At 38.4% G+C, this 57,671-nt stretch carries 56 protein-coding genes and 2 pseudogenes (2 of these 58 only partly in view); 43 read left to right on the plus strand and 15 right to left on the minus strand.

The annotated features are described in order from the left end of the window. The 34 genes from QQK05_RS01520 to QQK05_RS01680 all read left to right on the plus strand — a co-directional run. A protein-coding gene (locus QQK05_RS01520; protein WP_284296411.1) for an efflux RND transporter permease subunit crosses the window boundary here: on the plus strand, positions 1-215 show its 3' portion. The gene continues 2,959 nt to the left of window position 1, outside the view; 215 of the gene's 3,174 nt are visible here — the last part of the coding sequence; its start codon lies off the left edge, out of view; the stop codon is at positions 213-215. A 79-nt stretch (positions 216-294) separates the two neighbouring features. Next, positions 295-918 carry a PepSY domain-containing protein gene (locus QQK05_RS01525; protein ID WP_284295604.1) on the plus strand — a complete coding sequence of 208 codons (624 nt, stop codon included), beginning with the start codon at positions 295-297 and terminating at the stop codon, positions 916-918. Continuing rightward, complete coding sequence (locus tag QQK05_RS01530; RefSeq protein WP_284295605.1) at positions 905-2,737, plus strand: PepSY domain-containing protein; 1,833 nt, start codon at positions 905-907, stop codon at positions 2,735-2,737. Before QQK05_RS01525 ends, QQK05_RS01530 begins: the two co-directional genes overlap by 14 nt. 24 nt (positions 2,738-2,761) lie before the next feature. Next, on the plus strand, positions 2,762-3,109 hold the full coding sequence (locus QQK05_RS01535; protein WP_284295606.1) for a copper resistance CopC family protein: 348 nt from the start codon (positions 2,762-2,764) through the stop codon (positions 3,107-3,109). An 18-nt stretch (positions 3,110-3,127) separates the two neighbouring features. After that, complete coding sequence (locus QQK05_RS01540) at positions 3,128-4,024, plus strand: copper resistance D family protein (protein WP_284295607.1); 897 nt, start codon at positions 3,128-3,130, stop codon at positions 4,022-4,024. A gap of 21 nt (positions 4,025-4,045) precedes the next feature. After that, positions 4,046-4,516 carry a YybH family protein gene (locus QQK05_RS01545; protein WP_284295608.1) on the plus strand — a complete coding sequence of 157 codons (471 nt, stop codon included), beginning with the start codon at positions 4,046-4,048 and terminating at the stop codon, positions 4,514-4,516. 29 nt (positions 4,517-4,545) lie between these two features. Next, positions 4,546-5,019 (plus strand): YybH family protein, encoded by a 474-nt coding sequence (locus tag QQK05_RS01550; RefSeq protein WP_138478140.1) that lies wholly within the window; start codon positions 4,546-4,548, stop codon positions 5,017-5,019. Then, complete coding sequence (locus tag QQK05_RS01555) at positions 5,006-5,692, plus strand: heparan-alpha-glucosaminide N-acetyltransferase (RefSeq protein WP_240721916.1); 687 nt, start codon at positions 5,006-5,008, stop codon at positions 5,690-5,692. The genes QQK05_RS01550 and QQK05_RS01555 overlap by 14 nt, the downstream gene beginning before the upstream one ends. A 40-nt stretch (positions 5,693-5,732) precedes the next feature. Continuing rightward, complete coding sequence (locus QQK05_RS01560; RefSeq protein ID WP_284295609.1) at positions 5,733-6,170, plus strand: hypothetical protein; 438 nt, start codon at positions 5,733-5,735, stop codon at positions 6,168-6,170. A 120-nt stretch (positions 6,171-6,290) separates the two neighbouring features. Then, positions 6,291-6,680: a hypothetical protein gene (locus QQK05_RS01565; protein ID WP_284295610.1), complete on the plus strand. Its 390-nt coding sequence runs from the start codon at positions 6,291-6,293 to the stop codon at positions 6,678-6,680. A 112-nt stretch (positions 6,681-6,792) separates the two neighbouring features. Then, the gene (locus tag QQK05_RS01570; protein ID WP_284295611.1) at positions 6,793-7,947 is read left to right on the plus strand and encodes a porin; all 1,155 of its coding nucleotides are present in this window, start codon (positions 6,793-6,795) and stop codon (positions 7,945-7,947) included. Between the two features lie 12 nt (positions 7,948-7,959). Then, positions 7,960-8,499 (plus strand): cytochrome c, encoded by a 540-nt coding sequence (locus QQK05_RS01575; protein WP_284295612.1) that lies wholly within the window; start codon positions 7,960-7,962, stop codon positions 8,497-8,499. A gap of 70 nt (positions 8,500-8,569) precedes the next feature. After that, positions 8,570-8,983 (plus strand): MerR family transcriptional regulator, encoded by a 414-nt coding sequence (locus tag QQK05_RS01580; protein WP_138478134.1) that lies wholly within the window; start codon positions 8,570-8,572, stop codon positions 8,981-8,983. 101 nt (positions 8,984-9,084) lie between these two features. Continuing rightward, positions 9,085-11,328 (plus strand): heavy metal translocating P-type ATPase, encoded by a 2,244-nt coding sequence (locus QQK05_RS01585; RefSeq protein WP_284296413.1) that lies wholly within the window; start codon positions 9,085-9,087, stop codon positions 11,326-11,328. An 11-nt stretch (positions 11,329-11,339) separates the two neighbouring features. Next, positions 11,340-11,693, plus strand: a complete 354-nt coding sequence (locus tag QQK05_RS01590; RefSeq protein ID WP_004589267.1) for a cupredoxin domain-containing protein — start codon at positions 11,340-11,342, stop codon at positions 11,691-11,693. Positions 11,694-11,702: 9 nt separating this feature from the next. After that, positions 11,703-12,038: a DUF2933 domain-containing protein gene (locus tag QQK05_RS01595; protein WP_008467859.1), complete on the plus strand. Its 336-nt coding sequence runs from the start codon at positions 11,703-11,705 to the stop codon at positions 12,036-12,038. Next, positions 12,031-12,696 (plus strand): methyltransferase family protein, encoded by a 666-nt coding sequence (locus tag QQK05_RS01600; protein WP_010558024.1) that lies wholly within the window; start codon positions 12,031-12,033, stop codon positions 12,694-12,696. Before QQK05_RS01595 ends, QQK05_RS01600 begins: the two co-directional genes overlap by 8 nt. Next, the gene (locus tag QQK05_RS01605; RefSeq protein ID WP_284295622.1) at positions 12,680-13,102 is read left to right on the plus strand and encodes an EMC3/TMCO1 family protein; all 423 of its coding nucleotides are present in this window, start codon (positions 12,680-12,682) and stop codon (positions 13,100-13,102) included. The genes QQK05_RS01600 and QQK05_RS01605 overlap by 17 nt, the downstream gene beginning before the upstream one ends. A 10-nt stretch (positions 13,103-13,112) precedes the next feature. After that, on the plus strand, positions 13,113-13,484 hold the full coding sequence (locus tag QQK05_RS01610; RefSeq protein WP_138478122.1) for a cation transporter: 372 nt from the start codon (positions 13,113-13,115) through the stop codon (positions 13,482-13,484). Between the two features lie 44 nt (positions 13,485-13,528). Beyond that, complete coding sequence (locus QQK05_RS01615; RefSeq protein WP_284295623.1) at positions 13,529-13,882, plus strand: hypothetical protein; 354 nt, start codon at positions 13,529-13,531, stop codon at positions 13,880-13,882. A gap of 92 nt (positions 13,883-13,974) precedes the next feature. Next, entirely contained in the window at positions 13,975-14,067 is a 93-nt protein-coding gene (locus tag QQK05_RS18670) for a DUF5676 family membrane protein (protein WP_407704842.1), read from the plus strand. A gap of 3 nt (positions 14,068-14,070) precedes the next feature. Further along, on the plus strand, positions 14,071-14,415 hold the full coding sequence (locus QQK05_RS01620) for a hypothetical protein (protein ID WP_284295624.1): 345 nt from the start codon (positions 14,071-14,073) through the stop codon (positions 14,413-14,415). Positions 14,416-14,506: 91 nt separating this feature from the next. After that, on the plus strand, positions 14,507-15,193 hold the full coding sequence (locus tag QQK05_RS01625) for a thermostable hemolysin (protein WP_284295625.1): 687 nt from the start codon (positions 14,507-14,509) through the stop codon (positions 15,191-15,193). Between the two features lie 2 nt (positions 15,194-15,195). Continuing rightward, positions 15,196-16,656 (plus strand): AMP-binding protein, encoded by a 1,461-nt coding sequence (locus QQK05_RS01630; RefSeq protein ID WP_284295626.1) that lies wholly within the window; start codon positions 15,196-15,198, stop codon positions 16,654-16,656. Next, entirely contained in the window at positions 16,643-17,326 is a 684-nt protein-coding gene (locus tag QQK05_RS01635) for a TenA family transcriptional regulator (protein WP_284295627.1), read from the plus strand. The genes QQK05_RS01630 and QQK05_RS01635 overlap by 14 nt, the downstream gene beginning before the upstream one ends. Next, the gene (locus QQK05_RS01640) at positions 17,316-18,104 is read left to right on the plus strand and encodes an SDR family oxidoreductase (RefSeq protein WP_284295628.1); all 789 of its coding nucleotides are present in this window, start codon (positions 17,316-17,318) and stop codon (positions 18,102-18,104) included. Before QQK05_RS01635 ends, QQK05_RS01640 begins: the two co-directional genes overlap by 11 nt. Beyond that, the gene (locus tag QQK05_RS01645; RefSeq protein ID WP_284295629.1) at positions 18,104-18,760 is read left to right on the plus strand and encodes a tetratricopeptide repeat protein; all 657 of its coding nucleotides are present in this window, start codon (positions 18,104-18,106) and stop codon (positions 18,758-18,760) included. Before QQK05_RS01640 ends, QQK05_RS01645 begins: the two co-directional genes overlap by 1 nt. Before the next feature lie 43 nt (positions 18,761-18,803). Beyond that, complete coding sequence (locus QQK05_RS01650) at positions 18,804-19,463, plus strand: response regulator (RefSeq protein WP_284295630.1); 660 nt, start codon at positions 18,804-18,806, stop codon at positions 19,461-19,463. Continuing rightward, positions 19,464-20,777, plus strand: a complete 1,314-nt coding sequence (locus tag QQK05_RS01655; RefSeq protein ID WP_284295631.1) for a sensor histidine kinase — start codon at positions 19,464-19,466, stop codon at positions 20,775-20,777. Beyond that, positions 20,767-21,117: a cupredoxin domain-containing protein gene (locus QQK05_RS01660; RefSeq protein ID WP_284295632.1), complete on the plus strand. Its 351-nt coding sequence runs from the start codon at positions 20,767-20,769 to the stop codon at positions 21,115-21,117. The genes QQK05_RS01655 and QQK05_RS01660 overlap by 11 nt, the downstream gene beginning before the upstream one ends. After that, positions 21,107-21,901: an FTR1 family protein gene (locus tag QQK05_RS01665; RefSeq protein ID WP_284295633.1), complete on the plus strand. Its 795-nt coding sequence runs from the start codon at positions 21,107-21,109 to the stop codon at positions 21,899-21,901. Before QQK05_RS01660 ends, QQK05_RS01665 begins: the two co-directional genes overlap by 11 nt. Then, positions 21,898-22,587 carry a hypothetical protein gene (locus tag QQK05_RS01670; RefSeq protein ID WP_284295634.1) on the plus strand — a complete coding sequence of 230 codons (690 nt, stop codon included), beginning with the start codon at positions 21,898-21,900 and terminating at the stop codon, positions 22,585-22,587. Before QQK05_RS01665 ends, QQK05_RS01670 begins: the two co-directional genes overlap by 4 nt. Positions 22,588-22,806: 219 nt before the next feature. After that, positions 22,807-23,316: a GGDEF domain-containing protein gene (locus QQK05_RS01675; RefSeq protein ID WP_284295635.1), complete on the plus strand. Its 510-nt coding sequence runs from the start codon at positions 22,807-22,809 to the stop codon at positions 23,314-23,316. A 54-nt stretch (positions 23,317-23,370) separates the two neighbouring features. Then, positions 23,371-23,646, plus strand: a complete 276-nt coding sequence (locus QQK05_RS01680; protein ID WP_284295636.1) for a hypothetical protein — start codon at positions 23,371-23,373, stop codon at positions 23,644-23,646. On the opposite strand, the gene QQK05_RS01685 is transcribed toward QQK05_RS01680, so the two are convergent. From QQK05_RS01685 to QQK05_RS18675, 4 genes and pseudogenes are all read right to left on the minus strand, one after another. After that, the gene (locus QQK05_RS01685) at positions 23,643-25,418 is read right to left on the minus strand and encodes an ATP-binding protein (RefSeq protein WP_284295637.1); all 1,776 of its coding nucleotides are present in this window, start codon (positions 25,416-25,418) and stop codon (positions 23,643-23,645) included. The genes QQK05_RS01680 and QQK05_RS01685 overlap by 4 nt on opposite strands. Before the next feature lie 69 nt (positions 25,419-25,487). Next, the gene (locus QQK05_RS01690) at positions 25,488-26,147 is read right to left on the minus strand and encodes a YoaK family protein (protein ID WP_284295638.1); all 660 of its coding nucleotides are present in this window, start codon (positions 26,145-26,147) and stop codon (positions 25,488-25,490) included. Between the two features lie 39 nt (positions 26,148-26,186). Next, the gene (locus QQK05_RS01695; protein WP_284295639.1) at positions 26,187-27,668 is read right to left on the minus strand and encodes an FMN-binding glutamate synthase family protein; all 1,482 of its coding nucleotides are present in this window, start codon (positions 27,666-27,668) and stop codon (positions 26,187-26,189) included. A gap of 142 nt (positions 27,669-27,810) precedes the next feature. Beyond that, positions 27,811-27,990, minus strand: a pseudogene (locus tag QQK05_RS18675) (STAS/SEC14 domain-containing protein); the annotation flags it as partial. 546 nt (positions 27,991-28,536) lie between these two features. On the opposite strand from QQK05_RS18675, the gene QQK05_RS01700 reads away from it, so the two are divergent. Next, positions 28,537-31,290, plus strand: a complete 2,754-nt coding sequence (locus tag QQK05_RS01700; RefSeq protein WP_284295640.1) for a DUF5666 domain-containing protein — start codon at positions 28,537-28,539, stop codon at positions 31,288-31,290. 125 nt (positions 31,291-31,415) lie between these two features. Here QQK05_RS01700 and QQK05_RS01705 read toward each other — a convergent pair whose 3' ends face one another. Genes QQK05_RS01705 through QQK05_RS01720 form a run of 4 tightly spaced genes read right to left on the minus strand, consistent with a single transcriptional unit; the run spans position 31,416 to position 36,556 of the window. After that, positions 31,416-32,123 carry a cytochrome b/b6 domain-containing protein gene (locus QQK05_RS01705; RefSeq protein WP_284295641.1) on the minus strand — a complete coding sequence of 236 codons (708 nt, stop codon included), beginning with the start codon at positions 32,121-32,123 and terminating at the stop codon, positions 31,416-31,418. 31 nt (positions 32,124-32,154) lie between these two features. After that, complete coding sequence (locus QQK05_RS01710; protein ID WP_284295642.1) at positions 32,155-32,460, minus strand: DUF3240 family protein; 306 nt, start codon at positions 32,458-32,460, stop codon at positions 32,155-32,157. Then, a complete protein-coding gene (locus QQK05_RS01715; RefSeq protein ID WP_284295643.1) occupies positions 32,453-35,521 on the minus strand; it encodes an efflux RND transporter permease subunit in 3,069 nt (1,022 codons plus the stop codon). Before QQK05_RS01715 ends, QQK05_RS01710 begins: the two co-directional genes overlap by 8 nt. Positions 35,522-35,524: 3 nt before the next feature. Further along, positions 35,525-36,556, minus strand: coding sequence for a hypothetical protein (locus tag QQK05_RS01720; RefSeq protein ID WP_284295644.1), 1,032 nt, complete (start codon positions 36,554-36,556; stop codon positions 35,525-35,527). Between the two features lie 154 nt (positions 36,557-36,710). Here QQK05_RS01720 and QQK05_RS01725 point away from each other — a divergent pair, with 154 nt between their 5' ends. After that, a complete protein-coding gene (locus tag QQK05_RS01725; RefSeq protein WP_284295645.1) occupies positions 36,711-37,223 on the plus strand; it encodes a helix-turn-helix transcriptional regulator in 513 nt (170 codons plus the stop codon). 70 nt (positions 37,224-37,293) lie between these two features. Here QQK05_RS01725 and QQK05_RS01730 read toward each other — a convergent pair whose 3' ends face one another. Beyond that, positions 37,294-37,554, minus strand: a complete 261-nt coding sequence (locus QQK05_RS01730) for a hypothetical protein (RefSeq protein WP_284295646.1) — start codon at positions 37,552-37,554, stop codon at positions 37,294-37,296. Between the two features lie 140 nt (positions 37,555-37,694). Between QQK05_RS01730 and QQK05_RS01735 the strand changes: the two genes are divergently transcribed. After that, the gene (locus QQK05_RS01735) at positions 37,695-38,264 is read left to right on the plus strand and encodes a hypothetical protein (protein WP_284295647.1); all 570 of its coding nucleotides are present in this window, start codon (positions 37,695-37,697) and stop codon (positions 38,262-38,264) included. Between the two features lie 52 nt (positions 38,265-38,316). Here the strand turns inward: QQK05_RS01735 and QQK05_RS01740 are convergent, their stop codons facing one another. The 4 genes from QQK05_RS01740 to QQK05_RS01755 are packed head-to-tail and all read right to left on the minus strand — an operon-like array spanning position 38,317 to position 45,068. Next, a complete protein-coding gene (locus tag QQK05_RS01740; RefSeq protein ID WP_284295648.1) occupies positions 38,317-38,793 on the minus strand; it encodes a hypothetical protein in 477 nt (158 codons plus the stop codon). Then, positions 38,790-40,859 carry a site-specific integrase gene (locus tag QQK05_RS01745; protein ID WP_284295649.1) on the minus strand — a complete coding sequence of 690 codons (2,070 nt, stop codon included), beginning with the start codon at positions 40,857-40,859 and terminating at the stop codon, positions 38,790-38,792. Before QQK05_RS01745 ends, QQK05_RS01740 begins: the two co-directional genes overlap by 4 nt. Positions 40,860-40,869: 10 nt before the next feature. Beyond that, the gene (locus QQK05_RS01750) at positions 40,870-43,632 is read right to left on the minus strand and encodes a hypothetical protein (protein WP_284295650.1); all 2,763 of its coding nucleotides are present in this window, start codon (positions 43,630-43,632) and stop codon (positions 40,870-40,872) included. After that, positions 43,632-45,068, minus strand: a complete 1,437-nt coding sequence (locus tag QQK05_RS01755; protein ID WP_284295651.1) for a site-specific integrase — start codon at positions 45,066-45,068, stop codon at positions 43,632-43,634. Before QQK05_RS01755 ends, QQK05_RS01750 begins: the two co-directional genes overlap by 1 nt. Before the next feature lie 415 nt (positions 45,069-45,483). Here QQK05_RS01755 and QQK05_RS01760 point away from each other — a divergent pair. Then, positions 45,484-45,645, plus strand: a pseudogene (locus tag QQK05_RS01760) (PhoH family protein); the annotation flags it as partial. Positions 45,646-45,859: 214 nt separating this feature from the next. Next, on the plus strand, positions 45,860-46,975 hold the full coding sequence (locus QQK05_RS01765) for a hypothetical protein (protein WP_284295652.1): 1,116 nt from the start codon (positions 45,860-45,862) through the stop codon (positions 46,973-46,975). 459 nt (positions 46,976-47,434) lie between these two features. On the opposite strand, the gene QQK05_RS01770 is transcribed toward QQK05_RS01765, so the two are convergent. Then, positions 47,435-48,223: a tetratricopeptide repeat protein gene (locus QQK05_RS01770; RefSeq protein WP_284295654.1), complete on the minus strand. Its 789-nt coding sequence runs from the start codon at positions 48,221-48,223 to the stop codon at positions 47,435-47,437. A gap of 168 nt (positions 48,224-48,391) precedes the next feature. Between QQK05_RS01770 and QQK05_RS01775 the strand changes: the two genes are divergently transcribed. Then, positions 48,392-51,655 carry a response regulator gene (locus QQK05_RS01775; protein WP_284295655.1) on the plus strand — a complete coding sequence of 1,088 codons (3,264 nt, stop codon included), beginning with the start codon at positions 48,392-48,394 and terminating at the stop codon, positions 51,653-51,655. Here QQK05_RS01775 and QQK05_RS01780 read toward each other — a convergent pair. After that, positions 51,630-52,670, minus strand: a complete 1,041-nt coding sequence (locus QQK05_RS01780) for a hypothetical protein (protein WP_284295656.1) — start codon at positions 52,668-52,670, stop codon at positions 51,630-51,632. The two genes, QQK05_RS01775 and QQK05_RS01780, sit on opposite strands and share 26 nt — an antisense overlap. A gap of 188 nt (positions 52,671-52,858) precedes the next feature. Between QQK05_RS01780 and QQK05_RS01785 the strand changes: the two genes are divergently transcribed. The 3 genes from QQK05_RS01785 to fadB form a co-directional block, all read left to right on the plus strand. Continuing rightward, positions 52,859-54,637: an acyl-CoA dehydrogenase C-terminal domain-containing protein gene (locus QQK05_RS01785; RefSeq protein WP_284295657.1), complete on the plus strand. Its 1,779-nt coding sequence runs from the start codon at positions 52,859-52,861 to the stop codon at positions 54,635-54,637. Positions 54,638-54,840: 203 nt separating this feature from the next. Continuing rightward, entirely contained in the window at positions 54,841-55,686 is an 846-nt protein-coding gene (locus QQK05_RS01790; RefSeq protein ID WP_284295658.1) for a DUF2059 domain-containing protein, read from the plus strand. Positions 55,687-55,933: 247 nt separating this feature from the next. Further along, positions 55,934-57,671, plus strand: the 5' portion of a protein-coding gene (fadB, locus tag QQK05_RS01795) for a fatty acid oxidation complex subunit alpha FadB (protein WP_284295659.1). The gene runs 425 nt beyond the window's last position; the window shows 1,738 of its 2,163 coding nt (coding positions 1-1,738); the start codon lies at positions 55,934-55,936; its stop codon lies off the right edge, out of view.

Below are 57,671 nucleotides of genomic sequence, written 5' to 3' on the forward strand. Positions count from 1 at the left end.
TTATCGGTCTAATGCCTATTTTATATGGTACAGGTACAGGTTCTGAGGTTATGAGTCGTATTGCTGCACCTATGGTAGGCGGAATGACAAGTGCTGTGCTGCTAACGCTTATTGTACTTCCTGTAATTTATTCAATCGTTAAAAAGCCTGAAGTAAATGCCTTTAACAAAGAGCTTTCTAATGTGGAGTCAGAGAATAATGCTTTGCACGGCTAGAAAATATCACAAATGGCTAATGGCTTTTGTCGGAATACAATTCCTTTTCTGGTCTATCACTGGCATGTATATGGTGATTATGGATATTCACTATATACATGGCGAGTCCTTAGCTAAGAGTAAGAAAGCTGGAATAGATTTAGAAAGTGTGGATTATTCCATTGCAGAACTTGTTGTTGATTACCCTGAAGCTAGGCAAGTCAGGCTTATTCAAAGCAGAGGAAAGCCTTTGTATTCTTTTATTAATGGAGAACATGGGAAAGTAGTAATTGATGCTGAGACTGGGGCTGTTCAAGCCCTAGTTGATGAAATCAAAGCAAAAGAAATCGCACAATACCATTATGCGATGAATCATAAAATCGACAGTATAAGGTTGATTAAGTCAGCGACAAACATGCCTGCTGAGTTGTCCCCTAGGCATTTACCTGCTTGGAGAGTGACGTTTGAGCAATTCGCTACACCGACATTTTATATAAGTCAACAAACAGGAGCGCTTGTTGCCAAGCGTCATGATTACTGGCGATTGTTTGATTGGATGTGGCGCTTTCATATCATGGATTACGATGACGGCGAAAATGTATCTAACTGGTTTTTGTTCTTGGTTGCAACTTTAGGTCTAATGGCCACGATTACGGGAGTTATTTTGACGTATTTTCGAGTGTTCACCTCCACTAAAAAGGGGGCATTTGATGCGACTATTTAAATTAAATACATCGATACACAAATGGCTTTCTTTAGTGGTTGGTTTACAACTACTTGTTTGGTTAGGTACGGGCCTTTACTTCAATTTAATGGATCACAGTAAAGCCAGTGGCAACGAGCATAGAGTTTATTCTCATCACGAAGGTAACATTGCTGATTTTAACCTAATCCCTATTGAAGATATTACTAGTGAGTCTCCGCAGGAAGTAAAGCTTATATGGGTTTTACATCAGCCCTACTATCACTTGGTATTCGATATGGGCCTACATAGCTACCAAGTGCGTCACTCAATGCTATTTGATGCTGTAACAGGTAAGCGATTTAATCTGTCTGAAGAACAAATTATAACTTTAGCAAAAAATTCCTACTCAGGTGAGGGGAAATTAACTGCGCCAGAGTTATCTCAACCACCATTTTCTGATCACATAAGGCAGCTAAATCCAATGTGGAAAGTTGCTGTTGAGGATGAAAATAATACAACTATTTATTTAGACAGTGTTACTGGTCAAGTACTTCGCCATGCCAATGATGATTTCAGATTAAAAGATTTGATGATGAAGCTCCACTTTATGGACTATGGCAATTCTGGAGGGTTTAACCATTGGTTGATCATTGCATTTGCTTTTGCAACGCTATTTTTATCTATTACTGGCGTAACTTTGCTGATACAGCAATATAAAAATGGTTTGCTAAAGCTAAGTTTGGGCCGCAACAGACAAAAAGTGGCTGTGACTTTTTCCAATGAAAATACAATTACTGACATTTCAGCAGTTGGCAGCTCTACTGTATTAGAAGGGCTTGCTAGTTCACGTGTATACCTACCTTCAAGTTGTGGTGGCGGTGGTACATGTGGCAAATGCGTGTTCTTAAGTTCAACTAAATTACCTATCACGCTATCTGAACAGGAGCATTTATCTCAGGAGCAACTTAAGGAAGGCTTTCGGCTTGGATGTCAGCATAAATTCTCTGAAATTAGTTCGATTGAAGTTAATACTGACCTCAATATTGAAAATCATGAGCTAGTTGTGGTTGCGACTAATTTCATTACTCCTTTTATCAAGGAAGTGAAATTTAAGCTGAAATCAGGCAAACAATTGGCATTTAAAGCTGGTGCATATATGCAATTTGACGTGCCAGCAGGGGTGAATAGCCTACGGCCAGATGATATGCCAGAGAACTTTGAAAAATACTGGGAAAGTTATTCTCATGGAAAGTTTTCACATGACGGCGTAACTCGCCATTACTCCTTGGTTAACTTTGATCAAGAAACAGATGAGCTAACCTTCAACATCCGCTGGCAAACGGCTAAGGATGGTTATTATGCAGGTATAGGTTCAAGCTATTTAGGGTCACTCGAAGTTGGTGAAACGATAATCGCAAAAGGTCCTTTTTCTGACTTTTACGCGACTTCAGATAAAAAGGTTCCTCGCATCTTTATTGGCGCTGGTTCAGGACTTGCTCCACTCAGAGCGATCATTTTTGAACAGTTGAAAAAACGTCAAGACGAAAGTGATTTGACTCTCATCTATGGTGCGCGAACTGAAGATGATTTGCTCTACTGCGATGAGTTGAACTCATTGAGTGAGCAGCATAAAAACTTTTCTTATATTCCCACACTTTCTAACCCTTCAGAACAATGGCAAGGGCATTCTGGCTATGTACAGCAAGTACTTCTGCCGTATTTGAGCCAAAACGTAAAATTCCTGTATACAGAATTTTACTTGTGCGGCCCAGAAGCAATGATGAATGAAGTGGAACAAATAATTACTGATGTTGGTATACCCAGTAATCAAATTTTCAAAGACAAATTTAGTCGTTAATTCATAAATTAAACAGAGGTAAATATGAAAACATTAATTAAATTTTTAACTGTAATCAGCGTTGTTTTTAGTAGTGCGGTTTTCGCGCATGTGCATCTTGAAAAAAGCGTGCCTGCTGATAATGCAATGCTAATGAAGACTCCAGAAAAGTTAACATTGGCATTTAGCAAAGAAGTTCGTGTAGTCAAAATTACATTGAAAAACAAAAAAGGTGAAAAGGTTAAGTTCGGCTTCAAACCTACTAAAGAGGCCAATACCGAATTTACGTGGAAACTACCGAAACTTGCACCTGCTAACTATGTTGTTGATGTTACTTTCTTAGGTAAAGATGGGCACAAAATGAAAGATAGCTTTGGCTTTATGGTTCATTAATCTAATGGAGTGATTGCTATGGAAATGTATATCTGGAATACAGTCACTGTGCTGTCAAAAATTGTATTTTACGTTGGCTTTGCCTGTATTGCTGGTTATACATTTTTCAGGCCGATTTTTGAGCGCAATGAATGTCATAACAAATCATTGACAGCAAACCTTAAATGGATGAGGGCTTCGATCATCGTCGCTTTGATTGCTAATGGTGTTTGGTTCTTTGCCAGTACTGGTGCAATGGCAGAAGAAGGCATTCACGGTGCATTCGACCCTGATATGTTAGGTATTATGTGGGACTCTTCTATTGGTGATGGAACTTTGCTTCGAACCATAGGGGTAATGATAGCAATATTGGTATTAATATCACCGTTCAAACTCAAATCAGTATTACTGAATAATTACCTAAAACAAGGCAGTTTGGTATCTAGTTTATTTTTACTTGCATACACCTTTACCTTAGTAGGCCATGTATCTGAGCTAGGCGTGTTCGAAAAAGTATTGCTGATGCTCCATGTGCTTGTTATGGCTTGGTGGTTCGGAGCGTTGTTTCCGCTTAAACAAGCTTGCCATGAACAGAGCTATGAGCAGCTTTACACATTGATGGACACGTTTGGAAGGCAAGCAAGTATCGCCGTGAGTCTATTGTTAATTGCAGGCCTTTGGTTAGCTTATCAATTAGTCGGAAATGTTGAAGAACTGTTTAGTTCAAGCTATGGGCAAACTCTGCTACTCAAATTAGCTCTCGTGACTTCGATATTGGGCATCGCAGCTAAGCATAAATTAAAACTTGTCCCACATCTTAAAAATAACGATGGCAGAGAAGCACTATCTAAATCTATTTCTAAAGAAATGGTAGTCGCTTTTGCCATTTTATCTGTAACGGCTGGGCTTACTAGCGTTGTTGGCCCTGCAAATTGAAACCTAAAAGAGAGAATGAAAATGAAAATGAAAACAATAAATATATTACTCGTTTTATTAATGACGTTTAGTTTCGCAGCAAACGCTCATGGTGATAAGAACAAAGTCAAAGGTTTGTTTAAAGGTATAGATACCCCTGCTGCAAAAGTTGTTTTGGCATTTCATCAAGCACTAGAAACGGGCAACAAGGAACAAGCAAGAGCACAGTTGGCTGATGATGTGACCATCTACGAGGGTGGCCGCGTTGAAAGAAGTGCTGATGAATATGCTCATCACCATATGCTGTCGGATATGAAATATCTTGCTTCTATGAAGAGTGAACCACTTGAACATCAAGTAACTATCCTTGGAAATACCGCTATATCTGCTTTGCGCAGTCATACTAAAGGTAATTACAAAGGTAAAGAGCGCGATTATCAAGGCATGGAAACGATGGTTCTGGAAAAACAAAACGGTGAATGGAAGATCAAGCACATTCATTGGTCACGTTAATTTATTGGTCAAACAACGGAGACTAACAAGTGACTAAGTATATATTAATTAGCATTCTGAGTATGCTGGCATTTTTTTCAAATGCGCATGATAAAAGCCACATAGATGATGAAAAGCAAATTACTTATATCATTCATCAAATTAAATATGGCTGGGAAAACGGCGATGGTAAGCCTTTTCGCACGCATTTTCATGACTTTAAAGGGGCAAGGTATTTTGAATCAGGCGGTCAAAATGTCGGACTTAACGATTTAGTTGAGCATCATGTTGAACCTGAAAAAGATGCGTTGGTTTTCTTGAATTTGGATTTTTCCAATATCCAAATTCATATTGAAAATGAGTTTGCTTGGGCACTTGCAGATACAGCAGTAAAAGGCGAGGTGAGGAAGTCAGGAAAAACCTTCGATAAAACAGGCTTCCAAACGTTTCTATTTAAAAAAGTAGACGGTGAATGGAAGGTGCTTCACACCCATTCATCTAGTAAAAATCGTGCGAAGAAATAATTATATCGACTCGATGAGAGCTACTGCAATTATATTGATGGTAGCTTTTCATTTTGTCTGGGATTTAAACCATTTTGGCTATGTCACAACAGACATACCGAATGGCATTTTCTGGAAAGAGTTTAGAGCATTAATTGTAAGCCTGTTTTTGTTTTCAGTTGGTGCCAGTCTGGTTTATTCCTATCAAGGAGGTATATCAGCGAAGAAGTTAAGTTGGCGAATGGCGAAGGTATCTAGTGCAGCGTTACTAGTGACATTATCCTCATTGTTTACCTTGCCTGAACATTGGATTTACTTTGGAATTTTACATTTTATCGCGGTCGCAACGGTTTTATTAGTATGGCTGGTGAACAAGCCCAAACTTGCACTGTTCTTGTCATTATTTGTAATGACTTCATATCTTGCAATAGAAACACCTTGGAATTGGCCTTTTAACTATATTCAAGGTTACATTTCAAAATACCCTAGTGACTTAGTTACCCCGATTCCTTGGCTAGCTTTGCCTTTGCTTGGTATTTGGGCTGCGCATTTCAAAACTTTTGGTATGCCTTTGGTAAATCAATATCAAATGCCTACTTTTGTAACATTGCTAAGTCGGCATTCTTTGTTAATTTACTTGCTTCACCAACCTTTACTTTTTGCTGGTTTTAGGTTCATAGAGTGGGTTACATAAATCTAAATGGGTTGTTAAATCAATGTTCAAGGGAGCGTGTATGTTTAGTGTCCATGGCAAATGGAAAATCACTGTTAGTAATAATATAGTCGTGCAGTGGTTTGGAGGTGCATGGAATGAAGAAGCCATTATTCAGTATGTTAAAGAATTTAGGCAAAAAACGTCTCCGCTGATAGGCGAACAGTGGGCCATTTTATCATTTTTTGTTGAATGGGAGTTGGGTGTGCCCGGAATAGAGCCGATAGTTGCGGAGCACTGTGCTTGGTTCATTAAAAATGGCTGTATTAAAGATTGTCATGTGTACAAGCCTAGTGCACTTAAAGCTGAACAGTTGGAAAAAATGATCCCATATTCAGAACCGGGTTATGAGCGCAGAGTCTTTGTTTCTTATGATGATGCTTATGCTTGGCTTCAATCCCATCAGTTTAAATTAGACAACCCAGAGATTTTAAATCTATTTGGTGAGCTAAAAATGTAAATATAAGTTTTGGTTTAAAATTTGATCAGGATCATAGAGTTATTTTCACAAGTTGTTAAAGTTTATGATGGTAAAGAAGGAATCAGCATGTTAAGGCTTTTCAGGTGGTTTAAAATAGTAATGCTAACTATGTTGCTTACGCAGCATGGCTTAGTTATTGCTGAACCTATGAATTGTGAAGAACATCATAATGATTCTTCTGCCACGCATATTATGCAATCCGCTAAAAATATGCATCATCAATTAATGAATGACAATAATCACCATCACGATGAAAATTCAGTAGAAGCTACCCACAATCATGCTGATGAAGACTGTGAAAAATGTAAAGCTGGTGACTGTGCTTGTTGTGAAGGTGGATTTTGTGCAAGCTTTCATTTAAATGCCTATCTTGTGCAGGATGAAGAAGGTAGTAGCCGCAATATTCACCTTGAATTAATTATCCAACAAATACTCCCGCCAGTCTCTGGCATTCACCTCTTACCTTATCGTCCCCCAATTATTGGCTAATCACGGGATCAGTGCGCCTTTTTTTCGCCAGTCCCATCAAAAATAGAACGACTTATTCATTGGTTTAAACAATCAACTGTTTTGAACTATTAGCACAATATTTTTGGGAGGCATGATGAACATGCTCAAATTATTGCCATTTGCAATAGCTACCGCTGTTGTGAGTGGGCAACTCTTAGCGAATGAACAACAAAATAATAGTCGCTTCGCGTTAGCGGGGTATGGAGACGTAAAATACGAAGAAAGTAAATTGATGGATACTAGTGCATTCAGCGCACGATTTGTACCTATATTCTTGTTTAGTCTCAGTGACAAAATGCATATAGAAGCTGAAACTGAAATCTCAGTTGATGAAAATGGGGAAACTGAAATTGAGCTTGAATACGCTGATCTTCATTATTTTCTTTCTGATACAACGACTTTTACCGCAGGTAAATTTCTACTCCCATTCGGCCAGTATGGACCGAATCAACACCCTAGTTGGATAAATCGCTCAGCATTTTCTCCCGGTATTTATGGCGGGTTAGGTGGTCATGGTGGTTATCAACCTATGCAAGGTTTGTTACCGGTGATGAGTGATATTGGCGTTGGCATTCAACACATTATTCCGTTGGGTAAAAACCAAAAAATATTTTTTGACGCATATGTGACCAATGGACTAGCTGCCGAGGCTACACATGGCGATGAAGAAGGTGATCATGCTGAAGGGGAAGGCGAGCATGAAGAAGTTGATGATCATGCTATGGAACTTCCTGAACTAGCGTTTGAAGCAACGAGTGCGGATAACAACTCTGACAAAGCATTTGGGGGTCGTATTGCGTATGCCTTTCTTCCGGGTATTGAGGTTGGCGCTTCTTATTACACGGCAAAATATGATGATGATGAAAAGCTAGGATTTACAGCAACTGGTTTTGATATTAACTGGATTGGTAATCATTACATCGTCAGAGGGGAATACATCAAAACTGCAACCGATGCCCTTGAAGAAGATGAACATGAAGAAAACAAAGTGATCACATTTGACCGCAATGGCTGGTATCTCCAAGCAACTTTTATGGCAGGAAAAATGTTCAATGTATTACAAGGAACCGATTTCGTCGTTGAATATGCTGAGGCCAATAAAATTAACGAAGCAGAGCGTTGGGCTTATGGCATTAATTACTGGTTAGACAGTCGAGCAGTCATTAAGGCGACATACGAAGATACAACTGTTCACGATGGGGAAGACGACAAGCGCTTCGCTATCCAATACAGCTATGGCTTTTAAGGGGATACCTAGATGAAATCAATTATTCAAATATTATTGGTTGCCAGCTTATATCTTTTGTCTGCTTTTAGTTCTTATGCACAAGAGAAAATTTCCGGTGCAGAAGTGATCAATAACAACTGTGCAAGATGCCATAACGCTCGCGCTGTTCATGAATTCTCAATTCCAGAATGGAAAGTCATTATGCCGCATATGCGAGAAAAGGCGCATTTAACAGGTAAAGAAACGCAAGCTGTTCTTGAGTTTTTGGAGCTAACTAGCCAAAGCGTACCTTTGGCAAAAAAAATAGCGCCAGTAACCCCGATAGCGCCTGATGGAAAGCAATTATTTACTCAATTTGGTTGCCAAGGTTGCCATTCATTTAAAGGTGATGGTGGCACAGTTGGCCCAGCGTTAGATGAAACGATTAAAAACAAAGGGATCGGCTTCTTTATCAATAAGCTTCAAAACCCTCAGTTTAATAACTCATCTTCACCTATGCCTAAAATGCCGCTAAACGAGCAACAGATAAAAGCAATAGCGGAGTACATTAAATCATCAGGAAACGCTTGACCTGTGTCTTAGACACAGGTCTAAGCTGTAGGTGAAAGTGCAAACTTAGGCGAAAAACTAAGGAGTAAATATGAAAGTAACAGAGCTGGCAAAAAGTCTTGGAACGACTGCTGATACGGTGCGCTATTACACGCGATTGGGACTGTTAAAACCTGCTAAGTCAGTGAACGGCTATAAGTCTTACTCGAATAAAGAGGTATCGAGACTTAAGTTCATTTTAAGTGCCAGAAACCTTGGTTTTTCCGTTGCTGATATCAAGCAAATTCTTAATGAATCTGAAGATGGTAAAAGTGCGTGCCCATTAGTCAGAAGTCTGATCAAAGAGCGGCTTGAAGAAACAGAAAAGCAGTTTCAAGCAATGTTGGCACTTCGAGGAAAAATGTCTTTGGCTCTTTCTCAATGGGAAGAAATGGAAGACAAAGCACCGACTGCAAACATGGTTTGTCATCTCATCGAAAACTTTGAGCAAATTAAAACGGCATAGGAGGAAAAATGGTGGCTACTAAAACAAATATAAAAACTGAATCAGGCTGTTGCTGTCAGGCAAAAGCTCAATCTTCTTCATGTAAAAGTAAGGAGAATACGTTGGAGAAAGTATCACATAACCAACAGCTCATCATAGAAGGAGCTGGGTGTGCTAGCTGTGTAGGCAAAATTGAAGGGGCGTTAAAGGCAACGCTTGGAGTCGTCAGTGCGGAAATGAATTTTGCTGATAGGACTGTAACAGTTTCTGGGACAGCTAAAACAGAAGAATTGATCAAAGCTGTTGAGTCAGTGGGGTATAACGCGAAGCCAATTGATGATAGCTCAGCAACAGATGCGCTTGACGAGAAAGAGGCGGCGGACTGGGCATATTACAAAAAGCTAATGCGCGATACGTTTATTGCTCTTTCACTCGGCGTTCCTTTGATGATCTACAGCATTGTGGTTGGAGAAATGACGGTTGAAACAAACCTTGAACGCATGTCTTGGCTGGTTGTAGGCATTTTAACTTTTGGTGTTATGTATTTTTCAGGTAAGCATTTTTATATTGGCGCTTGGAAAAGCTTTAAAAACCACTCCGCTAATATGGACACTCTAATAGCTTTAGGAACAGGTACAGCTTGGGTGTATTCGATGGTTGTCGTGTTTGCACCTGACGCCGTTCCATTGATGGCACGACATGTCTATTTTGAAGCTACCGCCATGATCATTGGCTTAATTGATTTAGGTCTAGCATTAGAAATAAAAGCCAGAGGTAAAACCTCTGAGGCCATTAAACGTCTTATCGGCTTGCAGGCCAAAACGGCAACTGTAGTTCGTGATAATAAAGAGGTTCAGATAGGTATCGAACAGGTTTTGCTTCATGATGTTGTGAAAGTAAAGCCGGGTGAAAAAATTCCCGTAGATGGCGTTGTATTGGAAGGACACACCTCTATTGATGAGTCCATGCTGACAGGCGAACCTATGCCTGTTGAAAAAGCCGAAGAAGATGAGGTTGTCGCTGGTACTTTGAACAAATCAGGCATGATTTTATTTAGAGCGACACGCGTTGGTAAAGACACGGCGCTTGCACAGATCATCAATATGGTGAAACGAGCGCAAAATTCAAAACCGCCGATTGGCCGCTTGGCCGATGTTATTTCCGCCTATTTCGTTCCTGTAGTCATGATCATCTCGGTGTTAAGTGCGTTAGCATGGCTTAACTTTGGCCCTGAGCCAGCAATTGCTTTTGCTATCGTATCAGCAACTACTGTGCTTATTATTGCCTGCCCGTGTGCTTTAGGCTTGGCAACACCCATGTCTGTCATGGTCGGAGTAGGAAAAGCAGCAGAAGCCGGAGTGCTTATACGAAATGGAGAAGCGTTACAAACCGCCTCTAAAATCACAGCCATGATTTTAGATAAAACGGGCACTATTACTGAAGGGGCACCTAAGGTAACCGATATTGTTTTAGCAAAAGCTACTGACGAAAAAGACGTACTACAGCTTGCAGCAAGTTTAGAAAGCGGCTCAGAGCACCCTTTAGCGCAAGCGATTGTTGAAAGTGCGTTAGATAAGGATATTGAGTTACTAAAAATTGAATCGTTTAATGCCATTACGGGTTTTGGTGTAGAAGCAAACTGTAACAATAAAGTCCTGCTTTTTGGTAACGATAAACTAATGAAGTTAAAAGGCATAGACCTCACAGGCTTTGTTGGAAAAGCCCAGTCTTTAGCCAAAGAAGCCAAAACACCTATGTACTTTGCTGTAGATGGTGAACTTGCCGCAATCATTGCTGTCGCAGATCCCATTAAGTCAGACTCAATCTCTGCTATCAAACGGCTTCAGGCTAATGGTATACGCGTCATCATGTTAACAGGTGATAACAAGGAAACCGCAGCCGCTGTTGCCAAAAAAGCAGGTATTAGTGAGTTTCTTGCTGAAGTGCTGCCAGAAGACAAAGCCAACAAGGTCAAAGAGCTACAAGACAGTGACGAGATCGTTGGTATGACAGGTGATGGCATCAACGATGCTCCAGCACTAGCGTTAGCCGATGTCGGTTTCGCCATAGGCACAGGGACTGATGTAGCAATCGAAAGTGCTGATATTACCCTGATGCGTGGCTCACTTCATGGCCTTGCTGATGCCATAGCTGTAAGCAAAGCCACTTTACGAAATATCAAACAAAACTTGTTTGGCGCGTTTGTCTATAACATAGCCGGGATTCCTTTTGCTGCGGGGATTCTATATCCCTTCTTTGGCATTCTGCTTAGCCCTGTAATTGCAGGTGCTGCAATGGCGTTTTCATCATTGACTGTAGTGTCAAATGCAAATCGACTTCGCTTTTTTAAAGCAAAAGAGCATTAAGGAGAATCACAATGATGGTTATTAACTTATTAGGCTTAATGTTAATCGCGCTGATTGTTTGGTGGTTTTGGCTATATAAACCCAATAAAACAATCGTTCAAGGTAATGAAGTACTCATTGAAGTGAGGGATGGTGTGTATTCCCCATCCTCAATTCAGGTGTCTGCTAGCCAACCTGTCACTCTGAAGTTTATGCGCAAAGATCAATCCCCCTGCGCTGAAACAATGCTTATTCCTTCATTGGATATAAGCGAACAGCTTAAATTAAATGAAATTACTCAAATTACCCTATTGAACTTATCACCGGGAGAGCATGAGTTTCACTGTCAGATGCAAATGTATCGCGGTGTCTTAAAAGTCGTTTAGGAGGGCAATATGAAAAATCAACACCCTAATTTTTGGTCAACACCTACAGGCTGGGCTGCACTGGCACTTATTGCCGCAGTGACCTACTTCTTAGTGCTTGAGCATGGTCAACATATGCTGCAATTTCTTCCCTACTTGATTTTATTGCTATGCCCCTTGATGCACGTATTTATGCATGGCAGTCATGGTAAACATGGTCACGATCATTCACATGCGCCTGATGAAAAAAAGGAAGAGAGCTTTCAAGAACTCACGGATAAAAATGCAGCCTATCGCGATGGCTACATACAAGGGTTAGAAAAGGCACGTAAGGAATCACATAAAAAGGAGAGCAGTGATGAATGAAACATATGATTATGACTTATGGTCAATGGTGATACTGAACTCAGCAATTTTTATCTTTTTTGCCTTTAGTTTTGTCAAACCAAAAACATCAACTGATTGGAGAAGTCTAAGCGCGTTCTCTGCCTTTATTGTTGCCCTATTTACTGAAATGTATGGCTTTCCTTTAACTATCTATTTTCTGTCGGGGTGGCTGACGGAGACCTATCCAGAAGTAAATTTCTTTGCGCATGAAAATGGGCATTTATTACATACTTTCTTTGGATTTCAAGGTGATGCCCATTGGGACCCATTTCATATAGTGAGTATGGTGTTAATTGTTGCAGGTTTCTTTATGTTGTCTTCAGCATGGAATGTATTGCATCACGCGCAAAAACATCATCAATTGGCTACAACTGGATGGTATGCAAGGTGTCGCCACCCACAGTATGTAGCTTTCATTCTAATCATGTTCGGCTTTTTATTGCAGTGGCCGACAATCCCAACACTTGCGATGTTTCCGATCTTAGTCGTTGTTTACGTCAAGCTAGCGAAACGCGAAGAAGCACAAGCGATTGCTGAGTTTGGTTCGGAGTACCACAGGTATATGGAATCGACACCAAGTTGGATCCCAAATTTTAATAAAAGTGTAGAAGGTAAAAATCATGAAAACGTTAACTAAATCAATTTTATTTATTAGTTCACTACTTATAACCACTAGCTCATTTGCCCAAAACAATGAGCATAAGCATGAAGGTGCGGAAAAATCGGATATGCATCAAGGCATGGCAATGTCGCATGAGGATATGGGCAAAATGCATACAAAAATGAAGGAAATGAAAGAGGAAGTCCATGCCATCAAAGCTGAAAAAGATCCTGAAAAGCAAAAGCAGATGATGGCTGAACATCACCGCTCAATGATGAAGATGATGCAATCCATGCACAAAAACATGGAAGCAATGCCAATGCATAAGCAAATCAAGATGGCTGAACATCATCTGGAAATGATGGAAAACATGATGCCACAAATGAAAGACAAAATGGCAGAAATGAAAGATAGCAATCAACAACATTCACACAAACATTAGGAGATAAATTATGAGTGATTTAGATCATAGAGTAGGCGTTAGAGAGCAAAACTTAGTTGTTCGAAACTTAAAGCTAAGCAATGTTACAGATGAGAATTGTGATCAATTAATAGCAGAAATTGATGAAATATTTGGTATTGATGAAGTGAGTTACAACATCAAGGAAGGTGAAATTCACCTTGCTTATGACGCTACCAATATTGACCTTGATGGTATTGAAGAAGTTATTCGCAAGCATGGTGCCGATGTTCATGATGATTGGTGGACACATACCAAAGAAAGCTACTACAAATTTGTTGATCAGAATGTTAAAGACAACGCTGCTCATAAGCCGTGGAGTTGTCACAAAGTTCCTCCGGGTGCAAGTCGGAAAAATAAGTAAGCTTCCAAAGAGCTTGCTCAGTTAATAAGTTAGATGAGGAAAAAATGATGAAAACATCAAATATTAAAATCCTTCTGTTATTTGTGTTCGGTATCTTTTTAGCGGGTTGTTCCAATACTGCCTTTTATCATAAAAATATGATGAGGGGCCAAGTTGTTGAGCAATCTACGGATAGAACTCTGATTTGTATTGGTGCTAAACATGGCGCAGAGGTTGGACAAAAATACAATGTTATTCGATTTCATAATGTTATTGCGCCCAGTGAAGGTGATGAACCGTACACTATTGAAAAAGTAGGAACGGTACAAATTACTAAGATCGTAAATGATCACTTCGCGACGGTGAAATTACTATCAGGTGACATTGCGGCGAAAGATATGGTAGAGCTTGAAAAGTAATAAAGTGGTGGCGAAAGCCACCACAGGAGAGTGATGATGAAACTTAACGAAAAAGCTTTAGCGTTGGCTTGTGCAGCCGCCTTTGGCATTGTTTGGTTTGTTCAATAATGGTAATGGTGCTGCCTGATATGATGCCTAGTATGACGGGCAACATGTTGCATATTGACTGGAAAATTCTGAGCTGACAGTTGTCCTTTATAGGAGCAAGGAGTGCTTACATACTCTCGGTCTATGACTATAAAGAATTTGAAAAATCATTAATTGGGGAGTTTTTATCCGGTGTTGTTATAGATGATGAAACTTTTAGATTTCGCTCTTTCGAACAAATGGTGACTTCTCAAGTTGTGACTAAAACTATGGTTGAAGGGGAACTAGAAGTCCTAACTCATAATGGAAGCTTTTATGTGATTGATGCTAAGCATAAATTGTTTAAAATTTCGCTTGCCGAACTTAAAATTATGAGAGCTGGTTCGTACTCACCGGAGCGTATACTAGAAATCAGAGGGCACCTAAAAACTTGGATTAAACAATAGTGGGATTAAGATCAAAATCTTTTATTTTTTAAGTTTATCTTAAGGAAGCCTATTTATAGTCAAGCTATTAGCAGTTGAAATAGATTTACAAATGCAAAATTTAGCTCAGACTTCATCAATGCTCGCTCCTGTAAAAAGCAAGGAACACGTTCCCTTCGACATGGGTGTTTGTTTTTTTAGCAATGCTAAAAAAAGGGAAGAAATATCAACTTTTATTCGTGATGGTTACAAAAAAGCTTTTAACGCTGATATATCTGTCACCATGCCAGCGTTGCTTTATATAGAGGATAAAAATTTAAAAGCCGCCTTGGGCATGAGAGGTGGTAAAGAGACTTTCTTTGTTCAGCAATACCTTGATAAACCAATCATAGAGTGCGTTAAAGATCACTTACCTGAAGTTTATGTTGAGCAGCTTGTTGAAATTGGCAGTTTGTATAGCAACTCAAATCGATTCACTATTCCGTTATTTATGGTGACCGCAGTCACTTCATATTTGTTGGGCAAGAAAGCACTTATTTTGTGCGGTACTGAGCATGTACTTGATTTGCTGACTAAATCAGGCGTTGAGTTCTATAAAATAGCCGATGCTAAAGAAAGTTGTTTACAAGAAAGCACCGATAATTGGGGCACTTACTATCAAACAAATCCGCAAGTAGTGTCAGTATCACTAGAAGCGGTTATGGCCCTAATTGAAGAAAACAAGTTCTACAAAAAGTTGTTTCACCGTCTTGCCGGGAAAATAGAAGTTACCTGTTTAAAAATGGCAGGTAAATTATGATCTTGAAAGCGATATTTCAAAATGACCCAAATAGTATTGCCATCGAAACACAAAGTAATACCGTTAGCTATGAAGAATTATTCAGCCAAGTTGAACGTGTTTACTATTGGTTAGTTGAGCATAACGTCAATGTTTTAGTTTTGGAAAGTGACAATGTCCCTGAGTGGGTGTATATCGACTTAGCGTGCCAAAAAGCAGGTGTGGTGTTTGTTCCAGTTCCTTCGTTTTTCTCGAAGTCTCAGGTTGATAGTGTTATTGCTCGTGTTGAACCAGACGTAATAATTCAACCCGTAGACAATTCAACACTTTGGGAAACGTTTATTTTTCCTATATATCAGTTTTCGAAATTTAAGCACTCGAATAAAAATAGTATGCCAAAAGGCACGAGCAAAGTGACCTTTACTTCTGGCTCTACAGGACAACCTAAAGGTGTATGTTTAAGTATTGAGAATCAATTTAAAGTCGCAAACTCGCTAGTCAAAAGAATTGGCCTTAAACAGCCTAAGCACTTTTGCTTACTTTCATTTTCCACACTACTTGAAAATATTGCAGGCATCTACGCTCCTCTGATGGCTGGAGGAACAATTTGTATTTATTCCGATAACGAAAGAGGCTTTAACGGTTCTTCGATTACTTCACCAGATGTTTTGTTAAATACAATTTCAAGTGTTAAACCCGAAACAATTATCCTAGTACCTGAATTACTTCAGTTTCTGTTACATGCGAATAGCAGTGGTTGGCAACTACCAGATTCGTTCAAATTTATGGCGGTAGGCGGTAGTCGAGTTGCTCCCTCGCTTCTAGCTAAAGCGACAACAAGCGGCTTTCCTGTTTTTCAAGGTTATGGCTTATCAGAATGCGCGTCGGTAGTTGCATTAAATAGCAGTGAAGCAATCAATGATTTTTCAGCAGGTGAAGCTTTACCTCACTTATCAGTAGAGGTTATTAACGGCGAATTAGTGGTTAAGGGCAATGCATTTCTAGGATATTTAGGGTTGCCTGAAACTTGGTATCAACAAAGCGTCAGAACAGGTGATATAGCATCTATTACTAACGGTCGTGTTGAAATTAATGGCCGTAAATCAAATTTATTGATTAATTCTTTTGGCCGAAATATCTCGCCAGAGTGGGTTGAATCAGAGCTATTAGGGACTAATGCTTTTTCTCAAGTCGTGGTATTTGGTGATGCACAGCCCTCACTCGTTGCTCTTGTATCTCCAATCAATAGAGAGCTTACAAATGAGTTTATAGCCACAGTAATTAATAAAGTAAACCAATCACTTCCAGATTATGCACGTATTAAACACTTTCATACGCTGGAGCAACCTCTTTCAATAGAAAGTGGGCAGCTAACATCGAATGGCCGCCCGAAACGAAATCAAATCTTAAACAACTTTTCCCAAGAAATGGCGGCGTTGTATCGCCAAAGCAGTGAGAAGGAAATTAACCATGAAATTATTTGAAAGATTACAAACAGAAACCGCGAATGAGCGCAATTATCTTACTTCTTCACCAATTATCAAGCGCTGCTTTGAAGGTGAAATATCAGTAGAAGATTATGTGAAATTTTTAAGTCAAGCATATCATCATGTAAAACACACTGTACCTTTATTGATGAATGTTGGTGCGAAGTTGCCAGAGTCCAAGGAGTGGTTAAGAGAAGCGGTTGCGGAATATATTGAAGAGGAACTAGGTCATCAAGAGTGGATTTTAAACGATATTGCCGCATGTGGATTTGATAAAGAAATCGTCCGTCACAGCAAGCCAAACTTTAATACTGAGTTAATGGTTTCTTATGCCTATGACGCGGTTAATCGAGTATCACCACTTATGTTCTTCGGCATGGTACATGTGCTTGAAGGGACGAGTATTGCTTTAGCCGATAATGCCGCAGACGTTATTAAAGGCAAATTGCAATTACCCCAAAATGCTTTTTCATACTTAAGGTCGCATGGCGCACTGGATATAGATCATGTCAAATTTTTTGAAAATTTGATGGATAAGATCACCGATAAAAGTGAACAAGATATCATTGTCGAAAGTGCGAAACACTTTTATGTCTTATATGCCAATATTTTTAGAAGTTTAGACAGTTCTGGAAATATTAGCGAGGAGGCATCTCATGCAGCATAAACATGTATGCCTGCTTACTGGTGCTACGGGAGGCATTGGTCAAGCGATAGCTCACTTGTTTGATGCTCAGGGCTTTCAACTCATTTTACACGGTAGAAATGAAATGAAACTTGAGGCATTGCAAAAGTCATTAAACGGAAATCATCATATTATCTGCGGCGACTTAAATGATGCTGAGGTTCGCTGTGTACTTATTGACGAGGCTTTTGCAGATTTAGAACACCAGCCGACAATGCTGATTAACAATGCTGGAATTTCGCAATTTAGAAGTATTGCAGAAGTGAGTTGTAATGACATCGAATCACTCATTAGCACGAATTTGATCGCAACAATTGATTTTACTCGTCTATTTTTGGGTCGTGTAAAGCAAGCTAGCACAATTGTTAATGTTGGCTCTGCATTTGGGGCTATTGGATATCCGGGCTATTCACTTTATTGCGCCAGTAAATTTGGCTTAAGGGGCTTTACAGAAGCCTTAATGCGAGAGTTAGCTAATAGCGAGCATAGGGTTTGTTATTTTGCTCCACGGGCGACGAACACTTCAATTAATTCAACAAGCGTTCAGCAAATGAACAGTGAACTGGGTAATCATTCAGACTCTACAGAATTTGTCGCGCAAGAATTATTAAAACTCATCAACAGTAAAAGTGTTCGTAAAACAGTTGGTTGGCCTGAAAAGTTTTTCGCACGAATCAATGGGGTGTTCCCCGAAATTGTTGATAAGTCAATTAGTAAACAAACGAAAGAAATTCTAACCTTCGCAAGAGGAGAGCAATAATGAAGTACATTAAACGTTTTTTAGCACTGAGCGCTATTTACTTTTCAGCATCTGTAATGGCTGATACTCCAAATGAATTTGATGATGCATTGTTAAAATTGCAGCAATCTTGGGCATCTGTCAATTATGAGTATGATGGTAAAGAGCAAGAGGAAGTATTTGAAAAACTGAATTTAGAAGCAGAGCAACTTACGTTAAATTACCCTGAAAAAGCCGAAGCATGGGTATGGAAAGGCATTGTAGAATCTAGCTATGCTGGGGCAAAAGGCGGTTTAGGAGCGCTTTCTTTAGCTAAAGCGGCGAAAAAATCGCTAGAAAAGGCACTTGAAATAGATGAGCAAGCACTGATGGGGTCAGCCTATACTAGTTTAGGCACGCTTTATCATAAGGTGCCCGGCTGGCCTATTGGTTTTGGTGATGATGATGACGCTAAAGTAATGCTAAATAAGGCATTGGCTATCAATCCAGACGGGATCGATCCAAATTATTTTTATGGCGAGTACTTATATGACGAAAAAGACTATAAGCAAGCGCTAGTTTATCTAGAGAAGGCAAAGCAAGCCACGCCACGTGATACTAGACCATTGGCTGATAAATATCGCCATGAAGAAATTGAACTATTACTTGCTAAAGTGAACAAAAAACTGAAAAGATAGCAAAAGCATAGAGATATGGCTTGTTTACAAGAAAAGAGGTTTGATGAGATTACTGTTAGTCGAAGACGATAATCAATTAGCTGACGGGTTAAAAGAGTCTTTGAGACATGAAGGCTATAGTATTGATCATGTCTCAAATGGCTCTGCTGCCATCACCGCAAACAAAACTAATCCATACGATTGCGTAGTACTTGATCTTGGCTTGCCCGATATTGATGGTCTTGACGTGCTCAAATCGTTGAAAAAATCTAGAGAAGCAACTCCTGTATTAATTTTAACAGCTAGAGATGGTGTAGAGAGCAAAGTAGCGGGATTAGATTTGGGAGCAGATGATTATCTCGCTAAACCATTTAGTATGCCAGAACTATTAGCAAGGTTAAGAGTTATTGAGCGCAGAGCTGGAACGCATACCTCTTCGATTATCTCTCATAAAACAGTATCACTTGATACGCAATCACATACGATTGAAGTTGAGAACGAACAAATAGGTTTTTCGCGTCGAGAGTACATGATCGTCAAATCATTAATGGAAAATATTGGTCGAATACAATCTAAAGAGCAACTCGAAAATAAGCTTTACGAATGGGGGGAGGAAGTTGCCTCAAATACCATTGAAGTTCACATCAGCAATGTGAGAAAAAAGTTACCGCCGGAATTTATAAAAACGGTTCGTGGTGTCGGTTATGTCGTGAGTAAAAGTTAAATGACAATTAAACGCTATCTGTTAATTGTTATTTTATCTTCAATTGTACTGGCAACCTTTAGTGCTGCCTTACAAGGTTTCAAGGCGAGTAATCAAAAGCTAAACAGTGTGTTCGATGATGAGATGCGCTCAATTGCTTTTACCTTGAAAAACAGTCCAATTGCGCCAAGCGGTTTTGACGTTGATACACATTCATCATTTGCCTTTCAAATATGGAAAGCAAATAAGCTCATTGTTAAAAGTAAAAACGCCCCTAGTCAAAAAATAGCAAACTCAACTGAGGAATTTGGTTATAGAAGCTTTATGGGTAACCACTGGCGCTATTTCTCTCTATCAGACGAGTACTCACAAGTTATTGTTGCACAGCCGATGCCGCAGCGAATTGAATCAATTGAACAGGTTTTACTAGAGGCTGTTTTACCTATTGTTATTGTTATTCCTATTATTGGTTTAATTGTATACCTTGCTGTTAATAAAGCGTTGTCACCTATTAGAACGCTTTCAGAAAGCGTTATGCAGAAAGATGCATCAGATTTAACGCCTATAAATATCGAAGCACATACAACAGATTTAGAGCCAATTCAAAATACTATCAATGGCTTACTAGTGAGGCTTAATGCCGCGTTTGAGCGGGAAAAAAGCTTAGCCAGTAATGCCGCACATGAACTAAGAACGCCGATTAGTGTGCTAAAACTCAATGCTCACAATCTTAAAATTGCATTTGAAGCAAAAAATATTGAAGAGCAGCATATTGAAGATCTTACAGCGAACACTGAAAGAATGGCTCATGTTATTGAACAAGTAATCGCACTTAACCGAACTACACCAGAGAACTTTGACGCAAAGAAAACACAATTTAATATTTCCAATCTCCTCCAAGAAGTTATTGCGAGTAATTTTAGCCAAATCGACTCACAAGGCCAGTCAGTGTCATTAAACGCAACTTCAATGAGCATTTTCGCTGATAAATTTTCTTTGGAAACGCTATTCGACAACTTGATAAAAAATGCCATTAAGTACAGCGGTATTGGTGCTGAAATTCTAATATCAGCAACTAACAACGGGGACAATATTACAATATCAGTTGAAGACTCTGGCCCCGGTATTGAGGAAGAACAGCTAGATAAAGTTATGCAAAGGTTTTATCGCGTGAAGCATCACGAGCAAACAGGCAGTGGTTTAGGGCTGTCTATAGTCAGTCATATTGTTGCTTTGCATAAAGGGAATGTCGCTTTAGGGCGTTCATCACTAGGCGGTTTAAGAGTTGATATCGTATTACCACATTTAGATACCGGGAATATCGATGCAGGCTAGATTGACAAAAATAATTGTACTTTCTATTTCTCTTTGGGTTGCATTTAATGCTTGGGCTAAGCCAAAGGAGTTTCATATAACCCTGAAAGACCATGTGTTCACACCTTCAGAAATCACTATTCCTGCTAACACGAAAGTAAAGCTAATCATTCACAATGAAGATGATTCAATAGAAGAATTTGATAGCTTTGATCTAAATAGAGAAAAAGTAATTTTCCCAAAGAAGAAAGGACGTATTTTTATCGGGCCATTACCTGCTGGTCGATATGAATACTTTGGTGAATATTTCCCAAAAACCGCAAGAGGGGTCGTTATTGTGGAGAATAGTAATGTTAATTAATACTGTGCTCCTTTTTATTAAAGATATTTTCCCAATTTTTGTTTTGCTGTCTTTCATTGTTGGCGCAACGTCCAATTTAAGACTAACCAAGGTGGATTTGAGTTTTTATATTGGAGGGACAATTATTTCAGTTCTCCTTCTATACACTCAAATTGAAAATGTTGGTGAGTTATTTAATGGCGATGGTATCGAAGTATTTTACTGCTTGGTCAATACCATAGTTTACATAAGTTTATTAACAATAACGCCAATACTGAGTAGCCAATCAGAGCTGAATGCTGTTTTAAGGTGTTTACTGGTAATGGCGCTCACTTTATTCACCGCCATACATTTAAGCGAATTTTTTATCTATCTCTCTGCAATGGTTTCTAGTAATCCAACATTTATAAGCATGTTCATTGGTGGGTTCTTTGGGCTTGGGATCTGCTTAAGTTTTAGTATGTTGCTTACGATTTTTTTAAAAAGCTCGTTTGCAAGTATTAGCAATCTGAAGCACTTTTTTTGGGTGTTGTATCTGGCAGGTTTTGCTACTCAAAACGTTCAACTTCTCCAGCAAATCGATGTGATAAGCACTAGCAATCCGTTATGGGATATCTCAAACTTTGTTGCTGATGCGTCAGAATATGGTTATTTGCTCAACACATTAATCGGTTATAAGGCCGTACCAACGGTAGAATATGTAGTAACTTATTTCGCCAGTGTAATGATGGCAATGATGTTATTAATTTTGTCTGCGAAGAAGCTAAATCGAATTTTTACACCTATTGTGAGGAACGAAAAATGAGAATATTGTCGATCTTCGCCTTGTTTTTTTGTTCGCAAGTATTGGCCGACGGTATCGTCGTCGATAAAGTCTATCACCCATATGTGCTGCCAAACGAGACGGAATTTGAGTGGCGTATGTTGTCAAGACAAACTGACGAGGGAAACTTACTTGGTCAAAGAATAGCATTTGGTAAATCTTTAAATGAGTCTTTAATGCTAGAAGCTTATTTAGTTGGCGAAAAAACGGAAACTGAAGATTTTAGCTTACAAGCCTATGAGGTTGAGCTGCGGTGGATGGTAACTGAGCAGGGGGAACAATGGGCCGACTGGGGCATGCTGTTTGAGCTTGAAAAATTGCATCAATCATATGATTGGGAATTTACAACAGGTGTGCTATTCGAGAAAGAATTTGGCCGAACTAGCTTAACAATGAATGCGTTTGTTGTTTACGAATGGGGTGAAAATATAGAAGACGAACTTGAGACCGAATTTAGATTAAAATATCGCTACCGCTGGATACCTGAACTGCAACCTGCTATTGAGATATACAGTGGAGAAGAACTCTTTGGTATAGGCCCAGCCTTTATGGGGATTTATAGAATCGACAGACAAAAGCAATTGAAATGGGAAGCTGGCTTTATTTCCGAAATTTCTCAATCAGGTAAAGATCACAGCTTTAGGCTGGCATTAGAGTATGAATTTTAAATATAAACTTTTTTTTAATTAATAAATTAAGGTAACCTACATTAATCTTGTTAATTATTAGGTGTTGTATAGTTTGATAAAGAGAATTGCATCAACAAGTTACTATATTTGATAGTCATTATCCCTACTCTTATCGAATTAATAGACTCCGTAGCATTCTTTAATCGCTACGTAGTATGGACCGCTAATATCGTCTTAAGCGTACTGCTGCTGTTAATCGTGAATAAGGTGTTACAGTTTGAGAAGAAGTTGGAAGAAACGAGCCTAATTGATCCATTAACGAAACTCTACAATAGAAAATGTTTTGACGAACAACTTGAAGAACAGTTTGAGCTTTGTAAAAGAACAAACGGCGAATTGGTCTTGCTTTATTGTGATTTAGATAACTTTAAATATATCAATGATCATTTTGGGCACACTAAAGGGGATGAGGTACTACAAGAGTTTTCCAATATCCTAGTAAATTCTACGCATAGAAAAATGGACTTCGCATTTCGGGTAGGAGGAGATGAGTTTACGCGTCTTTTAGTCTTTGCTGACAAGGGGGAGGCAGACCTTTTTGTAAAAGGATTAATTCAAGATTTAAAACAAAGGTCTGATGATTTTCTATTGAACTTTAAAGCGAGCATTTCTATTGGTGTAGCCTATAGTTCGGAATCAAATTCAAAAAGGCAATTAATAGAAGAAGCAGATCAGCTTATGTATAAAGATAAACGAGTCAAGCGCTAGCAAACGAGTGGAGAACATCAATAATTCAACAGCTAAATTAAAAGGAGGTCTAGCGTGCATTTAAGCGAAATAATATTTGCTATAGTCGTTTCTGTAATATCTTCGCTCTTTTTTTGTAAAGCACGTTATAAAAATAAAGCTCTGACGTTAAAACAAGCATATGATAAACACGAGATGTTATTTGAGTTAACAGTAATATTTGGAACCTTTGCTGGAATACTAATCGATCTGCTTATTGGAAATTCGCTGGCAATGAAGCTTGTAGCTGATATATTAATAATCCCACTTTTAGCTTTTGTCTTTATACGGCCTTTCTTAAATATCAACTAGGAGTTCGGGTCTACCCAATACTGAGTCAAAATGTGTTTTATTTTTTCCAGTTTGATTGGTTTTGGCACAAAATCAAACATGCCTGCTTGAATATATTGCTCCTGATCTTCAGGCAGTACGTTAGCAGTCATTGCAATGATTGGAGGGCAGTTTTTACCAAGATGCTTTTTTAATGAAATGGTTGCTTCAATGCCGTTCAACTCAGGCATCATTACATCCATAAAAACTATACTATAGTTGTTTTCTTTTGTGACGGCCTCGATGGCTTCATTGCCATTAGTAACAGCTTCACATTCGTACCCTAAAGATTTGAACATTAAAATAGCAATTTTTCTATTTATAGCATTGTCGTCAGCGATGAGTATTCTATGTGGGTAGTGCTGAGCATATTGAATATCTTCAATTGTGTTATCGACTTTCTCATAACTGTCTAGCCCAACATCCTTCAACTTTTCTAGCACAATACTAAAGGAAACTTCAGTACCTTTATCTAATTCACTTTTGACTTCAATAGCTCCCCCCATTAAAGTTGCCAACCTTGAGCTAATAGACATACCTAAACCTGTTCCACCATACTTTCTCGATGTCGAACTATCTGCTTGAGTAAACTCTGAAAATAGCGATTTCATTTGTGCTGGAGTCATACCAATACCAGTATCATTGATTGAAAAACATAATTCAGTATGCTGTTCGTCAATGTCTTTAGAGAGCAAATTAAAAGTAATTTGACCATTTGGTTCAGTGAACTTAATTGCATTGGAAATGAAATTAGACAAGATTTGTTTAATGCGAGTTGAGTCACCCAAAAACGAATCTTCAATAGCGGTAGAAAGTGATTTTTCGAGTGTTATGTTTTTTGCCGATGTTTGTGAACTGTAAAGAAATAAAAGATCTTCTACTAGTTTTTTTAATGAGAAATTATGAAGCTCTAATTCCATTTTCCCTGCTTCTATTTTTGATAGGTCAAGTATGTCGTTAATAATTACCAATAAACTATCTCCACAGGACTGAATGGTGGACAACATAGCCTCTTGTTCGTTATCTAGAGGTGTTTTTTGTAAAAGCTCTGTCATGGCAATCACCCCATTCATGGGGGTTCGAATCTCGTGAGACATTGTCGCTAAAAAACGCGACTTTGCTTCTGATAAATCTCTTGCTTTTGCTACAGCATGCTTTAACTGTTCTTTCGTTTCTTTTTGTTCCGTTACATTTAACCTGATAGATACGTATCCCAAAATGTTTCTATTTTTGTCAAACTTTGGAATAACAGTCGATTCAACCCAGTAATAACCTCCATCTTTATTTCGGTTACATACTTCTCCTTGCCAAATATTACCTGATGAAATTGTTAACCACATGTTTTGCCAAAATTCAGGAGGGTGTTTTCTTGAATTTATTATTTTATGAGTCTTTCCAACTAACTCATCTTCTGAATACCCTGATACTGAGCAAAACTTCTTATTTACATGTGTGATGTAGCCCTTAATGTCAGTTTCAGATACCAGAGCAGCCATGTTCAAGTTTTCAACTTGCTGTGAAAGCTCTCTCACTAATTCTTGATTTCTATTGACGAGGTCGTAAAAAAGAAAATAGTAAATAAAGGGCGCTACAAGAAAGGTCAATATCAACGAATCTAGGATTATTTCAAATGAAGCATTTTCAAAGTGAAAAAATGAAAGCGAATACATTACGAGCATCTCAGCAAAAAATATAACAATCAAAATAGTGAAAAATATTTTTAGGTGATACGCCTTAACTTTTATTTTTTCCACCAAAGAGTCTCCATCACATTAATTACTAATTAATGTAGTTTATTTTCGCTTGCAATACTAACAGGCCAACTACTTTTGTTTACGGGTTCTGCATCGATATAGCGCTGCCAAAGAAATGCATGAGCAGAAAGGGATATATAAACTGTTGTAACCTATAAAGGCAAATAATGGTGCAGCTACTATGCCACCAATAATAAAGCCAATAACAATAAGAAAAAACAACCAAAACTTTCTGTGATCAAACTTCTCACCTTTTAGATAAGAGCCAATCATTATCCCAATATCTGTAAAAATACCCGTTAAGTGCGTCGTTCTGATGATAGCGCCGCTATATCTTGTCGCCATCGCATTTTGAATGCCACAGGCCACAGATAGGCTCATTTGTCCCCACATCAAATTGTTATTTAAAAAGTAAATTGCGAGTAATATTAGTATCGCTTCAAAAAATAGTAATGTATCGTAATGACGACCTAGTTTAAGGTCACGGCTCTCAATGAAAATACCCGCTATTACCGCGCCGATAACAAACGCAACTATAATTCCGGCTAATTTAAACAATAATGTGAAGTTAACGTCTTGTGCGGCAATGCCAACGAGTGTCGCCGTACCAGATAAGTGAGAAACTGATTGATGTTCAAAACTAAGCAACCCTACAGCATTGATAAACCCTGCTATAAAGGCAAGCAATGCGGCTCCTAGTTCAATCCATTTAGGTAGTTGATTAATCAATTTCTTTCCTGATATTTAACGTTGTTTGTGAAATTAGCTTTAAAGCCAGCTATCTGATGATGCTTTGTTCCAATCTTCAAGCCAGTTGTGAGGTATTGTTTCATATTTTGACAATGCCCCTACAAGTTTTGAAGGGTAAATTCGCTCGTAGTTGGTGGTATGACCATTACTCTCTCTTTTATTGATATGCTCGCGTTTTAAGTCGTCCAATGTGTCAAAACCACATGCACCGATTAATTCCGCTAGGTGATCAATAGTAGCATTGTGATAGTTTTTCACTCGGCTACTTTTATCATTAACATCAAGAAATCTATATCTAGCAGGATCTTGGGTAGCGATTCCCGTTGGGCATTTGTCGGTATTGCAGGTTCTTGACTGAATGCAGCCAAGCGCAAACATCATTCCTCGTGCAGAATTAACTGCATCAGCACCTAAAGCAATAATTTTCGCTATATGGAAAGCGGAAATTATTTTACCTGAAGCGATTATTTTGATCTCTTCTCGCACGTCTAAAGCTACTAATACATCATTTACGAAAATGACAGCATCAACCAGTGGTGTGCCTACTGCATTGGTAAACTCAATTGGTGCGGCACCTGTACCACCTTCAGAGCCATCAACTGTAATGAAATCTGGAATAATATTGGTTTCCGCAATTGCTTTAGCAATAGCAAAAAACTCTATTTTTGAGCCTATACATAGCTTAAAGCCAACAGGCTTGCCACCAGAAAGTTTTCTTAATTTATTAATAAACTGAAGTAACTTTTTGGGTGATGAAAAGGCAGAGTGTGCCGCTGGGGAGATAACATCTTGTCCCAGTGCTACATTTCTAATATCAGCGATCTCTTTAGTGAGCTTTGCCGAAGGTAAAATCCCACCATGTCCGGGTTTGGCTCCTTGTGATAACTTCACTTCAATCATTTTTACTGCATCTAACGTAGCTTTTTCTGCGAACTGTTTCTCATCAAAATTACCCAGCTCGTTTCGACAGCCGAAATAGCCAGTGCCTATTTGCCAAATAAGGTCGCCACCGTATTTTAAGTGGTATGGGCTTAGTCCTCCTTCTCCGGTATTGTGGGCGAAGCCACCTTCTTGTGCTCCTTTATTAAGCGCCATAATTGCATTTTTACTTAATGCTCCATAGCTCATCGCTGAAATATTCAGCGGGGATGCAATATAAGGCTTCGAACAAGCACTGTTGCCAAATTGTACCTTTAAGTTTTGAGGTGCAACTTTAGTTGGAGCAAGAGAGTGATTAATCCATTCATAGCTTGAACGATAAACATCAAATTGTGTTCCGAAAGGGCGAGTATCTGTTTCTCCCTTTGCTCGCTGGTAAACAAGTGAGCGATATTCACGGTTAAAAGGCCGTCCATTGATGTTGGACTCAACAAAATATTGCTGAATCTCTGGCCTTATATTTTCAAATAGATAACGTAGATGTCCGATAACTGGGTAGATATTTAATATGGTGTGCTGTTTTTGGAAAACATCATAAATAGCTAATAGTAAAACTGGCACTGAAAACCAAAGTATCCAATACCAACCGACGAGGTAAAAAACTAAGTTAACCCCAACAGTTATAGTTATTATGAAATGGCGTATTTTCATATTTATCCAATAAAGTACTTTCTACAAAGCCGCTTTTACCATGTTTAGGCGTTTAATGAGAAGCCCATGTGATTGCTTTATCCAATTCGTCAAATGAAAAGTGTTTTATTTCTGCGGCTAAGAAATGACTTGCTATATGCTCGCCAATCAAACTTATTGCAGAGTCAGTTACAAGTGCGACATGGCTGACCTTTTTATGATGATCTCCGACAAACTTTAAATGTGAAATAAATGCTGAAAAGGAGTCCCATCAAGGGAAAGTTTTGACATGGATGATAATGCCATTGAGCTTACCTGAATTTTTAATATACGGGTCTATGATCCTAGCCGCCACTTCAAAATCTGATGGTGTTAGTTTGTCGGTCGGTTTTAGTAACACTGTGTTAGATGACTCTAATATTTCTACTTTTAACATATCGCTTTCCTTATGAATGCTTTGAAACGAAAGACATTATTATGCCTGTTATATCTATAGCCTAAACCAAGAAGCTTAAATTAAGCTTAACTGTTATCTTAACTTTCGATAAAAACTTATACCCATTAATTTATTCAGCTATCAGTCAATAAACTTCTTTTTATATATTGTTAACAATGTAGTGTTCACCTACATTTTCATTTAGCAAGGAAAAATTAAAGTCATTGAGATATTAGATAGCTTTACTAATATTGTATGAGGGCACTATTAATCAGCGCTGCTTTATAAATGTGGTAATTCGAAGTTTCTCATAAGTGGATATGCCCTGTAATAGACTTATTGTGACTATTATGAAGGTGATATATGAAAAATTTATTCAAACTATCAACTCTATCATTCATCGTATTATCGAGTGTTGGATGTGGTGGAGGCTCAAGCGAAAGTGCCTCACAACCTATCGAAACGACAGCCTATGGAAACATGGAAGTAATTTTAGCTGGGCTACCACCCGGCTTATCGGCAGACATACAGATAACAGGGCCTAATAATTATTCAACGTCGCTAATATCGGGTGAAGTCTTATCAAACTTAGTTACTGGCGATTACACCTTGAGTGTGAACAGTGTTACTGCTCAAGGTGTCACTTATAGCTTTAACAATGGACAGTCGCAAATGGTGACTGTCTCAGAAGGTCAAACCTTAAGTGTGAACATTAACTATAAGGCCCCTGTGACAGTAACGGGTATTATCACAGGTTTTGGTAGTGTGTATATTAACGGTGTTAAGTTTGAGACAGACCAAGCTGGTGTTACTGCGAACGGAGAAAATGATACCGAAGATGCATTAGAAGTAGGCATGGTTGTTACTGTCAACGGAAACGTTGGAGCTGATGGTGAAGGTGCAGAGGCTTCTTCCATTGATTATCAAGCTAATGCGGAAGGTCCTGTTACTGGCATTAATTTAGCAGAAAAAACTATTACTCTACTTAGTCAAGTTTACTTTGTTGATGATTTAACTGAATTTGAAAACATCACGTTTGATTTCATCCAAATAGGTCATTGGGTTGAAGTCTCTGCTATCCAAAATAGCGATGGCCAGTACATAGCAACACGAATAGAGTTATCTGATACCTCTGAAGGTATTCAGTTAGTTGGAGAGGTAACACAGCTTGAAACGGTAGCAATGACGTTCAATATTGATGAGCAAGTTATTGATTATTCAAACGCTACCGTTGAAGGAGAGCTACTTGATGGTGTAGAAGTCGAGGTTGAATCAGAATTGGACCTTGTTGACGGTGTTTTGTTTGCTACTGAAGTCGAAGTAGAAGAAGCGCAAGATTTAGCTGGTCAGCTTATAGGTTTTGAAGGTGAAATCGAGGTGTTTACGTCAATTACCGATTTTGTGGTAGATGACCAAGCTATCACAACAACGACTGAAACTACTTTTAAAGGTGGGCAAAGCTCTGATTTAGCACTAGGTGTTGATATTGCTGTTAGAGGTTCAATTGTTGAGGATCTATTTGTCGCTACAGAAATCAGAATTGAGCACGAAACAGAAATTAAAATTGAAGGGCTTGTCGAGTCAACTGACCTAGAGAATAATTCGATTGTTATTCTAGGCAACACAATCTTTACTGATGAGTACACTCGTTTTATTGATGACTCAGAAGATGACGAAAGACGTTTTAGGATTGATGACATTTTAATTGGCGATAAGGTTTCTATCAAGGCATTTGATAATGAAGGCCAATTGCTTGCTAGTCAGATAAAACGCAAGAAAACAGTCAACGAAGTAGACGATGAAACAGAAATAACTGAGTTAGAAGGTAAAGTATCAGATATCAGTGCCCCCACTTTTTTAATTAATGGTGTAGTAGTTAAAGTCACTGACGCTAGTGTCATTGAATCACCAAATGGCTCAGAACTAACTTCAAGTGAATTTTTCTCTGTTGTCACGCTTGATACCGAAGTGGACGTTGAAGGTATCCCTCAAGATGATGGTTCTCTACTCGCATTAAAAATTGAAATTGAGTCGAAAGAAAACAATTCTGGTGACGCAGAACCTTATATAAAGCTAAAAGGTAATATTGATAGCTTTAACTCTATTGAGGCTTTTACCGTTAATGGTCACTCGATAACTACAAATCAATTTACACGATACGAAGGTGGTAACCCTGAATTATTAGTTGTCGGCGTTAAAGTAGAAATTAAAGGCCATCAAGCTGAAGACGGTACAATTGTCGCCAAGAAAATTGAGATTAAGATGGATGATGATAGTGACCGTGAAAGTGAAATAGAAGGTGAAATTACAGATTTCATTAGTGCTACCGACTTTTCTATTGGTGAACAAGTCATTACAACGACAGATAATACAGAGTTCGATAACGGAAGTATCGAAAGCTTGGCATTAGGCGTCCATGTCGAGGTTGAGGGCCATATCAATAATGATGGTACTCTAGTTGCAGATGAAATTGAATTTGAAGAAGTCGATGAAATTTCAGTGAAAGGCGTTGTTTCTAGTTTTGTATCAGCGACAGAGTTTTCAATCGGTGAGCAAGTGATCACAACTAATAGCGAAACCGAATTTAAGAACAGCAACGCTTCGATGCTGGCACTTGGTGTAACACTAGAAGTTGAAGGTGTGCTTGATGAAAATGGTACGCTTGTAGCAACAAAAGTTGAATTTGAAGAGACTGATGAAGTTGAAGTTAAAGGTATTATTACCGTATTAAATTCTACAACTGATTTTGAAATTGATGGGCATCATGTAATTACAGATGAATTTACAGTTTTCAAAAATGGAACAGCGGAAAACTTAGCATTAGGTGTGGAAATTGAGATTGAAGGGTATGCCAATAGTGATGGTTCAATTCTAGCATATAAAGTTGAATTTCAAGAAAACGATGAGAATGAAGTTGAAGTAATAGGCGCTATATCGGAATTTGTTTCCGCTGTCGATTTCTCTATTGGAGAACAGAAAATTACAACTACTGATGATACCGAATTTGAAGATGGCTCTATTGCTGATCTTGCTGAAGGTGTAACGGTTGAAGTAGAAGGGGCTTTGGATGAGAACAATGTATTGGTTGCTAAAAAAATTGAGTTTAAAGAGAATTAGTTAAAATAAGAGTTAACATTTCGATTGCTAAAACTGAAATGTCTGTGATTATATGTTTAATATACTAAGGAAGAGCGAGTACTTCTCTTGAAACTTTTCAAGAGAAGTACTGCTAATCAAGTATCTCACAATTTTTTAGGCAAAAACTTATACCCAGTGATCATTGCAGAAATCAACCCAGACTTTTCTCGTCGCTCACCAATGATAACACCCAGAATATGCAAGGGAATTAGTGCTAATAGGGCATAAAATGCGTATACATGAGCTGTAATAATAGGAGAACGAAATTCTCTAAGTTGCTTATATCGCTCTTCATCAACGTTAACCTTTGAATAAGGCTTGATTGCGTCAAGTTGAGTCTCGTCAACTGCAATACTTTTAGCGAAGTGTTGCCCTAATGGTGGATAGTAGATGTCAGTCCCTGCTAATATTAACCCCGTCGCCATTTGAACTGTCATTGCAATCAGCAAGGCAAGTACCATGAGCTTGCCTAGCGGGTTATGGCCTGTGTAAACTTGCTTTGGAGAACGCTTGAAGTCTGTCAGTTCTTTTTTATACCCTTTCATAAATGGCAGAGTCTGCGACCACTTTTCATTCGACGAGCCTATAAAGCCCATGACTAGCCGAACAATTAGGTTGATGGCAAAAATGTAACCAATAGAAACATGTATAGTTTTAAGCAATATTTTGGCGTCTACCGATACCCCCAATGTCTTACTATTAAATATGATTAAGCCGAACACTATCAGTAAGCTAATTGTGATGACGTTTATCCAGTGAAAAAGCCTGATGCTTCTAGACCACACATAAGTAAGCGTTTTAGTTTTATTCATGACATTTCTCCTTTTCTAGAGATTTTGTAATTCATAAATGACCCGTTTCGATGATTGGTGTTGCCCAATATCTAATTTTTATGGTTGCGAATAGTGAACTTAGTTCTTCTTTAAGCTGTTCTAATTCACTTTGCTCAATCACCACTTCAAACTTCAGCATATCTTTGTACCCTCTAACCTGTTCCTCTAAGCTAAAAGCACTATGTTTCTGGCTATACCCCATGATAGGGAAAATATTAAAACCTGATGCTATATCACTCAGCATTAACTGGTCGATAACATCATCCTTGTGTTTCTTAGGGGTGATGAAAGTAAATACTAATGATGAACTAAACATTGCGCTGCTCCAAAAAACGATACCAGATTGGCAATAAATAGAGGGTTGTTGCTGTTGAAGTCATTAAGCCTCCGATAACGACGATAGCAAGCGGTTTTTGTATCTCAGCGCCCGGTCCTGTGGCAAAAGCCAGTGGCATTAGGCCGAACATTGCAGTGGTTGCGGTCATGAGTATAGGGCGCAGTCTTCTTCGGGAGCCATCTACTACACGTTCAGTGATATTAGATATGGTGGTTTTACTCTGTTCGAAGTAGCTAACCATGACAATGCCATTGAGCACTGCAACACCTAGTAATGCGATAAAGCCAATTGATGCAGGAATTGACAAATATTGTTCAGATATAAGTAATGCGAAAACACCTCCCATTAAAGCAAATGGGATGTTACAAAGAATTAAGTTTGCTAGGGATACAGATCTAAAAGTCGTAAACAAAATCACAAAAATTAAGATAAGAGCTAAAGGGACAACGATTATTAGGTTTTTCATTGCTCGCTGCTGATTTTCGAACTCGCCACCAAAAGTTATGTAGTAACCGCTAGGAAGCGACAACTCAGTGTTTACTTTGGCTCGTAGCTCTTCAACAAAACTAACAACATCTCTGTTTTCTACATTGGTTGTGATTGAGACAAACCTTTTACCTCGCTCCCTTTCGATCAGTAAAGGCTCTTGTTCCAGAGTTATGTTAGCAACAGTCTCCAATGATAAAATGGTATTATCAGGCATTAAAATAGATACTTGCTTCAACTCATTTATGGAACTAATTTGACTGGCTCTGTCTTTTGACGAAGCGCCGAAAACAATGGGAGTAAATTTATTAACGGTGACTAACTTAGATATTTGACTACCTTCAAGTTGGGGTTTGAGAAAATCAGTTAGTGCTTTAGTGGTTAAACCAAATTGACGAGCAATTTCTTGCTTTAAAGAAATTCGAATGTATTTTCCACCTTCTATCAATGCAGCCTGTACGTCTTGACTGCCCCTAACTTCGCTGACTAACCGCTTCATTTTTTCAGCGAGAACCGCTAACTCTTGGACTTTATCACCAAAAACTTTTATTGATACATCGCCTGTAGATCCCGTCAACATTTCCGTTACACGCATTTGAATAGGTTGGGTAAAGTTTGTATTCATACCGGGATATTTTGATAAAACGTTGCGTATATCTTCGATAAGCTGTTGCTTGGTTTCAAAACGCCACTCACTTTGAGGCTTTAATTCCATAAATATATCTGTTTCATTTAGACTCATTGGGTCGAGTCCAAGCTCATCTGAACCAGTTCTTGCAACAATTTGAAGTATTTCAGGCACTTGTTGTAGTAGCGCTTTTTCAACTTGAGTATCAATATTTAAAGAAGATTGCAGGGTAATAGATGGTGACTTTTCTAGCTGAACAATGATGTCTCCTTCATCCAACGTTGGCATAAAGCTTTTGCCTAAGCCTGCAAAAGCAAAAATGCTTAAAATCAAGAGTCCAAAGGCTATCAATGACGCTGATTTGGGTGAATGAATAGCGCTGAATAGCGACTTTTTGTACTTATTTTGTAATGACTTGATGAAACTAGGTTCACTTGACTCTTTTGATTTGAGTATCATTGAAGCTAGTACAGGGATAAAAGTAAACGCAAAAATTAGCGCAGATAACATCGCAAAAACAATCGTCAGTGCAACAGGCGAAAACAGTTTTCCCTCTAGTCCTGTTAGCGTTAGAAGGGGTGAAAAAACAATAATGACAATTAATGTTCCCGACACCGTTGGCACAGAGACTTCTTTACATGCCCTATAAATAACATGTAGCTTTGGAAGTTTGCTGTTTTCTGACAGCCTATTTACAGTATTTTCAACTACAACAACGGATGCATCGACAAGCATACCAATTGCTATAACTAAGCCCCCTAAACTCATCAAGTTTGCTGATATCGAAAAGTAGCTCATTAATAAAAAAGTAGTCAGCGCTGCTATCGGTAAAGATATAGAGACAATCAATGCCGCTCTGAGATTACCAAGGAACAATGCAAGTAATATGACAACGAGCACGACAGCTTGAATTAATGCATTGGTGATGGTTTCAATAGCGGTACTAATTAAATTAGATCTATCATAAAAGACATTGATTGTCGTACCATTAGGTAGCGAGCGCTCTAACTCTTCAAGCTTTTCTTTGACCATATTCACTACTTGGTCAGTATTACTATTTTTTAGGGCGATAACTAAACCTTGTACAGCCTCTTTACCATTATGTGTCACTGCACCATAGCGTGTTAGATTTCCTTCGTTAATTGTTGCAATATCAGCTAATCGGACAATACCTTGTTGGCTATTTTTCACTATCAACTGACGAATCTCGTCAATTTTTTCAAATTGCCCTTGTGTTCGTACAACAATATTGTCGTTTCCTTTGTTTATTCGGCCAATTCCACCATTCAAATTGTTGTCTATAATTGCTTGTTCAATATCATTAAAAGAAACGTGCTTAGAGTGCATCTTTAAAGGAATTGGTGATATTTCATAAGTTTTTACATAGCCGCCTAAACTGTTTACGTCTGCAACACCTGCAACGGTTCGAAGAATCGGTCTGATCTGCCAGTCTAAAATGTTACGTCGCTGTTGTAGGCTTAAGTTTGGATTGTCTACTGTAAACATAAACATCTCACTTAATGGCGTACTCATAGGAGCTAGACCACCAGAAATGTTTTCAGGTAGCTCAGCCCAGATATTCATTAGTCTTTCATTGACTTGTTGCCTAGCCCAGTAAATATCTGTGCCTTCTTCAAAATCAAGTGTAATGTCCGTAATCGAGTACTTTGTCGTCGAGCGCAGGATCTCTTGGGATGGGATGCCAAGTAATTCAGTTTCGACGATTCGTGTGATTTGAGTTTCAATTTCCGAGGTTGTCATCCCCGGTGCTTTTAAAACGATTTTTACTTGTGTAGGTGAAATATCGGGAAAAGCGTCGATTGGCAAGTTATACCAAGCATTAATCCCAGCAGCAGTAACAAGAAGGCTTAAAATACAAATAAAAATTCGTTGGATGAGTGAGAATCTGACCACCGCACTTATCATGGTTTATTCTCCCAACCCTAAAAATAGACCTTGGGCAATGCTAACAAAGGAGGCAAGCACTTCAGCTTGCTCTGTTAGATTGTCAGACTGAACAATGTAGTTGTCATCCTCACGCCCAATAATAATGATCTCAACTAAGTTTATTTCTTGCCCATTTTTAACCGCAACATAACTGGTGTCATTGAGTTCGAACAATGACTGGTGAGGAACCTTAATACCTTCAATTGAAAGAATAGGTGTTAATAGCAGTTGCTGTCCGAGTTTAAGTTCACATGACGAACCGAGACTGCTCCAGACCGTTTGCTTGTGATTGATAACTTTTTCGTCAACAGTCTCTACTTTGAGTAAACAATTTTGTTCAGTTTTAAATGAAGTAACATTTTCTGCTTTTTTGGTTAATATTAAAGATTTGATAAAAACATTGTCTGAAGGAATTATTTCAAAAAGGTACGGAGACTGTTCATCTGCATACTCTAGTAGCCCATTAGAAGGGCTGATTAGAAATATATCGCCGTTATTATCTGTAGCTAGTTGTTGTAATACATGGTTTAGGTGTTCAAAATTTAATTTTGCTTCTAGATAGGTTTTGTTGATGTCTAGCCATTCCGCACTCTTTATCGTATTCGAATTTGCATAACTCTGAACAGATTCAAGATGTTTCTTGCTTTTCAAATATATTGATTTACTCGCATCTATTTCATCGAAGAAGTGATGTACTTCTGGCCCTTCTATTTTAGCGACCTTTTGTCCCTGATTTACCTTTGTTCCCGGATGGTATAAAAAGGAGATTTGTCGAGGAGTAAAAGGCAATTGAACTTTGAAACTAGATTTAGGTTTAAAAGCTACCTCTCCAAGCACTTGCTCTATCTCCATGCGATCAACTACCTGTACGGATTTGAACTCAGGTTTAAAACTCCCTAACTCTGAAATATGGATTGTAGAATTTGTGACTTGTTCAGCCTTAATTTGCATACTTAAAACCGCTAACAACATCAGCGCTGCTAATACGAATAATCGATATGTAGTTGCTATCATTTGTTACTGACTCTTGTTAGGCTAACCGCAATAGTTGCCTTGTTAGTTTGTAGTTGAGTTTATCCTACGAATAATGTGCGATTTTTTCGTTAGGCAAGTGCCGTAAAACCATGAGACATATGTCCTATAAATCCTTTAATCGGTTGATTTTTATATGAAAGATAAAGTGATAGCTGTACTTTTAGCTATAATAATGGTACTTAACTTTTTTGATGTCATCACCGATGTGTCATTAGGTGTTCCAACTTGGCACATTATTGAAGAGAGTATGATTGTTCTAGCTTCAGCGATTGGTTTCGTTTTTTTGGTGATAGAGATTTCAAATCGTACAAAGCATATTAACCACTTAAAGAGCGAACTAGATAAATCAGGCATACAGTTAAAAAATATTTCAGAAGAAATGAAGATCGCTCGTGCAAAATATAGTGAAGTTATAAACGAGCAGTTTAATCTGTGGGGGTTGACTAAAAGCGAACAGGAAGTTGCTATGCTGTTACTTAAAGGGCTTAGTTTTAGAGAAATTAGTGAAGTTAGAGATACCAAAGAAAAAACAGTTCGTCAGCAGGCTTCTAACATTTATGTCAAAGCTGACGTGGACGGACGGCATGAATTTGCAGCTTGGTTTTTAGAAGATTTCATGGAGCCTAACACAGCACTCGAATCTTGATTATACAATCTTTTGACGTAACAATTACTTTTAAGACTATAGCTAGTAAAAACTCATCACAATGAGCTTCTTAATCTGTTTTATAAGAAAACCAATTGTTTTGGAAAGCCATACTACCCCAAAGCGCATGTGCAAGGGCGATATCTATTTCTTGTACAGAACTATGTCTTGGTAGCAAAGACTTAGAGGTTGGAACATAACTGAACCCTAAGGCTGGTTTATTTGGCCGCAAGATTGTTGCACCTGCCCTTGTTAAATATGCGAAATTACTTGCATATTGCATCATTGCACGTTGATTAATATTCTCGTTGGTTAAATCTTGCCCTATCATTGGCTCTCGACGACCCGACTTTTCAAGAGAGCAAAGTTAAGGCTGTAGGAGATACCATAAGATCCCTAGCTCTATTTGTTGTTTTAGCAAAGTTTGCAAGCTCATACGCTCCATTCCTATACGAATTAAAAACGATCAAGGTGGTTGACGAAATTGCTCTCGGTATATATTTGCTAGTACAAACATTTATTATATCAGCGGTGTTAGCGGCAGTTGCATCTTTACAGCTTTTGCCTAAGGGATTGAAATTACACTCATTGATCTTCTATCATAATTTTCGGGTTAAGGCTCTTATAAACATTCCATTCTTTGTGTTGTTTTCAATTATGCTTGGAAAAATGTTTGACGGCAGTGACACGTTAGATTTTGAACTAGATGATGCAAGATTTCCCGTAGCACTAATAAGTTCGTTATTGATTGCTGGGATAACGATCAAATACATTTTTCTTCCAATAAAAGAATATTTTCAAAAATTTTATAGCCCTAAAGTTAGTTTTATAATGACTTGCATCTGTTTATTCGCTGCTTCAATAGCCAATACTTATGCTGGATTAGGACTTGCTGAAAAGCTAATAAATAAAGAAGAAGCGTGCAAAGCAATTTTTGATATGAATAAGCAAAAAGGGAATGTTCCAAATAACACAGACCGCAGTTGTTTTGTTGGAAAATGTATCGAGTCACTTGGGCAAAAAGAAGCTAGATCTCAATAATTATTTAGATTGCCCCAGTGTGTTGAAAATCTGGGGCAATAGATTCCATAATTTATTTCCTAGTGAAAGAAATAATCTCACCAGTTTCTCGATCCACATGCTCAACTTCCATTACAGCATCTGGATTGATATCAATTAACTGTTGCTGTAATGACTTGTTCTTAGTTATTAAGTTATCAGACATGCGATACATTTCAGTTAACTTTTCAATCCAAACTTTATTGTCTACAACTTCAGGCTCTTTATTCTGAAGTTCTTCTACTTTCTTTTTAGCATTCGCCAGTTGCCGAGTTAACTTTCTAATTTCGGCTTCTAGCTTTTCTATTTTTAGGTCTTTATCTCTAATTTCTTGTGCAGCTTTAATATCTCTCTGGAGCTGAATATGCCTAGAGGTTTTTTTATAAATATTTGAGTTACTTCGGCCAGCTTTTTGAGCAACTCTATTAGAGTTGATCTTCTCACTAGGATCAGCTTTTAACTCTTCAAGTGCTTTGTAGAAAAGCTCAATTGCGTCAACTTCTTCTGTCATTTAGTTTGCTCTTTTTTATCGTTCTGTTCGTTATGCTCAGCATTGCGGATTACATGATCGGCAGCATCAAAAGTATCTTGCCAGTTGATTGCTAATAGCTCATATCGCTTCTTTACTTCATCTGGGGCATCGCGTAACTTCTCAAGCTTTTTAGCTGCGCTATTTCGCATAGCTCTCCAATGAACCATTTGTCGCTCTACTACTGTATAACTGGCACAATATACGCAGCCTGAAGGTAAGCCTGCATTCTTAATTTTACAGGCTTCGCCGCCACTACAATAGCCGTGTATAAGTCCTCTAATACCTTTTAAGTTTTTCTGCAAAAATAGAACATATTCTTCCATATCTTTAAAGTGTATTTGATTAATTCGATCTGGTTCATCTGACTCAGAGCTAGTAATTCCAATAACTAGGTCTTTAGCTATTTTATTAAAGCGCTCACCGCCACCGCCGCCGAGGTTTCCCTTCATACTTTCTTCGGCGATTTCATTAGCAACTTTCTTCGTAAGCAGCTCTTCATGGTAATTCATAATTTCTAACATTTCGTCAACAGAGGCTATGCCTCTATTGCCATAAACCATAGTCATGCTTTTAGATAGGTGATTAAACTGATACTTAATGTCATCAAGTTCGCCGAGCCTATTAGCTATAATGAACCATGCAAATGTATGTCTGAACATATGAGCGGATATTCTAATTTGATCGCCAACAGAGTATGGCTTGCCTCTATCAGCACCTTTTAACGCTTTGTAATTACATTCAAGCTGTTCTAATTGAGCAATATCTAACTCAGTTAACGATATATTGAACATCTCATGGGGAGTGCCGTCAGTATTATCAAACTCAGCAAATCTACCATCCTCTGAAAAGCTAATGCTTTTCATTGAATGTGCTACTCCAAATAGTTTGTTTTCTTGTAAGCCAAGCTCTAAGTTATGAAGGTTTTCTGGTTTTATTTTCTCAGGATAGTACTGCTCTAAACATTCCCCACGCTTGCGCATATTGATGACAAAATTTTCAAGTATTTGAACAGCATTATATGTATCTTCATTCGCCACCCAGTCTAGTTCAACTGAGCTTCCATCCGTTTTTGTCATGGTTGACTGGATATAAAAAGTTCCGTCTTTTTCAAAAGCACAACCAATCTTACAAGACAGTGCTTCATCAATTCGCATACCAGTGAAGGTCAATATATAAACTAAGACCGAAATCTTCAGATCATTAAAACAGGCATACTTATCTTCAAAGTCTTTCTCAGTATCGCAAGCGTTAACTGCATTTCTGACTAATACTGAAACATCACTAACGGTTTTGATGAACTCAACTCTCTCCTCAAGGCGTGCTATTACTCGGTCATTAAAGTTTTTCCAATCTTCAATGTTGTCTTTTACTAGCTCAACGTTCTTGCTAGCTCGTTGAATAAGCACTTTTAGTACATTGGTTGGTATTACTGGGTGAGACAAAGTAGACAGTCTAGTTTTGTGATATTTATCTTTTATCGCTGCTAGGTGACCGTGAAATATGTCACAAATCACTTCACTCAATAAGCCAAATGAGTTCTGTTCATTGAAAAGCGTCGATAATTCTCGTTTGGGTAACGTTTGATCAGCTTTGAGTTCTTGGAATAGATATTTATGCAACGTATTGCTTATTATCAATTGAGGAGACTTGCTAAAGTGATGGAACGAAGTAAAGTTTTTCTTCATCAAGAATTTAGCTAGCTGATTTAGTATTGTAGTGTGACCTGAAACCGATGATGATTTATAACCAATACCGCCCTCTACATTCCCGTTAAATAGTTTTATTAATGCATATGCCTTAATTTGAAATGAAAACTCATTATCCTCTTCTAAGGTGACGATATTAGTTTGTTTACTGTTTTCCGCGTACCAAGTTCCACTACTAAACTTTATTTCTTTATAATGTTTCTTGTTAATAGCTTTTGTATGCCAAAGCACTGAGTTATTTATTTCCTCAATGTTATCCACATTGCTCAAAGAACGAATTTGAATTTCGGAACTAGGTAGAGGATCTGATATTGCTGTAATTATTTGATGGATGTTCATTATATACCTCTTAACCTGCCATTAGTTCCCAATCTTCGTGTATACCAAATTCTTTAAATAACCTTTTGCCATCGGCAGGTGCTGCTGGTGAAATTTCTGCAACTTTTTCCAGAATCTCATCTACTCGATTTGAAAGGATTTCAATGTTTTCTTTTTGCTGTTCTGCAAACTCAAACCCCGCTGTTGATGCCTTCATGCTATCAATAACAACAGCTTTATATGATAGGAGTCGCCAAATATGCTCAGCGTCAGCTACTAGTCGATAATAAGGACAGAATAAACACGCGTTAAAATCAGCACATAATGTTGTCTTAGAATCATTCTCCTTATGTAATTTGTAATTCTCTGCGTCATATACTTTTGCGGCATCACTATCATGTCCACTGACGCAACTGCCATTAGGTGTTTGACGACTATCCTCAGGTGTGTCTGTTAGGATGATAATATCGTCCGTTAATTCACGACCATGAAAGTAATCCCCCATGACTTTTGTTGCTTTAGTTAATGTTGCTGTTGATTTAGCTGTGTCATCTTTCAGATAATGCTGTAAGAAAACCTCAAATGAATGCTGACCAGCTTCTTTGTATTTTTTAAAGTTACTGAGAACTTTTCGATAAATATAATTAAGGCCGCCTTTTCTGATGCGCTGAACAGTATAACTAACTTGGCAGCCCTGTGCCTCTAATAGGTCATCAAGTGTTGTTAATATTGAAGCATCTAATGCTTTTGGAGTGTCATACTTATAAGATTGATATAGGAATATTCGGTTCTTAAATGGATGATCATCATTAAGAGCACTTCGAAATGGTTTACTATCATCATCGCGTATTTCTATTAAATCTTGAATTACAGGGCGAACTATATCGCCAGTTTCAATGCCTTCTTTTTCAATGTCTTCGGCTTTCAATCCGAATTTATGCCATTGCGTCGAATAGTTAGCTCTTCTTTTGAATAGCCTAATGGCAGGGGTTTTCTTACCACCAATAGGAGAATCAAAATAAAATATATCATCAATAGTTAACTCGAAAACAGGAGTCATATTCCAAGCTGTCTTTAGAAAAATTCTGCCTAGCTTTAGTGCTAGCTTTTGGAAATGTGTTAAATCTTTTTTGACTAAAAATGTTTTCTCAATATAAAATGCCAATTCAACCGCTTCTTCCAAAGTGTAGTAATTATTAGCTCTAGACTTCTCTTGATGGTGCATTCGTTTCAATTGTGAAACGGGATAAGATAAAGTTGTTTCGATTCCAAGTTTATCTAAAAGCCAATCGATAGCATTTTGCTGCATTTTCCCATAAGACAAATCAAGAACCGAAGTTTTGCACTTGTGCTGAATATGTTGCCTAAGAGATTTTAATACATCATGGTTACTTTCAGTTAACCCATATAAACCTCGATCAGCGAGTGATAGCTTTTGCTGTTCAGATAAACACTCGTCATTACTTTCAATCGCTATCAGGAATTGACTAAATACGGTCTTAACTGTGGTAATCTGTACTTGAAACGCATCTGTTCTATTTAAGCTTATATGATGTACTTTTTTGACATCTTCAAAAAGAGCTGGGTAATTATCTTTAATATACTTAAAGGACTGATATTGCCATTCACCATGTACTGACTCATGTGGATATCCCAACATATAATCCAAAAGCTCGTTGATGTTTACATTCCTATTAAATACATACGCTAATAGGTTGTTCAAAACAGATCTTAAATCGTTGACATTATGTTGTTCCTGAACTTCCTTAGATAACGTATCAAGGTAAAGTAACCATAATTCAGCTTCATTTTCGGTGAACGCAGCAGCTCCATTTTCATGTATAAGTTCAAGCTGCTCTTCAGACAAATAGTTTTTAAATGCATGCATGAACCTAATAAATCGCATTACACGTGATAGTGCTTTTTTTGCAGTTGAGTTTGCTAAGAATGCGTCAAGCTCTCTTCGTAATTTTTCTGAAATTGTATCTACAAATTCAAAAGCTTCTTCTTTATCTAAAAGCAGTGTGGTTGTTCGGCTTCCGTGAACTTCTGGTGCTAGATAACGAAGCATATGCTTAAACTGATCTTTCTTCTGCTTATTGCTAACTGAGGATAAAATCAGGTCACAAAGCTCTTTTGATGAAAGAATCTCTGAAACATTAAACTTCTTTTCAAGAACCGCTTTTACTTTGGGTAAATCAAAGCCTGAATCTAAACAAAATAGAAACCCTGTAATATTTTTGATAATAGATTGCAGGTCTTGTTTTCCACCTTCCTCACATTTTTGCTGAAGATACTGAACCATATAGGTTTTAATCTCAGAAATGTTTTCCAATGGATATCTGTAGACTATAGAACAGTCAGTAGTTCTGTAGCTTTGGCAAAGCTTGGACGGTATAACAATTTCATGGGGGGCAACAAGGTGTTCATTATTAAAGTGTTGCTTTAGAAGACCTAACAAGGATAGGTGAAATTTTCCATTAACAGTTGATAAATTACCTTCTAGCTTTGCTAATATCCCACAACGCTCAAAGCGTTGCCAATATTCTATGCTTGAGAATGCATCAAACCCTTTATGTTGAAACTTTATTAAGTCTTCATCATTTAATCTGCCCAGTATAGGTTCCAAGTATCCGTATAAACATGATGCTTGTTGATGAATAGTTTTATATGTTTGTATGTAATAGTCTTTTGGTTCAGGAGCTTTTGACTTACTTACTAAATCAGCTATTTGCTTTTCTAAAATAGGAGAAAATAAGCCAAATCGTTGACTAAACGTTGATCTCGCTGCCATTACACTTCCTCCTGCTTTGCTTCATCAGGAAGAGCGTCCATTAACTCATCAACACGCGAATACATATCCTTAACCCACATATGCATCGCACCATGCTCATTCTCATCTAACATGGTTTTGGCTAAATCTAAATACAACTCACTAGTAGTAAAGTCTTCATGGCTAAAGACTTTCATCAAAACGGCTTTAACTCTTTCTTCAGATTCGCCATTAATTATCATTGAGGCCGCTAGATATGTACCATATGTTGCTCTCAAATCATGGTAATCACGCTCTAGCTTAGGTAATCCTTTATCTTCTTGTTCTAGGCGAATATGCCCAATGCTGCCAGAAGCGGCTTCTTCTCGCATTCTTTCGCCTTTTCTATTGATGAATAAGGGGAGAGGCTCAGTCATCCCATATTTAGTCTCAAACTTTATTCTACGTTTTCTCCATGTTTTAGTTAGCGTGTATTTGTAAAGCTGCTCCATTAGGTTAGGGCTTATTAGTATTTTCGAGGGCTTATGGCCTTTTCTGATAATGTTTACGTAGTAAAACTTAGAATAATCATCTTCTTTTGGGTCTTTAATATCTGCGTGATTGATAGCCACAACTTCGAATGAGCGAAAGCCACCTTGATATGCACATTTCAAAAATAAGTTGTAAGTGGGTTTCTTCGAAAAGTCTGTTGAAATCAAACTAACTAATTCTTCAGGTGAATAGGGCTGAAGTTCTCTTGGGGCACTATCTTTGGGTATGACACTCTTAGGGATACCAAGGTTGCTTACCCAGTTCATAACTCCTTTGCCTTGTTGATATCCAGTAGGCAAACCGAATAAATCAAAATCTCCATCCTTCTTAGGAACCTTGATTTTTTTAAACTCCATAGAAAAAGGCAACGATGAAATCACACTACGTTTATAAGACCAAAGATAAAAATGCTTAACAGTGTCTAGTCTACGTTTAGCTGTTTTGTACCTAAGCTTTCCTGCTTTTACTAATTTGGTTAAATGTTTTTGATATTGCCATATAGGTAGGGAAGCAACTTGCTCTTCAACACTATCGCTTGGAAGCGGTGCTGCTATTACTTCTTCGTACACTCTATTGTTCTGGACAAGCCAGATAAGGAAAGCTTGGAGATCTTTAGCTATTGGCTCCATTGATTTGTGAGAAAGGTGTTCTCCACTCAATGTAGAGTAATATGCTTTGGAAAAAGCCGGACTTTGATTTTTGACTTTTGAGTTTGGTTTAGTGGAGTAAATACCTAATCTTCTATGAATTAGAAATAGATTCATCTCTAAGCACTCTTTGATTCTGCTCTCACAAAATAAAAGAGGGAACTGCGGATCTATAATATCTTCAGCGTACTTAACTTCTCTTAATTCACTTTTATCATCACTATTAAAATGAGCTTGGCTCCCTAAATTAAACTCACTATATTTTATTGAAACGGTCATTTGCTATATCTCTATTTTCAAAAGATGGTAACAAACTTTATCTTCCATTTCAATAATGGGGTGTTAGAAATGTTTTGTAACTCATTGTTATTATACATATTTGTATAATATTCTTGTGTTGTAAATCTGAGTAGTGCTCATTGTGTATTGATGTTATTGTCACGTGTTAACGGTAAGTTGTTTATATTGATTGTATTAACCACTATTGAAAGTTGTATGTTTTAGATCTGAACAGTGTTATTTGTTAAATCAGATTGTATACTTACTTTTTAATAAACTTGATACTGTACAACTGATATAAGGGATGGTTCTTACTAATAGAACTAGCCTATTGCTACGATCACTTACCTAATGAGTGACATTAAATTAGTACTTATCAATAATGGGGTGTTGGTTAGTATTTTATAATGGGGTGTCTGGTAATTTAGCACAAATCGACAGTAACTACCTGACAGCTGTAACTTCAGGTTTAACCTATATTGTTGAGCGCTTTAAGGATTTTCCTGGCAGTAGCACGGTTAACTTAAATGGCGTTGTTCGAAGCCGCTTAGCGTCATTTGCTGAGGAAAATTTATAGATATGATTAATAGACGGCAAAGCACATACTGCAATTGAGTGCTTTAAGACATTATGCGACGGAAGTTTCAAAGGGAAGAGCGACAGGGATAGTTGCGATTCTTTTTAACGAAATATATTCATTTTTTATGTAATAATACTGTTTTCTTTACAATTTCTTACATGATGTAATGGCATAAGTTTTTTATGCGTTAATGAATTTTAATGGATTTTTTATGAAGTACATATTCTATGTCTCAATACTGATCTTTTCATCTTTATCGTTTGCTTTTTCGTTTGGCAGTAAACAAGAGGTGCAGGCGTATGCATGCGAAAACTGTAATGAGACAGATGCAAGAAACATTGCTTTAGCTAATGCGCCAGATAACAACTGTGATATTTTTCGTAATGGTAGCGCTGCAAACTATTGTGAGCCAATCTCTAAACAAATTTTAGTACCCGTTCACACAACTAAAGAAACTTTCAAGTTTATTGTTACAACACAAATAAACTCTCAAAATCGGCCAAATGTTACTGCAAGCTTATTGCCAATGACATCGAGTCAATCTGCGATTATGCATCAATACCTAACGTTCAATGATGAACTGATGATTGCTATTAGCGAGGCAAATATAAGTAGTAGTGAACTATTCCCTAAACCAGACTTTATTATGAGTAAAAGCGCGCAAGGAACAGGTGGTAATGATAGTGCTTGTGAAAGTCACCCGACTGCATTATTTTCTAATCCTGAAAACAAACGTGCAATTAGAAAAGAACTAGGCGATAAAATAAGCGACGCTTTCAATGGTGAAACCGTAGTTGATTTGACACATGAAAGGTTGGTCAATGGCGGTGGGCTGTCGCTAGGTCAAGGTTCCGGTAGCATAAATATCAGCTTTACATATATTAATAGAAAATTAATAGTTTTCAGAGGCGATGATTTTGATAATAGACTAGCTTTTAATGTTCATTTGGGTAGCGACCCACTTCGTGATAATCAAGCCTTATTTAATTTAGAGTTAAATAAGGGGTGGACAAAAATCGATGGCTTTAAATATGGTGAACTATTTGGCGGTGGTGATGTAGATTTATCGGGAGTATTGGTTTCAAATTGCTTAATCGACTTTCTAACAAAGGAAGGTGAGAGTGATAGTGAACAGCCCTCTACAGGAGGAGGTTCAGGTACTTTATCGGATCCCTTTTATGGCCTGGATTCGCTAAACAACAATAATCCTTTGAATTTCTGCAAGTATGACAAAATTGTCAAAACATGTTCTACGACGGAAAGTGGTAGCACTCAATGTACTTCATCCAGATTAACTTGGATAAATAAATGTGGTTTAGCAAATTAGACAACATATTTTTTTTATGAATGTTAGCCCGGCAGAATCATCTATGTTAATTGAAAATTAACATCATTATTTAAATAAGTGTTTTGGTATACTGGTGAAAATGGAACAAGCTAGTTAAATGGCGTTGTTCGAAGCCGCTTAGCGTCATTTGCTGAGGAAAATTTATAGATAAAATTGTTTAAACGATAAAATCGAATACAGCAATCGTATTAATTAACTTTAACGATTGATTGGTTTGGTTAATGATAAAGGTGTCTACAACAAAACGAGGAACATGTTATGCGCTTTATTAAACAACTAATTTTAGGCCGTAAAATTCAAAAAGTGACAGTTAAATCTAAAGACTGTAACTACAGCAATAATTATTACGGTGATCGTATCTGTGTTAAATCGAAATAATGTTAACCAGCTTTGGCCGAGTGGTTCAATATTCAGTTCAAAGCTGGTTTATTTCAATGGTTAATAGCCTAGAACAAATGGAAAATCAGAAAGAAGGCTGTCAACACTATTCGTTAAATAACAACCAGGGCGCTTAGTACAGCGAGTTGTCGGTAAACGTGAGCCCAACGATGTCTCTTTACCTCTATAAGCAATTAAATTTTCCGTTAGAAATACTTCCAATGGCTGAGCCGTAATTGTAATTGTCTCAATGTGATTTTCAGGCCAAGCCAAGTGTCCATCACTACTTAATACAAGAGGCGATAATGATATTTGAGCGCTAAGTAAGGGTAATTGCGTTAGTGATAAAGATTGCTTTGCGTTAATTAAGTCAATTACGGCAGGCATGTCTTGATGCTTATTTAGGTAAGCTTTTTGCAAATATGTGTCCGCTTTTGAAAGATTTTGAATGCCAAAAGAGTCACTTAAGTAGGCGATACCCAATAAAAAGTCTGCATTTTGATACCCTTTTCGCGCAGCTTTAGTTAAGAAGTGAATTCCTTTATCAATATCTCGTAGTTCTGTTTCTTGAAGCAATAATAAACCCGCTTTGTAACTGGCAGATATGCTGCCTGCTTTAGATGCTTTTTTTAAGTATCTGAGGCCCTTTTCAAGATCAGGTGATGTGCCAAAACCTTGTTGATAAAATTGACCAAGTGTACTAATCGCTTCTGGGTGTCCTCGAGACGCAGCAGCTTTGTATTGATTGAATAGCGTTATACATTGTTCTGATTGACAATTGTTAATTGTCATCGCGTCAACCTTGATTGATAGAAGTGCAAATAAACTTAGTATGAGAAATTTCTTCATTTTGGTTCCCTTAAAATTAAGACATTCGATTAAAACCTAGTTAAGCAAGTTTAATGTGTCAAATTGGTATCGCATTAATCAGCAAATTGAGAAAATGGCTAATAGCGCGCAGTTTAAATGGGATGTAGTTTGGTGGTATATTTGTCGTTCAATGTAATGGGTTGATCAATGACAGTGGCAAAACAAGATAACAAAACACGCTTATTTAGACGTTACAACCGATTGGTGTTTACGATTTTTATTCTCGTTGCATTGCTAGCCGTTGTTATCTCGATATCTCGATACTACTCCGCAGTAGAAGAACACCAAGTTCGTCGATTCAGCCAGTTCACCAGTAATACCGAATTACTCAATCAACGTTTGCTGCTGGGTATTAGCACGATTGATAATTTGTCTAGCCTTGCCCAGTATCATCTGAAAAATCACGCATTAACGCTGTCACCATTGCCTCGATTGGTTGATGATGAAGATGGCTTTTTCCTCGACATTGTTCATTTTGACGATAAAACACTGATTAATAATTTGACGGGTAGGGGCAGTGTCAGAAATTTATCTGAACCTATTCTTAATGAAATTAAGATGACCCAGCAAATTAGCCCCGCGTTTGCCAGTGCCGTAAATATTATCCCTGAAGCCTCTTGGTTGTATTATTTATCTAATCGAGAGTTTGTCAGTATTTACCCATGGGTAGATAAAGAACAATGGCGGTTTAATCCCATTATTTTAGAGACTGAACAATATACCGCGTTAAAGCAGCTCACACAGGATGAGCTCTATTGGTCAAAGCCTTACATGGACACGGCAGGAACAGGTGCCAGCTTTTCATTGGGGAAAGGTGTTTATAACCAATCACGTTTTATGGGAGCGTTAGTTTTAGATTTTAATCTGACGAAGTTTTCGAGTTATTTGGCAAAAAATCCAATTGAGAATGCCAATGTCGTTGTTGTTAATGACGAACAAAAACTCATGATTTCATATCCAACAGAGAATACTCAGGGCCAAAAGTTACTTGGTTGGCATGACATTGTCCCACAAGAGTTACGTGAGTTGACACTTCCCGAAATCAGCAAGCTGGGACCTTATTTTAAGTATAAAGGTTGGTGGGTTGAGGTGATTGAAATCTCGGCGAATGGCTGGTGGATTATTCAATATCAACCATATCCTCACTTCATTGACCCTATTGTAAGAGACAGTATTACCAGCTTCATTTGGAGTATTGGGACGTTATTTGTTGTTGTGTTAGTTATTTACTTTTTGACATTAGGTAGCTTCATCAGGCCAACAAAGAGCTTTATACAGCACATTGAGAACTCGGCTAAAGGCGACCCAGGCAAAGAAAAGCCTCCGTTGGGCTGGCACTATTGGTATCAACTCGTGGAAAATATCTTCGGTCAAAACCGAAGCTTAATGCAGCAACTCAAAGACCAAAACTCAGAGCTCGATCAGAGGGTTGAAGAGCAAACTAGTGCCCTGAGAGCTAAAAGTGAGCAGCACCAGCGCGACTTTGCTCAATTAAGTTCAATCGTAAACGCTATACCTGAGCTGATTATTTTCACTGATCCTAAAGGGTTAATTATTGGTGTGAATCGAGCATTTAAGCAATTTGCTGGTGTAGAAGATGATACATTTCTCGGTGATAGAGCTTCTACTATGCTTCCAAAAGCTATCGCAGAGGTGTTGGAGCATTTTGTTCATTTGACGAAACAAGGTAATAACAACCCTCTCAATATCAGAAATGTAGAGGTTAAAGAAAAACACTTCGACATATATTGTGGTTATGTATTTGGTGATGAAAAAGCCATTTTAGGTAGTGTATTTATCATTCGTGATGTTACCAAGCAGTTCGCCTCTGAAATTGCTTTAATGAAAGCAAAAGAGCATGCAGAAGAGGCTAACCAGGCTAAAAGTCAGTTCTTGGCTAATATGAGTCATGAGATTCGTACGCCAATTAACGCGATTGATGGCATGATGTCAGTGCTTGAGAACACTTCATTAACCCCGTTGCAATTGCAATATATTACTACAGCGCAATCCGCTTCAACTTCATTATTACGACTAGTCGATGAGCTGCTCGATTTAGCTAAAGTTGAGTCCGGTAATATGCAACTTTATTACGGCAGTTACTCATTAGATAGAATTATTGAACAAGCGGTGCAATTTAATCTGAGTAAAGCGAAACAAAAAGGCATCGATTTTGTTATTGAGCTTTCACCAAGCTTACCTGCAATCGTTCGAACGGATGAAGGTCGCTTAGTTCAAGTGCTTAATAATATTCTAAACAATGCCGTTAAATTTACTCATCAAGGCCATATAAAATTATACGTAAACACATATTTGAAAGAGCCTCATCAATCAAAAACTAAAGTTAAATTTGCGATTTCAGATACGGGGATTGGTATTAAATCAGAAGCTCAGAAAGATTTGTTCAATGCCTTTACTCAAGTTGATGAATCAATGACTCGTGAATACGGTGGAACCGGGTTAGGTTTAGCAATCTGTCAACAAATCATTGGTTTGATGGGCGGTAATATCGAAATCCAATCTACATTGGGCAAGGGGAGTGAATTTAGCTTCGAATTAACCTTTGAGGACGTGTCTCATCACTCACCACTAAATAACCAGATTGAATTAGTGAGCATTGCTACGCAAATCAGTGACAATGCAATTGAAAGTATTAACCACTTGGGTGTGCAAGTACAACAGCTAGCAACGCTCGACGATATTGGCTTGTTTGAAAAAGACGTTGTATTGGTTCTTGATACTGAAGAAGCACCAAATGAAAAATTATTTGAAGCGTTACTCGAATATAGTCGAGAACACCAAGATAGTTGGCAGCATGTAAAAGCAATAGGTGTTGTACTGCCCGCTAATCAATCTCAGATTATCGCGACAGAACGACAAGTGATGTCGCTTAACTTACCTTATACTTTTATTGAGCAGCCGATCTATCGCTCAACCTTATTGTCTTTATGTAAATTGGGTATTCAGCATCAAAAAGCGATCATCCGAAAAGACGCTGTTAAACAGCCGATACTAGACCAAGAACTTCATGACAAATCTGTTTTATTAGTTGAAGATAACTTGGTTAATCAGATGGTCGCTAAACAGTTACTCGCTGCGATGGGGATCAATGTGGTGATCGCTGAAAATGGCCAAGAAGCTATTGAGTTTGTGAAAAAGCAGCATTTTGACTTAGTGTTAATGGACATTCAAATGCCAGTGATGGATGGCTTAACCGCAACCAAGCAGATAAGAGCGATGAATGGCTATGAGCAGCTACCGATCATTGCAATGACGGCTCATGCTCGTGAAGAAGACAGACAAAATAGTTTTCAGGCGGGTATGAACATGCACATTGCTAAACCTGTTACGGCAAAAATTCTAAAGCAGGGTATGCTTGAAGTGCTTAATTTGGATCCTCAGGTGAGCTAGTTAATGCACTAGTTTCTTGACTCATAGCAACGTCATCGGCAGCCGGTTGAGCATGAAATTCTTCAACAGTATATAGTCCTGCATTGATCGCTTGCTCAGAGCTCACCGCTATTTTTCCTAGTGGATACATCGCTGGCCCGGTGGGTTCGCCAAGAACATAGGTAATTCCGTTGTGACGAATTGTTTTATCTCCCGCTTCAATTGGAGCATTAATCCCCATTAATGCATGACCGTCGATAAATACCATAATCATTTCAATGCGAGGCATTAAGCTACGAAGTAATGCAGACGTTAGCGTTACTTTTGAATCACAATCCCCTTGGTTTTGATACAACAATTGCATCGGAGGAACAAAGCCTGCGCCAGCCGACGTTTGTCTAGATGCCAATGGCGAGTAGGGAATCGATTGAATAAAGTTAAGTGTGTAATCGGTGACTAAACGAATATTTCTAAGTTCAACGGTTTCCAAAATAATGGGACGAAGCGCTTTTAGCAGTGGAACAGACTGGTTTGCAATTTTTACATGATCAGGTTTTATACCGCGCTTGCCATCAAACCGCGTAAAAATGTGATAAAAACGGTCTGCTAAATATTGATTTTGCACATCCTTTGACAGCTTTGTAAGCTGATTGTTCGCTTGCGCTAATGCTTCCTCATCTCTCGAGGACAAATTCAAACTCATGCCGCCTTGCTCTCGAGAAATCGATAAATTGACACCCGGGATTGGTTCGTCTCGCCACGCTTTCAGCGTTTTTTTAATGATTGAGTTTTGGGCTGACTCGGGGTTGTAGGCACGAAAATTTCTAAAAGGTTTGAAAAAGCTCTCGCTACGTTCGACAAAGCTTAAGGCTTGTTGTTGCTTTTGTAGGTCTTGCCACGAAAAGCTAAGCGAAATCATGTCATCTGTGTGTTTTTTACTAAAATTAAGTTGTTCTGCATGACTCTCCTGCGGCAATACAGTGATCGCGCAACATATTGCGAGGGTAGATAAAATAAACGAAGGTTTTTTGAACATAAACACCTTAGTTGTCGACACAGAATTTGGTTTAAACACGTTAAATTAAAGCAGTTTAGCTAACTACTCATTTTATGATAGTACGTTTTCGTCGCATTGATTGCCACATATTGCTTTACATTTTCAAACAATTGTTTATATTTAAACAAGTGTTTAAATCGTATGTTTAATTAATTTAGGAGCCCCTCATGGCAGACTATCAAGCCCCATTGAAGGACATGAGCTTTTTACTTCACGATGTGTTTGATGTAACGAACTTGTGGCAATCACTTCCACACTTGGCCGATCATGTTGATCCAGAAACGGCTGATGCAATATTGCAAGAGTGTGCAAAAATTGCGGAACAGGAAGTCGCCCCACTTTCACAACCAGGCCATGAAACTGGTGTTAAATTTGATAACGGTACTGTGACTACTGCACCGGGATATAAAGAAGCATTCCAAACCTACGCTGAAGGCGGTTGGACAGGCTTAGGTGGTGATGTTGAATATGGTGGCATGGGTATGCCAAAAATGATCACGGCTTTACACGAAGAAATGCTATGTTCCGCTGACATCTCATTCTCGTTATACCCTGGCTTAACTGCTGGCGCTGGCTTATCAATCGTAAAGCACGCAAGTGAAGAGCTAAAACAGCGTTACTTGACCCGCATGTATGCGGGTGAATGGGCCGGTTCAATGTGTTTGACCGAGTCTCATTCTGGTACTGACCTTGGTATGATTCGCACGAAAGCCGTACCGCAAGACGATGGCTCTTATAAAATCACAGGTGAGAAAATTTTTATCACGGGTGGTGAACACGACCTCACCGAAAATATCGTACATCTAGTTTTAGCAAAATTGCCAGATGCTCCGGCAGGCCCGCGTGGTATATCATTATTCCTTGTACCAAAGGTACTCGTGAATGACGATGAAACACTTGGTGAACCGAACAATGTTAGATGTGGTTCAATTGAACACAAAATGGGTATCAATGCTTCGGCAACTTGTGTGATGAACTTTGATGATGCGACGGGTTACTTAGTTGGCGAGTTAAATAAAGGACTCGCATGCATGTTCACTATGATGAACTTTGAGCGTATTGGTGTTGGTATCCAAGGTATTGGTGCAGCAGAGCGTTCATACCAAAATGCCTTAGAATACGCGAAAGACCGTCTACAAGGTCGTGCATTATCAGGTGCTAAGTCGCCAGAAAAGCCAGCCGACTCAATTATGGTGCATGGCGATGTGCGCCGCATGTTATTAAACATGAAAGCATCGAATGAAGGATCTCGTGCCTTATCGACTTACATTTCAATGAAACTCGATATTGCAACCTATGGTGAAGGTGAAGAAAAAGCTAAAGCAGACGCTTTAGTTGCGTTAATGACACCCATTGCTAAAGCATTCTTTACCGATTTAGGTTTCGAAAGCACGGTTGCTGGACAGCAAGTATTTGGTGGTCATGGTTTCATTCGTGAGTGGGGTCAAGAGCAGTTAGTACGAGACTGTCGTATTGCGCAAATTTATGAAGGGACGAACGGTATCCAAGCGATGGACTTATTAGCGCGTAAAGTTGCGGGTTCTAAAGGTGAAATGTTCACCGTCTTTGCTGAAGAAGTTCAAGCCTATATTGCAAAAACGACAGCAGATAATATGCAAGAATTCATTGCGCCATTGGCTAAAGCACTTGCTGAATTAGAAACACTAACAAAGGATGTGTTAACCAAAGCAGCAAGCAATCCTGAAGAGCTTGGTACATCAGCAAACGACTACTTACACGTATTCGGTTACACTGCAATGGCATACGTGTGGGCGTTAATGGCAGAGAAATCACTTGAAAAAGTAGACCAAGATGAGTTCTATGTAGCGAAAGTGAAAACAGCGCGCTACTACTTCAAGCGTTTATTACCAAGAACACAGTCATTAATTGCAGCAATCAATGCTGGTAGCGATGTGTTATTCGATATTGAAGATGAATTGTTTTAATCAGTAATGCTTTAAATCAAATTAAAAGCTCGCTAGGTTGCGAGCTTTTTTGTATCCAGACTATAATAAACTTGATTGGCAATCATAGCACTGTGTTAAGTTGCCAATGTTAAATGCAGGGAAGCATAAAGTTGAAACGGAGTTTGCCTAATTGGCGCATTCATAGCATCCCTGCTAATTCAAAGCTTTTATTAGGGATTACTATGAAAAAATTCACTTCATTCCTTGGTGGTACGCTTATCGCCGTGTCTTCATTGTTAACATTTAACCTTCATGCAGAATCAGCAAGTGATGGTCAGATTTATCAACTTCTTGATAAGTCAGGTACAACACGCATGATAGAAGGGCTACCTCTACAGATGCAAGCTATGGGGCAGCAAATTGGGTTAACGGCAAAAGATCCAAAAGAACATCAAGATTTTATGTCACTTTTTGTCGGTACAATTAACACCGACCAAATGATGCAGCAAATGCTTGATAGTGTTAAAAGTAATATGAGCTCAGATGACATTCAGGGTGTTTTAGATTGGCTAAATAGTGATGTTGGAGAGCGTATTGTCAGTGCCGAATTGAAGTCAGCTGAACCTGAATTTCAGCAAGCATTAATGCTATATATTGCGGAGTTACAAACCTCTCCTCCATCAAATGAACGCAAACAAGTGATTATGGATTTTGTTGAAAAATCAAACATGGTTGATCAAGGCATGAACATGGTTGCCAATATGATGAAGAATATGTTTGCTGCGGTAAAGGCGAAAGAGCCTGATAATAAAGAACTTGCTGCAAATTTGGATAACCAATTAGCGTTTATGGTCGACAGCATGCGTCCAGCATTTGAGCAACAAATGGTGTTAACGTCATATTATTTATATCAAGACATTAGCAACGAAGATATTGCCAAATACTCTCAATTTTTTGAGCAACCAACAGGCCAGAAGTATTTGACCGTTATGTATGAAGCTCTCTCGGATACAATGTCTACATGGGGAACGAGTATGATTACAGAATTGATGGCTCAGCATGACAAGTTAGAAGCAAATGCAGAGTAATTACTTCAAAAACTGTTGATAGAATTATGATGAGAAAAGGCTCCAAAATCATTGGGGCCTTTATTTTTTTAATCGTTATCGATTAACGACTTTAGCTAATTTCAGCTTACATTTATACGCCCAATTTAAACAGGTGTTTAAAAAATTTGATTTTCGAAGTTATTCAAGGCACACTCAAGCAGCTATTATTACATCAATAACAAATATTTTGTTCAGAAAGCACCTTTAAGGTGAAGGAGAGGAAGGCATGTTATTTCAAGGCAAAAGCCTTACTGCCGAGCTACTTGCTGACGGTATTGTTGAAATGCAATTCAACGCCGAAGGTTCAGTAAATAAGTTCGACCAGGCAACATTTGAAGAGTTCGTCGCAGTTATCGACGCGATTAAAAACTGTAACGAAGCTAAAGGTGTATTAGTTACATCGGGTAAGTCAACATTCATCGTTGGTGCTGACATTACTGAATTCTTAGAGACATTCAAGCGCCCAGAAGAAGAGTTAGTTCCTTGGGTTAAAAACGCTTCAGACATTTTTGACGCATTTGAAGATTTAGAAATGCCAACAATCGCTGCAGTTAATGGTTTTGCATTGGGCGGTGGTTGTGAAATGATTTTATCATGTGACTTCCGTATTGCAGACACCACGGCATCAGTTGGCTTACCAGAAGTTAAATTAGGCTTAATGCCAGGCTTTGGCGGCACGGTTCGTTTACCTCGCCTTATCGGTGCGGACAACGCAGTTGAGTGGATGTCTACTGGTAAGCCTCATAAGCCAGAGCAAGCACTAAAAGTTGGTGTATTAGATTCTGTTGTTGCACCAGAAATGCTTAAAGAAGGTGCTATCTCAATTCTTAAGCAAGCAATTGACGGCAAATTAGACTGGCGTGCAAAACGTCAACCTAAACTTGAAGCATTAAAGCTTAGCCCAACTGAAAAAGTGATGACCTTCAATACGTGTAAAGGCATGATCGCGGCTAAAGCGGGTAAACACTACCCAGCGCCTATGGTGATGGTGAGCTCAATTGAAGCGGCATGTGATTTAGACCGTGCTGGCGCAATGGCTATCGAAAACCAAGGTTTTGCAAAGCTTGCAAAAACTGATGCGGCAACAGCGCAAATCGGTTTATTCCTGTCTGATCAAGTGATCAAAGGTAAAGCGAAGAAAGCGGGCAAGATTGCGACTAAAGCAATTAATAAAGCAGCGGTTTTAGGTGCTGGCATCATGGGTGGCGGAATCGCTTACCAATCTGCATACAAAGGCACGCCTATCGTGATGAAAGACATCGCAGATAGCGCATTAGATTTAGGTTTAACAACGGCAGCTGGCTTATTAACTAAGCAAGTAGAACGTGGTCGTATGAAGCCAGCTAAAATGGCAGGCGTATTAAATGCGATTACACCAACGTTAAGCTACGACAACGTAAAAGATGTTGACGTTGTTGTTGAAGCGGTAGTTGAAAACCCGAAGGTTAAAGGTATCGTTTTAGCTGAAGTAGAGGGTATTGTTGCAGAAGACGCTATCGTTACTTCAAACACATCAACTATCTCAATCGATTTATTGGCTGAGAGTGTTAAACGTAAAGACAAGTTCTGTGGTATGCACTTCTTCAACCCTGTGCACAAAATGCCATTGGTAGAAGTTATTCGCGGTAAAGAAACATCTGACGAAACGGTTGCTGCTGTTGTTGCATACGCAGCGAAAATGGGTAAATCACCTATCGTTGTTAACGACTGCCCAGGTTTCTACGTAAACCGTGTGTTATTCCCATACTTTGCTGGCTTTAGTCACCTAGTTAAAGAAGGTGCTGACTTTACTGCTGTTGATAAAGTGATGGAAAAACAATACGGCTGGCCAATGGGCCCTGCTTACTTACTTGACGTAGTAGGCATCGACACAGCTGATCACTGTACAGGCGTTATGTCTGCGGGCTTCCCAACTCGCATGCAGAAGATCGACGGTGACCCAGTTAGCAAAATGTACGCAAACG

This window comes from Thalassotalea loyana (assembly GCF_030161435.1).
Classification (GTDB): Bacteria; Pseudomonadota; Gammaproteobacteria; order Enterobacterales; family Alteromonadaceae; genus Thalassotalea_G; species Thalassotalea_G loyana.

Coding starts and splice junctions, on each gene's coding strand:
- QQK05_RS01525 (WP_284295604.1), top strand. CDS start 295: ATGGATATTCACTATATACATGGCGAGTCCTTAGCTAAGAGTAAGAAA.
- QQK05_RS01530 (WP_284295605.1), top strand. CDS start 905: ATGCGACTATTTAAATTAAATACATCGATACACAAATGGCTTTCTTTA.
- QQK05_RS01535 (WP_284295606.1), top strand. CDS start 2,762: ATGAAAACATTAATTAAATTTTTAACTGTAATCAGCGTTGTTTTTAGT.
- QQK05_RS01540 (WP_284295607.1), top strand. CDS start 3,128: ATGGAAATGTATATCTGGAATACAGTCACTGTGCTGTCAAAAATTGTA.
- QQK05_RS01545 (WP_284295608.1), top strand. CDS start 4,046: ATGAAAATGAAAACAATAAATATATTACTCGTTTTATTAATGACGTTT.
- QQK05_RS01560 (WP_284295609.1), top strand. CDS start 5,733: ATGTTTAGTGTCCATGGCAAATGGAAAATCACTGTTAGTAATAATATA.
- QQK05_RS01565 (WP_284295610.1), top strand. CDS start 6,291: ATGCTAACTATGTTGCTTACGCAGCATGGCTTAGTTATTGCTGAACCT.
- QQK05_RS01570 (WP_284295611.1), top strand. CDS start 6,793: ATGATGAACATGCTCAAATTATTGCCATTTGCAATAGCTACCGCTGTT.
- QQK05_RS01575 (WP_284295612.1), top strand. CDS start 7,960: ATGAAATCAATTATTCAAATATTATTGGTTGCCAGCTTATATCTTTTG.
- QQK05_RS01580 (WP_138478134.1), top strand. CDS start 8,570: ATGAAAGTAACAGAGCTGGCAAAAAGTCTTGGAACGACTGCTGATACG.
- QQK05_RS01590 (WP_004589267.1), top strand. CDS start 11,340: ATGATGGTTATTAACTTATTAGGCTTAATGTTAATCGCGCTGATTGTT.
- QQK05_RS01595 (WP_008467859.1), top strand. CDS start 11,703: ATGAAAAATCAACACCCTAATTTTTGGTCAACACCTACAGGCTGGGCT.
- QQK05_RS01600 (WP_010558024.1), top strand. CDS start 12,031: ATGAATGAAACATATGATTATGACTTATGGTCAATGGTGATACTGAAC.
- QQK05_RS01605 (WP_284295622.1), top strand. CDS start 12,680: ATGAAAACGTTAACTAAATCAATTTTATTTATTAGTTCACTACTTATA.
- QQK05_RS01610 (WP_138478122.1), top strand. CDS start 13,113: ATGAGTGATTTAGATCATAGAGTAGGCGTTAGAGAGCAAAACTTAGTT.
- QQK05_RS01615 (WP_284295623.1), top strand. CDS start 13,529: ATGATGAAAACATCAAATATTAAAATCCTTCTGTTATTTGTGTTCGGT.
- QQK05_RS01625 (WP_284295625.1), top strand. CDS start 14,507: ATGCAAAATTTAGCTCAGACTTCATCAATGCTCGCTCCTGTAAAAAGC.
- QQK05_RS01635 (WP_284295627.1), top strand. CDS start 16,643: ATGAAATTATTTGAAAGATTACAAACAGAAACCGCGAATGAGCGCAAT.
- QQK05_RS01640 (WP_284295628.1), top strand. CDS start 17,316: ATGCAGCATAAACATGTATGCCTGCTTACTGGTGCTACGGGAGGCATT.
- QQK05_RS01645 (WP_284295629.1), top strand. CDS start 18,104: ATGAAGTACATTAAACGTTTTTTAGCACTGAGCGCTATTTACTTTTCA.
- QQK05_RS01650 (WP_284295630.1), top strand. CDS start 18,804: ATGAGATTACTGTTAGTCGAAGACGATAATCAATTAGCTGACGGGTTA.
- QQK05_RS01655 (WP_284295631.1), top strand. CDS start 19,464: ATGACAATTAAACGCTATCTGTTAATTGTTATTTTATCTTCAATTGTA.
- QQK05_RS01660 (WP_284295632.1), top strand. CDS start 20,767: ATGCAGGCTAGATTGACAAAAATAATTGTACTTTCTATTTCTCTTTGG.
- QQK05_RS01665 (WP_284295633.1), top strand. CDS start 21,107: ATGTTAATTAATACTGTGCTCCTTTTTATTAAAGATATTTTCCCAATT.
- QQK05_RS01670 (WP_284295634.1), top strand. CDS start 21,898: ATGAGAATATTGTCGATCTTCGCCTTGTTTTTTTGTTCGCAAGTATTG.
- QQK05_RS01700 (WP_284295640.1), top strand. CDS start 28,537: ATGAAAAATTTATTCAAACTATCAACTCTATCATTCATCGTATTATCG.
- QQK05_RS01705 (WP_284295641.1), bottom strand. CDS start 32,123: ATGAATAAAACTAAAACGCTTACTTATGTGTGGTCTAGAAGCATCAGG.
- QQK05_RS01710 (WP_284295642.1), bottom strand. CDS start 32,460: ATGTTTAGTTCATCATTAGTATTTACTTTCATCACCCCTAAGAAACAC.
- QQK05_RS01715 (WP_284295643.1), bottom strand. CDS start 35,521: ATGATAAGTGCGGTGGTCAGATTCTCACTCATCCAACGAATTTTTATT.
- QQK05_RS01720 (WP_284295644.1), bottom strand. CDS start 36,556: ATGATAGCAACTACATATCGATTATTCGTATTAGCAGCGCTGATGTTG.
- QQK05_RS01725 (WP_284295645.1), top strand. CDS start 36,711: ATGAAAGATAAAGTGATAGCTGTACTTTTAGCTATAATAATGGTACTT.
- QQK05_RS01730 (WP_284295646.1), bottom strand. CDS start 37,554: ATGATAGGGCAAGATTTAACCAACGAGAATATTAATCAACGTGCAATG.
- QQK05_RS01740 (WP_284295648.1), bottom strand. CDS start 38,793: ATGACAGAAGAAGTTGACGCAATTGAGCTTTTCTACAAAGCACTTGAA.
- QQK05_RS01745 (WP_284295649.1), bottom strand. CDS start 40,859: ATGAACATCCATCAAATAATTACAGCAATATCAGATCCTCTACCTAGT.
- QQK05_RS01750 (WP_284295650.1), bottom strand. CDS start 43,632: ATGGCAGCGAGATCAACGTTTAGTCAACGATTTGGCTTATTTTCTCCT.
- QQK05_RS01755 (WP_284295651.1), bottom strand. CDS start 45,068: ATGACCGTTTCAATAAAATATAGTGAGTTTAATTTAGGGAGCCAAGCT.
- QQK05_RS01765 (WP_284295652.1), top strand. CDS start 45,860: ATGAAGTACATATTCTATGTCTCAATACTGATCTTTTCATCTTTATCG.
- QQK05_RS01770 (WP_284295654.1), bottom strand. CDS start 48,223: ATGAAGAAATTTCTCATACTAAGTTTATTTGCACTTCTATCAATCAAG.
- QQK05_RS01775 (WP_284295655.1), top strand. CDS start 48,392: ATGACAGTGGCAAAACAAGATAACAAAACACGCTTATTTAGACGTTAC.
- QQK05_RS01780 (WP_284295656.1), bottom strand. CDS start 52,670: ATGTTCAAAAAACCTTCGTTTATTTTATCTACCCTCGCAATATGTTGC.
- QQK05_RS01785 (WP_284295657.1), top strand. CDS start 52,859: ATGGCAGACTATCAAGCCCCATTGAAGGACATGAGCTTTTTACTTCAC.
- QQK05_RS01790 (WP_284295658.1), top strand. CDS start 54,841: ATGAAAAAATTCACTTCATTCCTTGGTGGTACGCTTATCGCCGTGTCT.